Raw genomic sequence first — 57,671 nt, 5'->3', positions numbered from 1 at the left:
CATCAATCTACTGTTAGGCAAACAAACCATTTCTACCTATACGGAAAGTAAAAAGGGTGATGTAAGGCATTCTATTGCCAACATTCAAAAGGCTGAAAGTTTATTATCATATAGGCCACTCGTCTCGTTTGATGAGGGCTTAAAATCTACAATTCGTTGGTATAAAGACAATTTTAATAAAAAATAAAGACACCCTAAAGTTCCTTCCTCCGACTTGATAATCACTTTAATATTAATATAAATATATCCTTAATTCTTCACACGATACTTTATCATATTTTTCAGTAAACCTCATTTAAATGATTTTATTACTTTTGAAGGAACTTTATCATTTTAGCCATTAAGACTCCTTCCTCAAGGAATGCGAAGTGAGTAGGTGGGCGATTGGCTAAAATAATAAATAACAGGTCAGGAGCAAAATCCAAAATAAGGGGTTTGTTTTACATAATTCGTGAAAGAATTCTCCTTCCTTAAATGTGCGCAGGACGATAGCTCGACGGTAGCAGTAGTAAGAAGGATTTTCCTTTCTGCGCATAAATAGAAAAACGAGTACCCTATCACTATAAATAGGACTACTCGTTTTTCTATTTATGGATAATTATTGAAGCGATTTATTCTAACCTAGTAATTAAATTTGCTTCTTAGAAATATAATACCTTTATTATTTATGGTTCTGTTGCAAAAAGATGATAAATAAAAAAAGAATCAAGGATTCCTAACGGAATCACCTGTTAAGCAGTTAATCCAAACAGCTGGTTGATAAAAACATTCTGATTTTGGACAGACTGGTCCTGCAAATCAATTTGTTCTTTTTTGACCATATGCATGGGCTCAACACCACTCAATATAGATGCTGATGTTTTGTATGATTTAAATCCCAACATAGAGCGTATACGTTTTTTAATAAAACGATGACCTTGTTCTACTATGTTATTTAAATATTTTATCCTTCGGATTTTAGTGCCTATTGGTATCCTTTTTTCTTTCTTCAACTGTTCGATTGCAATTGGATAAGCAGGGTTCTTATCAACCGTGATGATACGAGGTTTTGAGACATGAAAAGACCTCAAGGCTTTCTTGAATAATCGCTTTGCAGCCTTATGATTTCTAGATTTACTTAAATAAAAGTCAATCATGTTTCCTTCCGAATCAACGGCACGATATAAATACATCCATTGTCCTTTTACTTTTATATATGTTTCGTCCACTCTCCATGAGTTATTCGCTTGTTTGAGGTGACGTCGAATTCGTTTATCAAACTCCGGCCCATATTGATGTACCCATCGCATAATAGTTGTATGAGCCAGGAATAACCCTCGCTCCTCCATCATTTCCACCAAATCACGAAAGCTTAAGTTGTACGTACATTTAACAAGATGATGTCTGGTTGATAATGTTTCCACTTAAATAAATTTTCCTTTTCCATACTGATCACACACCTTTTATAGAGTAGTACTATCAGTATTTCCAAGTTTGATAGACCATTTTCATATACTTCAAAGTTTTTGCACCAGAACCGCAATATCCAACATCCTTTCACATCATTTGAGTACCGTCCATCGCACCAGAGAGCGGTACACGAGTACCACCTATCAAACCAGCAAATTCGCTTTCGCGTCTCATTCCTTTATCTCTTTGACTTTTCCCATTTATAAACCTCCATTTCTTTAAAAGGATTATTTTGTTGATTTTTCAACTTTAAATATTATTCTCCTCTAGTTTCATTTACTAATAGTGATTTAATTTTTGGAGGTGAATTATGCCAAAGGAAAATCATTTTAATTCGCATGAAATCTTACATGGTGCTGCATTGGATCCAAGTTCGATTGGACCTACACTACCACCTATTCCAACATTTACAATACCTACTGGACCTACCGGTGACACTGGGCCTACTGGCGACACTGGACCTACCGGCATCACTGGACCTACTGGCGACACCGGACCCACTGGCATCACTGGATCCACCGGTCCCAGTGGATTTGGCTCTTTATATAGCGATCTCACTCTTATTACAGCACCTGTTGGTCCATTAGACTTTACAATTACCGGCCCAGCTCTAAACACAGTGCCAGATACAGTAACAGATACCATTACTGTCTTAAATTCCGGAGTTTATGAGGTTACGGCAGGTGTTATAGTTGAAACTCAAGCCAGCGGTGTAAATATTAACTTTGTTATTCAAGCTGGTGGCACCGATCGTGATGGATCATATTTTTTACGTCCTTACCTTCGAATAGTCGTCAAACTCTTGGAAAGACTGTCCAAGTAAATTTGAGTGCGGGTACACAGGTAACCGTTATAATACAAGGTGGAGCTGCACAAAATTTTTATAGATCTGCTTCCCTAACTGTTACACTCCTTTCATAAGAACAGTGAAATATTGAAGAGAGACTTATTTACTTTGTAAGTAGGTCTTTTTTCTTTTTATTTTTTGAACATTTTTCTATTTTAAATAAAATTTAAATTTGATTATATTATTAGATACCTTGTTAACCGAAGTGAATAAGACTTACATTATTTAAGGCAATGGTTAGATGATCAATTATATGGTGGTAAATTCCAGGATCCTGCCCAATACTTTTTAGATCTTTTGGATGAATTGGAAATGTTTAACCGTTTACTTAATGCTAGAATTATTCGATATTCAGGCGGCGGCTTCAAACTAGTTCCCTGATAATTTTCAACTACAGCTAATTTCATATTCGAATCTCTAGTTCCCATATATATGGTACGCTCTAAAAGGTAATCACTCTTATATGATAATAACGTTCTTTTAGAAGAGGTTTTCAAGAACATATTGGTTAAAACAAAAAAAGCCGACTCAATTAAGAGCCGGCAATTTCTTTAAATAATATAAATAAAGGGAGACTGGCATACAATGAATATAGGAATACATTTTCATGCTCCAGAAGATAAAAACTTTAATTTGTCCATATTAAAATTACTAGAACTTTTTAATTCTAACAATTTCATTTGGCAAATAGATACTGCCGAAATATACCTAAAAGACTCTCATGGTAACTTTACATTTGAACAATTACTAGGCGACGAACGTTTCATAACTGAAAATAAGTTAAAACAAACTTTAATAAACAAAAAATACTTTTTAGTCTTCTTAACAATGTGTGCTTTTCCTGATATGAAAAAGAACAGCCCAACATGGATAAGAACAGCATCAGATTTTAATACTAGTGATTGTAAATTTTTATTGAGTATAGTTGATGGTTTTGATATTAGTATTTTATGCAAAGATAAGCACTTACTTCAGAAGTTACATCAACATGTTCAAGACCTAGGTTATTTAGATACTAAGTATTTAACAGAACGGACTGCAGGAACTTTTTAACTAGATCTTAAAAAGAAGGATTCAATACTCCTATTAAATCCTTTTTTTCCATTACTCACTACTTCACATATACATAATAAGAACTAGCTGTAATATAGAACACATTCCCTCTACTATTCTTCACTTTATATTGTGGTGAACCATTTACAGATACTTTATCAACAATAGTGAACCCTAAACCTTCACCGACAGTTCCTAGAACATCTCTATCATCCCAGGAAGCTTTTGAATAGAATCGTAAGTCATTCACTTTAGAAACTACACGTTTACCTTCCACAGATGAAGATTCTTCTTTATAGCGAATGTATGTTGAATCGTTATAAATCCACTGATTCCCTCCAAGATTCAACCAGTTTCCTACTTTACCCCAGACTTTATATGATTCACCCTTTTGCAGCTTACGAATGACATCATTGCTTGTGGATGGTCCAGATCGAAGGTTTACATTTAAACCATCGATATAAGCTACTCCTGTTACATCCGTTACACTTTCAGATGGTTGTTGTGGTTTTACTTCCACAGTGACAGAATGACCATTATACGCTTTTAAAACATCAGAACGGAATTGAGCTTCTGATACACCATGTGAAGCAAGATACCCCTGTGGATCCTCATGATCTGTACCGCCTAATTTGTATGTGATATCTTTATGAGTCCATAATCCAATACTCGGATGGATATTTCTATCTTTTAAAATTTTCGCAAGTAACTTTACATATCTTTCATACGATTTTTTGAATTTAATTGGGTCACTAGTCTCAGAAAGTTCTACATGTACAAATCTAGCATTTGCCGCTGGACCTGCACCCCATGCACGATATTTAGTAGAAGCGATTTGAATTGTTTCATCCCAATCCGTTGCATAATGAACGAATGCATTTCTCCATGTTCTAGCTTCATAATTTCTAATATTGATAGCAGGTGCTTCTGGTGTCGCTGTGGAATGTGCTACTACTCCCTCATATGCACCCACACCATATCTATATCCTTGCTTAGGTAAATCTGGAATAATCATTTCTCTATCTGCAAAAGCACTTGCAGAAGAAGAAAATAAAATAATACACATGATAAATAACGCGCTACATTGGTTCATAAATTTTTTCATTTCGTATTTTCCCCTTTAATATTTGCATAAACAAAAAGAGCACCTCAATTGAGAATGCTCCTTTTGCTATCATTTTTTACATTTGTCTTTATTTAATTTTTTTCTTTTCTAGATTTTGATCTTCTAATTTTCGCCTCAATTTCAGAAGATACACTTTCTAACAACCAAGTAGGAATCCATCTATCCCACCCAATCCGTACACAATTGGCTGTAAAGCTATTAAAAATATGATAAATTAAACCACCCGTTACCATAAAATAGAAAAACTCTGGTAGTTTAAATGCAATATCAAATAAATGCGCTAAAGAAGGCAATAAAAAAAGCACCACAGTTCGTGCAATGCCCTCAATTCCATATTGTGATGAATACGTACCATCTAATTTTGAAGCCTTACTACCAGTTATCCAATCTAATACAACTACCCATACCAAAATGATAATCCAAATTAAATTAGATTTACCATATAAAAAATTAAATATAGTTCCCAATCCCCCACTAATTACAGAAGCAACTTTAAATTGGGTGGTATTAATAACATCCAGTACATTTAATGTTTTGACAAGCTCATGAATCCGTTCCAAACTTTCACCCCCCTTTTTTACATTTCAAAGCAAAATAAAAAAGCCTGCTTTGGCACGCTCGATTTTGATAAAGTTATATGTTCATTTTCTTCCACGCATACTCTAGTGGTTCAGTTCGTGGTGGCTTCATTACTTCTTTTTCAGTAGTTCCTTTCTTACCTTGTGATAAATTGTGCATAACACCTTGACGGGTGGAAATCTGCCTAATACCTGTTCGTATCCAATCATCGGGATTTAAAATACCCCCTCGATGTGTTAGGAGTTGCCTAACGCCTGTATGTGAAAAATCGATTGGATTAACAATAACCCCTTGACGATGTGTATTGATTTCACGTATTCCATCATGATATAGCATTGTTGGAGATATGATTATACCCTGATGTGTATTAATTTCGCGTGTTCCCGTACGGTATAGATTTGTTGGAGATATGATCATACCTTGAAGTACTGCCATATACTTACCTCCTACTTATTCAATCCGTAAAGCTACATAGTAATCACTAAATGAATTAAATTGATTAGATATAGGGGCCGACGTGTAAAATAATTTGTACTTATGAATTTCCCCATTTTCAACAACCTCTGTAATATCACCATAAATAAAACCGCTACCTCTATAGATGTAAAAGCCATCGTACTTCCCTCTAAATCCTTCACGACTATCTCCCATGTATAAAGGAGTGAAAACTATCTTTCCTTCATTAGAGGGTGCCTTTAGAAGGACTTTATCCCAATAAAATGTAGAGTTTGTATCAGAATATGGAACGGAACCTGAAAATTTACTTCTATCAGTTATATGTGTAGCTGTTTGACCGCGAGAACCGCAGCTAAACATAACACTGAACGGGCAAGAATACGGTGAAAATAATTCCGGTTGATAGTATTCGTCTGGAAGGCCTATAAAACCAATCACTGTCTTTCCTTTGTGAGATGGGATTTCATCATCATTTGCATATACACAATAAATGACAGTATCTTTATCGACGTATAGATATAGGTCAACCATATATTTTTCATAATTTAAAGCAATTGCCCCACTAGAATAATTTGCTTTCCCTTGATGGAATACTAAAGAGAACCAAGCTTCTTCTCCAGTTCCACTCCCACCCTCTTTATCGTAACCTCTGATTAGTCTGTAACTACCATCTGTATATTTCACATTCGGTTCTCTTATGTCATACGAACTTGATAATGAAGAATTTTTTGCAAGCGTATCATAAGGACGCAGCTCAATATAATTGTTTTTGGTTCCAGCATTACCTGTAGAATACATAACAAAAATATTATTCTTATCCGGTTTGTCAGCATTTAATTGCTGCCATCCAGCCTTTTTCATTTCATCGATAATCTTCATAAAGACTTCTCTGCGCTCTAGTCTGTGTAACTTACAAATTTTATTTGTCATTTTATATGTTCCTCCTTAATTTAAACGTATTGCTTTCATAGAAACATTAAAAGTAGAGGTTGCTACGCCCTATTTTCTATATAAAGATGTACCTTGTTTGTATGATCTTTATCCTCACAAGGAATAGCCAAAATATCATATGTTCTTTTTTCTGATAAGCTTTTATAGACTTGATTCCCATTCTCTTTTTGATCGTACATAAATAACATTGGTTCAACGTTTGAATCATTTGTAACTTGAATCGTACGAATATCGTATTTGTAACACCCTACATCCAGTGGCGTATATAGAACTTTCCCTGGTTCAATTGTAATTTGTACATTCCTCTCAATAAGGATTGATGGTGTAATCTCTCTTTCGGATGTATATCTATAAAATTCATTACAGTTCCCATACTGTATTCACCACAATTATGTTTTAGATGAACATTAAAATAAATTGGTTCAAATGCTAGGACATTTGTATCCTTCACAACCTTTACCCAAAAATCTCGCATACTTTGTGCAGCTACTGAATCAATCTGTATTTATTTAATTTTTTTCTTTTCTAGATTTTGATCTTCTAATTTTTGCCTCAATTTCAGAAGATACACTTTCTAACAACCAAGTAGGAACCCATTTATCCCACCCAATCCGTACACAATTTGCTGTAAAGCTATTAAAAATATGATAAATTAAACCACCCGTTACCATAAAAAAGAAAAACTCTAGTAGTTTAAATGCAATATCAAATAAATGCGCTAAAGAAGGTAATAAAAAAGCACCACAGTTCGTGCAATGCCCTCAATTCCATATTGTGATGAATACGTACCATCTAATTTTGAAGCCTTGCTACCAGTTATCCAATCTAATACAACTACCCATACCAAAATGATAATTCAAATTAAATTAGATTTACCATATAAAAAATTAAATATAGTCCCCAATCCCCCACTAATTACAGAAGCAACTTTAAATTGGGTGGTATTAATAACGTCCAGTACATTTAATGTTTTTACAAGCTCATGAATCCGTTCAAAACTTTCACCCCCCTTTTTACATTTCAAAGCAAAATAAAAAAGCCTGCTTTGGCACGCTATTGTTTTAATTCAAATTATTTTTGCTATACGTTCGCTTTTTCCATGGTGATTCTAATGGTTCTTTTCTTGGTAGTGCTTGATTACGAATTTGTTCCTCAGATATATACTGATTTTGCTGAAAAAAACCTTCAAATGTCCCATTCGGAACTCGAACCCCCCCTGTTAAAAATGGGATAGGAAGAAAAGTACTCATTACTTTTGTTTTTACACGACTTCCTTTAATTACGTATATCGGATTCGAAACTTCTTGTCCAGCAGTCTTTCTAACTTCACGTTCCCCATAATTTTTCACTATAATCTGAGGTAACACTTTACCACTTGTTTTTGTAATTATCCGTTTGCCCTGTTCCTTCATATTAACTTCAGGTACTATCTTTCCCATTGTTTTATCATTAATTCGAATTCCTGTTTTATTACCTTGGTGACTGACAGTTAATTTTATTCCTCTATAAGTAGCCATCATTCATATCCCTCATCTTATTCTTATAGCCAGATATGTTATATCCCTACCAAATGAAGAAGTAGTTTTGTAATTGGATTCACTACTGTATGAAAAATAATTTGCCCAAAATGGTAAATAAACTTCAATACCATTCTCAGTTTCAATTTCAATTGTATCTCCACTTCTTCCATCAGTTATAATCTTGCCATTAGGTTTAAAGCATTGTAAAAATCCCAATTTAGCCCTTAAACCAACATTCTCCTCTGCTATATATAAGTCCCATAACATAATTGTCCCATTATTTGACCCACCTTCTGCCGGTGCAGGATAACACGTTAAATACGTAAAACTATTTTGATATGCAAAATTATCTAAAAGCCTTTTAGGTGTATTACATGTAAGGAAAGCATAATCCATACCAATATACGACGTGCTACTACTTGCATGTATCGCGCAGGAATAGGATGGTTCATTTTTTTCTTCGACATATGTTTCTTCAGGTATACCAAAAAAGTGTACTATTGGTTGCACAGCTTGACCTGGTTTTTGCTGCTTTAAAATCGTCTCATTTGGTATAGCTATAAAAACAACTCTATCTAAATCAGCATAACAATAGTATTCCATTTCCAGATCTTGGCTCAATGTTAGTTCACCACCATAAGTTAGCTTGGGGCTTCGATAAAAGAAATTCAACCTATTCCAATTCCCATAAATACTTATTTCTTTTTTATTTTCATAATCCCATTCCCTAATCCACTTAAAAAGTCCATCCGTTGAATTATTTTTTCTAATATCATAACTCGGTTTTCCAAGTGCATCTTGTCCTGAATAAGGGTAAAAAGCTAAGTACATTGGTGATCTTCCATTGCTTCCTTTAGAATGTATTACAATTCGATAGTCTTTCTCTGTACCATTATCCTCAAGAACTTCCCATCCAGCTTCTACAAACATTCTTATAAATGAATCAAATAAATCCTTCCTTAAACATGTTTCTCTTTTATAAATGATACTCACTTTATATCACCTCATTCTATTCTTAATGCTACTGCTTGAGTAGGAAAAGACGTGTAATTATTACTAGAACCTCCCAATGTTGTATATCTGTACTTTTGAATCTCATTATTTACTTCAATGTGAATTATATCACCATCCAGCATACCACCTGGCTGTAAAAAATACACTCTACCTAATCTCCCCCTAGTTCCAGTATTGCTGTCACCATAAAACACTTCACTTAGTACAAATTTATTATCAACATTAGGTGATAATGGTGAAATTATACTCATCGTTGGTTGTGCAATAGTTATCGCATTTTCCACCTCTAGTAAATTCTTGGGATTATCTGACACCTTACACTTATTCTGCCCTGTAAATCTTCCAGAATGGCCACTATTAGCATAAATAGCACCTGAATATGGTTTACGTTCATTTCTCTTGCTTTCTTCAATAAACGATTGTTCTGGAAAACCTAAATATATAAGGGTATTACCTAGACCCGTGTATCTAAAAGGTTTAACTAAAAAAATAATAACCTCTTTATCAGCATAGTAAAAATATTCCATTTCCCATAATCTATTATATTTTCTAGCCCCAGTATAATTATTGCTATCATATTGTCTTCCAGGAAAAAAACAAAAAGTATCAAATCCATCTACGGAATAAAAGGTTGTTGGAGAATTCAATACTCCCATTCTCATAGTTGCGTCTGCGTAATCTGTTTTTCTACAATCAGAAACTTCACCCCAATCACCATCAAAAGCATTTAGCTGTACGGCCAAGTGTTTATCACCATTATAGCCATCAGTATATATTTCAACTAACCTATTTGTTAAATCCGCTCCTTCACGTAGTCTCCAACCTGCATTTAAAGCTACTTGTATAAACGTATCAAATAATTCAAACCGTTTACACATACCTTTAGTAAAAATAGCCTTAGTCATTTAATTTCACCTCTAAATTAATGTCGTTACTTTTAATACCACAGTATACAAAGAAGGAACATTACTAAAATTTTCAATAAATAGGTGACAAGACTTTGTTTGATCTTTATCGTCACAAGGAATATTGATTATATCGTATGTTCTTTTTTCTTTAATACTGCTGTACTGAATTTGCCCGTCTTTTTGTTTATCAAAAATGGTACACTCATAATCATTATTTGCTGTATTTTCAATAAAGATTGTCCTAAGTTCATACTTGTTTATACCTAGTTCAATAGGTATATACTTCTTTTCATTACTATTAATCTCAACTTTTACTTTTTTTTCGATAAGCTTTGGAAGAATATTTTCTGTTTGTTCTTCTTGCTTATAATATCGATTTACGACCATTGATGTTCCCATCTTTTCACCCCCAACTACTCATGTTCAAGATGTATTTGAAATTGTAATGGAGCAAGCCCAACATAATCTGTTCCCTTTGTTACTTTTAACCAAAACTTTATTGTTTTTTCTGGATTTACATAAGGAATATTGATACTATCTTGATATTGACCTGGTTTACCATTACTGTCTAACGCAAGATCCGCCCATGACCATCCAAATTTATCTTCATATTGAGCAATACTTAAATTCACATTATTCGCTCGTGCAACTGAAGGATTCACAAGTTCTAGCATAATTTCTGATTTCCCTGATATCATATCTGGCAATCGAGTTTGTGCTAATGTTGAAAGCTCCTCACCTGAAAATTTAATTTCTAAATTAGATCCGAATCCATATACATCTCCACCATAAAATGTAGTCTTAATAACACCCAATTCTTTACCTTCTACATTTGTCAAAATAACTTTACCCATAAATTCTAGTGACGGGAGAGTAATTTGAATACCAGTGTTATACCCTGTATTTCCATTGAATATAATTCTCCCAAATTTATCTTCCATCTCCACACTTATATTCGGCGCTATATTAGCAATTGTTAACTTTCTTCCTCTTGTAGCAATAATGGAATCAATATCAAGATTTATAAACTTTGAATTCGATCCTTTTTTTAATACAACACCAAACTTACTACAGTTCATTCTATCTGAGTCACAAAAATTAAAACCTTCGCCATAATCAGAAAAAAACGTCCAATCTTCATTATCTTTGCACGCCATCCACTTCAATTCAGTTGTTTCTCGAGTACCATCTTCTGTTTCTAAGAACTCGATATTCTCCTCACCGTTTTTCCAAACGATAATACCGCCTTTGTCGTCTTCATGGGTTGGCGTATAATCAGCAGATACTTCAAATGCGAATTCTTTCTCATTTGGAAGATCTGCAAGTAATAATGTGTCACGCGAAACATTGTGTAGCATTCTAAAATATCCTTTTCGATCAATTAAAGAATAGCTACCGACAGGAGATGCAATCCATCTGGAATCGAACGTATCAAAATCATCCTTAAAGATTAAACCATTTTTTATTTGATATGGCTTTAATTTCTCATCAGGTAGCTTTAATAGTGTTGCACCTTCTTCTAAGTCAATAGCATCGATACTAATGTATTTCCCTGACAACTCAATAACGTGAATCATATCTTCAAGGTTTTTCTTTTCATATGCAAACGTTTGATATTGCATACCTTCTCCTGAAAGTTTAAGGATTTCCTTTTGGCCATCGATTTTCAATTCAATGTCTTCCGGATAAGATGGACTTGTCATACTAATTAATCGGAACTTAGTACCCTTGAATAGAAATCTAGCTGATATGATGCTATCGTTATTGTCTTCCTTACTCTTCCAATGATGAGTATTATTGTAGCAACTAACATCAGCTTCAGTTGTTTTCCAGAAACCGTTGTATTCAATATTCTTGTGAGTATCATCAAAACGTACCCAACCAGGTTCTGGCTCAATTAACTTATCACCTAATCTAGCAAGTAAGTATCCGTCAGCGTCAATGTCAATGGAATCTAACGACATAGCTTTACCAATCACTTTTACAGTATGCTTGCCACGGTCTAAACCTATTTTCTCGTAACGTATGACTTGGTTACCTGAAGGACTATTGTAAACCATAGTTTCTTCTTTACCATCAATAAGTACTTTAGAAGTTGCATCGTAACCACTGTCGCCATAAGCTAGGAGTCTAAGTTTAGTACCTACGAACTCAAATTCGAAACTCGTGTCAAGTTTCTTGTCGAGATTGTAATGAGTTGTCTTGTTGTAATGCTTATCATTACCCGTGGTTAGTTTCCAGTTTCCGATATATCGAATTAAAGGGTCATTATCATCAATTCGTTTCCAACCTTTTTCAGGCTCTGTAAGAACAGTACCTACACCAGGTCGTGAAATAAGACTACCAGTGTCATCAATATCAATAGCATCCATTCGGAAGTCATATTCTAAAGCACCAGGTTGAGTTGTAATAACTGTTACCGTTACATCGTGCTCAATATCTTCTAAACCGAGTTTCTCATATTTCAAGACTTGGTTTGTATCTTGTGGTGCAATAGCGTCAAAATACTCTTCAGGTAAGTCATCTATTTTTACTCTGATTCTATCTGAATAATATTGATTAGTAGCACAACCAACAATGAGTCGTAACTTAGTACCTTTAAACCTGAATACCATACTTGCATTTTCACCCTTTTTAGCACAAGTACTTTTTCCGCCATAAGCACCATTATAGGCTACGTTTTTACTCCAGTTAGCATCATATTGAATGTATGTGGCGCTGTCATCATAACGTTTCCATCCGTAGTTTGGATAAGTTGAAATATCACCGATACTTACAGGTAGTCTATCAATGTGTCCAGTAGCGTCGATATCAATACCGATAAATTGAGGGTCCCAACCCTCATGAGTTCCACCGTTGACTGTTACCACGTGATATCCTTCATCTAGGTTAAGTACTTCACAAGCAATTTTAGCTGGTCCAGATACAGGGAACATATTAACAGGATACTTCACTCCGTCAATTAATACGTAACCAAGTTGTTCTTCATTTGATCCTAAGTTAGACGAATAAATCAATCTAAATTTTGTACCGAAGAATCTAAACTGAATTTTATCGAACGAGTACTTGATAGGTGGTGTTTGATTTTGGTAATCCATGCCACCAGTATAATCGAAATACATATTCTCCTTCGTGAAACGTTGCCAACCTGATTCTGGTGTAGCTAAGAAATCTCCAACTGTTATAGGCGGTTTTTCAATATAACCATCATTATCGATATCAATTGCATCTAAGCAAAGTCGATAAAGAATATTCTTTGTTCCACACTGAATTCTAACTTTATGCAACTCTTTAGTTAAACCTAACTTTTCATAAGCAAGTCCTTGATATACCCTAACAGGTGATACTTGACTATACTGCTCAGTTACACCGTCAATTGTAATTGTTACATCATCTGGATGGTCTGCTGCTGCATCTAAGAGAGAAATAATTCTAAGTTGAGTTCCGTAGAAATTGAATTCAACTGTACCAGTAGAGTCTTTAGATGGTACATAATGCCAAGAACCGTTATACCAAGAATTATTTGTCCCCTTTTCCCAAGTACCCTGGTATTTAAGTAACGAGTCAGTATCATCAATTCGTTGCCAACCATCTTCAGGTTGTAACAGTTGGTCCCCGACCTTAACTGGTGATTTACCTCCAATTGAACCAGATTCATCAATGTCGATAGCATCAAGGTTTATAAATTTACCTTTTATTTCAACAGTATGCAATTTATTTGATAAACCTAACTTCTCGTATATTAAAGACTGGTAGATAGCAGTTAAACCTGAGGGTCTAAAGAAATTGATAGTTTCTTCTACTCCGTCAATTAGAATTTTAGCGCCAGATTCATACTCAGATAACCCAATTCCAATAATTCTAAGCTTTGTCCCTGTAAAGTTAAATTTTATAGAAACTGGGTTAGAATCAGGTGGGATGTTTGAACTTGCATGTTTATAATGAATGGTTTTGTTGTAGCATCTACCATCAGCATCGCTTGTTGCCCATACACCATTGTATTCAATATTACTATCTGTATCGTCAATTCGTTGCCAACCAGGTTGAGGCTCGAATAATACATCACGTAGGTTAGTAGGAGTTTCTACTAAATCACCGCTTTTTATATCAAAAGCGTCTACTGCTATTAACGTACCTGTGAGCTTCACTGTATGCACACCGTCAGGTAAGTCTCTCTCGTACAGTATAACCTGATATTGAGTCTTGGCCGGGTCAGTTGTAGTGTTAACCTTATACTTCTGAGTTACACCGTCTATTTCAATAGATACATCTTCCCAAGAACTTGAAGAGCGAGTTGCTGAAATCACACGGAGACCAGTACCTTTGAAAGAGAACTCTACTGTCCCTAATGTCCTGTTCGAGTAGTCAGGAATTCTATAAGTTTCAGTTTTATTGTATCCTGGGTCAGCCCCTCCGTCCTTAGCTAAAGACCAGTAATCACCTCTGTAATGAATTAGCGGATTTGTATCATCTACACGAGTCCATCCTGGTTCAGGTTGTAATAGAATGTCTCCTACTTTAGCAGGTAATTTTCCAACTGATCCTGCTTGATCAATATCGATAGCATCAAAAGTTAACGGAAAAGGCGAATTAGTTCCAGATTTAATAACCACATTGTGAACACCTTCTGCTAAACCAAGTTTCTCATAAACCAATGTTTGATAGCCAACTTTACTAGCTTGCTCACTGTAAGTTTCCTCTTTACCATCGATTATAATCTTAATATCGTTACTTCGATGCTGAGCCTCGTGTACACAACCGATAACTCTAAGTTTGGTTCCCGAAAATTGGTATCGTACTTCCCCTGAACCTCCATCAACATAGTGGAATGTATTGTTAAACCATTCAGGAGTAGAAATACCTGACTTCCACCAGTCACCAACATATTTAAAAGAATTGTCCGTATCGTCAATACGTTTCCAACCACTTTCAGGTTGAGATAACTGGTCCCCTACTTTAGTAGGTGGTTTTACTAATTCTCCACCTAGCACGTCAATAGCATCCATTATGATACCGTTAGGTGCTACTAGCTTAACTGAGTGCACTGCGTCTGGTAATCCTTGTTTCTCATATAGAAGTGTTTGCCATTGGTCTGAAGAACCTGTAATACTGTATTTCTCAGTAACCCCATCAATTAATACATCTACAGGACCATAACCGGAAGTAGTAGTAATCATTTTAGAAACAATTCGCAAACCAGTTCCTTTAAAGCTAAATTCTATGTCACAACTAACTCTAGAAAATGTATTTGTTGAATCGTAGTACCTAGAATCCGTTGCTAGCTCCCATGTACCTGAACCATATTTAATCAATGAATGTCTATCATCGAATCGAGTCCATCTACTTTCCGGTTGGAGTAAAACATCCCCTACTTTAGCAGGTGGTACCATTGATCCATTTTCATCAATATCAATTGCATCTAGGTGCATGAATACACCCTTTAACTCAACAGTATGAATTTCATCAGTTAAATCTTGCTTATCAAATAATAGTACTCTAGTCGGTGAAACATCTCTATCAGCATAAAAGCTAATTGTTTCAGGTTTACCATCAATAATTATTTGAGCTTCTCTATCGTAAGTGTTATTAGAAACACCGATAACTCGAAGTTTAGTTCCTTTAAACTTGAATGTTACAGACATAGCACTATTGTCAACCGAACTTTGCTTTGCATGCTTAAATCGAGCGGTAGAATTGTGGTAGTCAGGAAGATTGTCTATTAACGTCCAATTACCTAAATACTTAATATTAACATCAGTATCATCAATTCGTTTCCAACCAGTTTCAGGTTGAAGCAGAACGTCACCTACTTTAGCAGTTTTCACTAATTCTCCATCAAGAACGTCAATAGCATCCATTATAATTCCTTCAGGACCCTCAAGTTTAACTGAATGAAATTCATTTTTTAGACCTTCTTTATTGTAAAGTAGAACTTTCCAGTTATCTGAACCTAGTACTGGATTGTACGATTCTTTGGCACCGTCGATTGTTATATCTACAGGTCCATAACCTAAATTAACACTTTTAGAAACAAGTCTGACACCTGTACCCTTAAACGAAAATTCTACAACTGATTTGGTAAGGGAATGTACTGCTGTACTATTATAGTACCTATCATCAGTTACTCTATTCCAAGCACCATCACCATACTTAATTAATGAATCAGCATCGTCGAAACGATTCCAACCAGGATCAGGTTTATCTAATATCTCCCCTACTTTTTTTGGTGTAAATACATAACCATCAGAATCGATATCAATTGCATCAAGATTTAAGTATATACCTCGAATCGTTACTGTATGCGGCCCTTTATTAAGATTTGTTTTCTCATATATAACAGCTTGCCTTTTTCCCTCCCATGCATAGTAATCTAATCTCTCAGGATTACCATCAATAGTGATTGTTGCATAGCTATCATAACCACCATTATTGGCAAGTCCAATAATGCGAAGTTTAGTACCTACGAAAGAAAATTTAATCTGTACTGGGTTTGATGGGTGACTAGACTCTTTATAGTGGAATGTTTTCAAATAATTATCAGAATATTTAGAGTATCCACTAAGCCAATTTTCTCCTTCAAAGATAATATTCCTATCGCTATCATCGATACGCTGCCACCCTAGTTCGGGCTGAGTTAATACTCTCACCATCATATCACCTCTCCATTTTTATCTTAAAATAATTTCAATTGTTCCATCAGTAGCAATCACTATGCTCTAACTATTTGTACTAACAGCTTGATGGATCAATAAATTTAAATATTTCATGCATAACAGAAAGGAACTAATTTACTTACTAAAAGACATTTAAAATACAATTGAACTGCTTAAGCTTTTACTTTTACAACAGCTCTAGCAGTTCAATTTTAAAAATTACATAATGTCACGAAATACGAATATTCGATATAATATAATTAAATAAAAGTTAATCTAGCACTCTACTTTATTACCTCGTTTTCTTCCAATTCCAATTATTCCACCAAGATTCCCGGCTATGTTTTAACCATATTTTTGGTTCTTCTTCGATTAATATATCGCTTTCCTCAAATCCAACTGGTTCTTCTGCCTGAAAAATATTTTCTAATTTAAACGTATCGTCTTCAACAAGTATACTTTCGTTGTCTAAAATGCGATTAAATTGTTCTATTTCATCTATATTAGTATGAACGAGATTTCTTTTACTCACTGGAGTTGTTTGGATCTCTATACTAGATAATTCTCGTACATTTTCAAACACACCGTATGTATTTATGGATGCTTTATGATTTGATTTCCTTTCCCATTCATATAGCTCATGAATATTTGAAGCCTCTTCAATTGACTTCCGATGCATATCCTTCAATTCCAAAATATTCATCATTACATTTCGTACTGTACGTTCTACTTCTTCATTCTTCACTACATCTGTATTAAATTCTCTTACACCTTTATGAAATTGATCCGTGACTACTATATTTGCCTCTGACTCTTTCATAAGCTTTTCCATTGGGGCAGATGTAATATTCTTTACATACCAGTTTCGATCATTCATTGCGGTTTCATATTTTTCAATACTAATCTGTAACTCTCTGTCAATAATCTTAAAATTCTCTTTATCGATCATTTTTGCAGCTAATTCTTTTACGACTTTTACATTGTCTATCGTTGCAACAGTCGCATCAACTTCTTGCAAGACATTACCAAACTGATAGAATGAACTAATTTCTGCTCTTGTTTCATTTTCTTTATTCATTATTTCATACGTATCTATATTTGTTTGTAATTCTCTTTGGATTCTTGCAAATAAATCATAATCTGGTAAGTAAACTGTAATCCCTAATCCTTCAAATAGATCAAACTCTTCATACGATGCTTCTAGTTCCTTTTCTAATACAAAAGTATCACTTTCAACAAGTATACTTTCGCTGTCTACTGTTCGGCTGGATTGTTCTATGTCACCAATAGTAGTATTAAAAGTATTGTACTTATTCGTTAAAGTTGTACGGATTTCTTCACTAGCTAGTTCTCTTTCAGACTCACTTACATCATATTCATGTATTGATGCTTTATTATCTGCTTTTCTTTGCCATTCGTCTGCTTCAAAAACATTTGACTCGTACTCATTATTAATTTGTCGCATATCATCAAAATGATTAATTTTCATTATGAGTTGTTTCGTAAGTCGTTCTAACTCTTCATCCTTGATTACATTTGTATTACGTTCTTTTATTACTCTCTCGAGTTGATCAGTAGCGATTATATGCGTATCTATTTCTGGCACTCGTTTTTTCATCGGATCAGATATAGTACTTTCTGCATACCAATTCCTATCATTCGTTGCATTTTCATATTGTTCAATACTAGTTTGTAACTCTTTCTCAATATGTCCTATATCATTACTATCAATTATATTAGTTGCTACTTCTTTCACTAGATTACCAATTGAATCAACCGTATTAATTTCTGATTCTATATTATTTTCTCTATTTGCTATTTCAGCAGTCTCTATATTCGTTAGTAATTCCCTTTGAATCCTTGCGAACAAATCATACTCCGGTAAGTAAACTGGAGTTCCTATTAAATCAAAAAGATCAAATTCTTCGTAACGAGAATCCTGTTCTTTTACGTGTCTATTAACAAGGTCATATCCTTCTTCATTATGTGCTATCAATTGTTCTTGCTTTGTAAACTCTACAGGGCTTGTCCATTCAGTTTCAATATCGACTTTAACTCTTTCACTTGTTATTGGTTTATTACTTTCTTCACTTATAAACAATCGATCATACAATACAGAATCCGCTACTCTATCATCCTCCACTAACAACTCGTGAAGGTTGCGCTTTGCTAATTCATAGACATTTGTAAATGGAGTTTCTATTTCACCTACAATCCGATTCATGGAAGATATATCAGCTTGAGCAGTATGATACTGTCCATTTACTCGATTAAAACGTTCATATCCATATATCCCCATCGCTTCTTGCTCATCTATAACTCGATTAGAAAGTTCATAAGAAGGTACATTCATTTCCATTTTTAATACTTTTCTATCTATAGCAGCTACATCAAAAAAGACTCCCTCTTTCTCTTGCATTCTTCTATCTGCTAGATCCGTATCACGAACATTACCATATACTGAACGTATGTCTCTTTTAGCTGAATTAACTGTTATTTGTTTCGCTTGTAGTTCTCTCTGTACACGAGCAAATAAATCATAGTCTGGCATATAAACTGGGATTCCTAAACTATTAAATAGATCAAATTCCTCATAAAATCCGGTCAATTTTTTGATTTGTCTACTAGCAAATTCATAGTTATCTTGAATAGTCCCAAATAGTTGTTTATGTATTAGGTCCATTTCCTCATGGTATATATATTCAGTCCATACATGTTTCGTTTTCTTATTAACTTGTTCGTCTTTAGCTAATTTTACTTCTACTTCTTTTGTGAGCACATCACTCTGTATCATTTCTGGAAGATTATAATCCGTGTACAAATGATTCTGACTTGATACCATCAATGTTTCTACTAAATTTACCTCATTAGAATGGTACTGTCTTTCCAATAACTCATATTCACTTATGAATTTACTTTCATATTCATGCGTTATATGATTCACTTCATTCATTTCTATGTGAGATGAATCATATTCTATTACTAGTTTTTGAGCGTTATTATATACATGGCCACCATATGTATATATGTCTTGTATTATGCGGTCCGCATATGACACATCATATTCATTAGTTTGAAGTTCTAACTTTTTACGCTCTAAATCTTCTATATTAATAAATCTGCCATCTATCTTCAGTGCTTTTCTATTTACAAATTCAAAATAATTCATTTCACCATTCCGCTGAATGGCATTTCTATTCGCTGTATTGTAATTTATATTACGAGTCTGTATTTCTCTTTGTTTACGAGCAAACAAATCATAATCTGGCATATAAACCGGAATTCCTGTATCAGTAAATAAATCAAATTCCTCATAAGAAGTAGTTACTTCTCTTGGCAAGTTATTATAAAGCTCAAAATCACTTATATCTTGTACAGGTAATTCTTTTTGGCTAATCTCTACATGATCCACATTTCTAACTACAGTACTACATATTTCTTTTTCTCTTCTTTCAGTCAATATTGTTTCATAAAATCCTTCGCCATATAAAATACGTGCAACCTGTACCCATCGCGGTATTTCATCTACATTGGTTGCAAATTCTCGTAATTTCTGTTTTACTCTCTCTTGCTCAATTGGGAGCATATTACCTGCTTTATATATCTTACGATCTGTACTAGACATTTCTGTTACATCTGCATACTTTGTATCTAATCTGCTTCCATTGTTCCCTTCCATATGTTCCATATCAAAAGTTCGGTCATGTTGCATTGCTTTCTGATAGTAATGAACATCTGCAAGAATTTCTTTAAGCGGTTTAGAATCCTGTATGCTTAACAGTTCCATGTTGATACTCCGCATTAGGTTTGCAATATCCACTTTAGCAATATTAGCAGTCACCTCAACTTGCCTTATTGCCTCTACAATAAGGTCTGTTAATATACCTTTTCCCTTTACTATTTTGGTTGCAAATACCCCAGCATCTTCTTCCTTAACAGCTTTGAATCTTGAATATGGCGGCAAACTGACTGGAAAATTATTCGCATTTTTTACAAAAGGATTTAAAACAGAAAGCGAGAGACTATACGTTTTCTTCATTGTTGATCCCAAAAGAATCGAAACAACATGACTCTTCTTTTTCGTACATAAAGAAGGGGAAGCAATAGAATAAATTTTCTCACTCACTCTCTGCATTCCCCCTTATATGATTAATAATTAAATATCTTCTTTATAAATAGCTAGACCAATTGGATTAAATGGCGTTGCTTTCGCTTGTGTCATCGGAGAGACCGCGGTAGTCGGCAACGTATAACGATATAATTGTGCAAATTCATAACTTGCTGTAATCTCTACCCCGTTAATTGGGATTTCTTTAAACGTCACTGTTTTATCATCTTCATTTAAAATAAAGTCAGTATTAGGAACTAGAGCACATGCATTGAACAACTTAAGTGTTCCTGCTTTCGGTTTATGCTCTAAATGGAAAACTTTTCTCATTCCATTTCCTTTTCCTAAAGATTCACTTGTAACTTCCTTTTCAATTTCCAATTCATCGGCCTGTTGAATATTTTTTGGGTGAACAGCATAGACATCATCTAATTTCCCAACATATCCATCATTAGGATGAACGATATAAATCTGTGACAAATGATATTTCCCACTATAGACAGATGGATTAAATCGACCTTGTCCACTATCAATATCCATATCGTGAGTAATAAATGATAAATAATGTTTTTGATACATTGCACCTGTGTATGATTGAGCTAATAATACAGAATCATTTCCATTACCTGTATTTTCTCCATAGTCTAAATTTGCATTTCCTATTTTTTTATTAGGCGCATAATTATATTGATCTCCGTTACGACAACCACCAATAATTACAGTGTTTTTACGCGGTGCATTATCAAATGTGTACATTCTTCCAATATATAATGGTACAAATAATGCCCGAACAGGACTTGGTGTTGGATCTACACGCATAAACATAACAATACGGTCTTTATTTCCATTTCCATACATATAAACGACAGAATCACGTTTCCAATCTTTTGTAAAACGGGCTTCTGGTGTAAAACTAATCGGTGTATAAGGCGAAGGATTTACAAAATTAACTGTAGAATATACTTCAGCCATAATACTTTCCATTTTTTGCACGTCAAATGATGTCTTCGCTACTAAAGTATCTAACGTTCCGTCTGCCTTTGGTGCTAGAAAATACACTCCAGAAAATTTAATGTTCTCGGAACTTTTTGGGGCAGTTTGAAATTCAATTGCTGTATCTGAAATTGTATATTCCCCCGGATCAACCATCTGATTATTTCTATAAACCATAAAACGATTTTCATCAAAATTTGAAAATGGCAAATTAAATGTTTTTTTTGAACCGGTACCATTTCCTAAATCACTTTCAGCATCTGATAACTTTACTTCCTTCTCAATAAAATATTGGTTAAACGTAAAGAAAATCATATCATTATTCGGTTCGTATGCATCATTTGTTAATCGATACTCACAGGTGATTTTATCTCCTTTTGCAATCGCTTGATTAAAAATAACTTTCCCCGCTTTAGCATCAACTTTATATTTATCCTTTTCTAGTAAAATGCTATTTACATACACTAATAAAGAACTTTCAACTACAGGAAATGTCGGAATTTGAAATTCCTTTTTCACTCCATCTCCCATTCCTAGCTTGCCTAATGGAGAATCCACAGGAATAAATCTACCATCTGTAAAATCAGAATCGCTCGTATCATAAGCATTTGCCACTCCAAATCTGCGCCATTCTCCATCGCTACCTAACGATTCAAATAATCGAACATCAATAAATTTATTGATACCACTTCTAATTTTAAAGTATAACTTTCGACTCCATCCTCGCTCTGTAATCATTTTCTCTAATTCAACTGGTAATGTTTGTAAATAAGCTACTTTATCAAACCACATGTTTTTCTCTCCCCTTTACATTGACTTCTCATAAATTCCTAATCCAGCTGGACGATATGGTGTCGCTGGTCTTTTTGTAATTGGCGAAATCGCATCAACATTATAAAAACGATAAATATCAAATGTATCTGGACAAGTATTCTTTCGTACTTTTAACTTATCCCCATTCAATAATCCTAAAGGTGATAGTAAAACCATATGAGGTAAGAAACCTCGCACACCTTCATCTGGATGAACAATATAAGCACGAGATGTATGAACGCGACCACTATATACCGAAGGATTAAATTGATACTTATATTCATCATTATCATGAGACTGCCAAGCTAGTGGATATTGACCACCATTTACTCCTTTTCTATCAGGCGGCATCTCATTCGGAGCAACATTCCAAGCAATATAATGAGCTTGATATCTAGCCCCTAATCGCGAGCGCTTAATAATAACGTTATCAATACCATTACCTGGTGATTTAGGATATGTTTTTAAAATTGGCAAGCTATCATTCACATTTCTATATGGTTTCTTATCATTAAAATCAAATGCATGTGAGCTATTTTCTGCACCTGTATCAAATGCTGTCCCTGCCCAAAGTGCGTCACCAATTTGATCATCTTTCGCATAGCTTTCAATTTTGCCCATATATAAAGGTGTAACCGGAACTACATTATTTTCAAATGCAGGTGTATTATCTGCTTGAATTAATAAAACCACACGATCCTTATCAACTTGGCCAGTTACTCTAACTAATGAATCAGGCCACCAATTTGTTTTCACATCAACACCTTGTAAGTTTGGGTTTCGTAATGTTATTTTTACAAATGGTGACATCATAACGTCTGTATTAGCATCAGTATAGGCGATAACCGGGGAACCATCCTTCATATTAATGTCTGTTTTACTCACTTCTACATCTATTAGGCCTTTTGGAAAAGTATCAAAAGTCACTACTGATGCTGTTCCTTCTTTAAATACCGGTTCTTTTTCAATCATATAAATATAAAAACAAGAACGATCAAGATTTCTACTATATCTTAATTTTGCATCCTTAATAAAATCCGCCTTATCCTCTTCTGTATCATATTTATAAGTAACATCTTTTTTAGGTATATCCCAAGAAGCAATTTGAACTAATCCATACATAGTTCCTTCTACATTTTTAATAATTGTGTGTTCTGCTAAACCAAATTTAATTAAACTGTCTCTATCATAATAATTATTTTTTAGTTGTAAGGAATACCCAGCCTTTTGAAACTTTTTAACCTTTGTCCATCCGTTACTAGTTGCTACATTTACAAGATCGTCTAAGAAACTTCCCTCTTGAAATACCTTTTCAATAAACGCCACTTTACTTCACTCCTAATCTTTTAAAAATTGATAATTAAGCCAAATAGCTTTTTTCTCTAAAGATTTATTTATATATTCAAAACGGATAATCGCTTTCGCAGGAATTTGTTTAACAACAGAAAAATTAAATCCTTCGGGAACATCTTTCATATAAATTTCATCTGCTATTTTTTCATTATTAATATATAAATTCCAATAGTCGTTATCGTTATATTTTGATGCACCAATAGAAAATGCAATCATCTCCATATCAATTGGTGCTATAAATTCATTATGATGAATATTTTCATAAACACCTATTCTTCTTCCTTTTATAAAAGGAATCGTTTTGGTTGGAAAGTATGGAGCATCTAATCGGCCACCAGCCATATAATTTACAGCAAAACTCATAATCTCCCTCCCATTACTTCAAAAACTGTAAAGCAATCCATACTTGCTTATTATTAATTCCTTGGTTATGAAATTTAAAAATAATTTTATCTCCAGCCTTTAATTGCATATAGGACATAAGACTTATACCTTCTGGTATTTTTTTTGTATAAATATCCTCACAGACAATACCGTCATTTACAATAAGCGACCATTTATCATCGATTTCATACATAGAACTACTCACGCTAATGGCATAAAACTCCATGTCAATTGGTAATACGTATTCCATCTTATCTTCTGTCCATGCTTTAGAATCCATTATAAAACCTTTCATATACGGAAAAGTTTTCGTTGGATAAAATGGCGCATCTAATCGACCACCAGCTAAATAAGTTGTTTCAAACAAAGGTAATCACCCTTTTTATTGTATTAAAAAATCCCCATGCATCATTACGACACATCGGGAATTGGTAAATCAGATAACATACCGCTACCTTTATTAATAAGCCTTGGTTGTACTCGATCTAATTGTTTGTTTGCGTTATAAATTAGTTGCATCTCCATCTTTTTACCTGTTATTTTATGGGATATAAGGACCTTTTCAAGTAGTGCTTGTCCATTAAAAACCAAATCGTAGTGCAGATATTTATCTCCATCAACTGCTGATAAACGAGCGCCATCACGAACCAGTGTATATCCCTCGGTCATACCCTCTTTAAAAACATCATTTGGATCGTTACCAGGCATCGGTTTTCCACCGCTGTAAAATTCTCTATCAATTAATCCTTTCATTAAATACATAATAGGATCATATAAATTCTTTTGCATTATCATAGAATCACCCCTAATTTACCCTTGTTACAGGCCACGTTTTAGCTGGGCGTTTAATATAATATCTATCTGCATTTAAATCTGTTTCATCAAACGTTAAATCTGGTAAAGAACCATAATCAAATAAGATATTATTTTGTGTATCTAATACTTGTAATCGCCCGGTAAGTATTCCTAAAGGAGTGCGCACCGCTTCAAAAATAATAATATTCACGCCATATTCTAGTGGTATATCAACATACGTAGGATTGTTTCGGATAAAGTAGTTTTCCACTATTAATTTATTATTACAATAAATATTTAATAAATCTCCATCCTCTACATTCCAATCCCACAGCTTTAATCGTAATGTATCTACATTTACTGTGATTCCTGTTATATCGGTATACGGAGTAGGTTCATATCCATAGTTAACGGATAAATCTAAAGTTTGATAGAATCCATCATCAGCAGAAATCATTGTGTTAATTCCTTTAACAAAGTAGTTCCATTGTTGCCCAGAATCCCTATTATAAATGGAAACCACATCGAACAATTGAATTCGCGGATTCCCTATCACAGCAACTGTTAGTGTTCTGAATTTTTGAATCGCTTTTAAATGATAAGCTGCAGCAACTGCCCTTCTTGCAAAGAATGTTGTTGCCCAAGGTACCTCTATCATTTCCTCTCGCAAATCCCCTAAAGAAACGTTTTTAAGTAAGAATGAATTAACAAAACCATTAGCATAATCTCCACATTTAATAACAATACTATTACTAATATCCTGATCTGTTAATTGCATATCTAAAGAGATCAGGTTTTCCCCTTCTCTAAAACTAAATTTGGCAAGTTCGTTAATTTCGTAGTCTGGCATTTTCATAAATGTACAACTTCCATCTGGTTCATGTTTAATGTAGTGGAATGTTGTATCTATAATATCCCGTACAATTTCATCCCACTTTTGAAACCTCTTTCCAGTTGCCCCTTCAACAATCCAGCTTTGATTTGTACCGGGAATATTTACCCTACTTCCGTGTAATGTAACTCCTGCTTTTTCAAGGAAGAATTTCACTACATCATATACATTTCCAGTCGGTGCAACAATTTCATCTGATCCCGGCGTTGGAATTACTGACTTTTGTAGAACCTTTTTATAAGATGTTGTGCAGGTAACTGATATTGTGCCGCTTTCGGCATTCACCTTTACGTCAGATACAAAACCATGTATATATGGTAAAGCTTCTTCGCCATAACCGATAGAAACCTTAAATTCAGTCTGCGGATATAGTTGGTTTGTGTTTGTTACTTCACTGTTGTAAAACCATTCTTGAATGGAAGAAAACTTACCATACCAGTTATCAGGTGCCATTTGCCCATATTCATTAGCAAAGGTAATAGAAAATGTACTTGCGAACTGATCTGCGTTCTCCTGCACTTCCAGGCTCACTACACGATGTTGTATTTGTACATAAGAAGAAGATTCTCTTTTTTTCATATAAACAATTAAATTAGGAGCATTATTCCCCACTTGGAAATAGCTCCCCAACATTCTGATTAAAGAAATAGATCCTTCTCTCACATTCCATCAACTCCAATACCTGCTTGTGACATAGATATTAATTTACACTTCGCTATTACTAGTGTTCCTTTACGTATTGCATCAACTTCATTAGGTGGAATAATACCACCATAGGTACCGTAATCACCTGTAATAATATGAGGGCGATATATTTCCCCCATGAACTCACGCCAATGGCTGATATCATTGAATAAAGCAGTAAATTCTACTTCACATCCTTTATTACCAGTACTTTGGTAACGAGGATATCCATGCATAACATTGTAATTTTTTAATCCGTTTAAAGATTTAGGCATTTTCGTTTGTTCAATCATTGCAATTGTAGGTATAGGTCCATATGCATGATAATAAACATCACGCAAATAGGCTACGTCAGAAGAACCGTAACCGCTTGTTGTAAATTCAATTGTTTGTGGCCCCGCGCCAACAAAAATTTCTCTTGCTTCCCAGGCATAAGCACCTCTTGCTCTAAATTTTTCAATACCATTTACGCGAACAATAAAGTATTTATCTGGTAACATACCATCAGAACCAATAGGAACTTGGGACATAAAAGAAAAATTATATGTCCCAGGCCATGAAAAATTAATAGTATATTTAATTGTACTTTTTAATTCTGTAGCATCCCATAAGAGATGATATGAACCAGCTCTTCTATGCAATGTTTTTAATATACTCATACATTACGCACCGCCATTCCCATTAGATCGTCAGCAACTACGTTTTGTAGTAATTTTCTCATTTTCACAAAGTCCTCTGCGGTTTGCAATTTTTCAACAGCAACTTTGAATGTAGCATTTTGAATTGTAACACCTTTATCTGTTTTCTTTTCAACAGAAGAGTGCCCAGCAAATGGATGTGCAGCTTTTCCAATCATATCAGCAGAATGTGCCCCCATTTGTCCAATTCGGGTAGATACATCCGTTACTAGTTGCATCGGTTTCGGTGGAACAACCGCTTTATTTAACAATCCAGAAGCCTTGTCTACAGCCGGAATCATTTTTTCCATCCCTACTCCAAGACCTTCTGTAATATATCCGCCGTATTCCATCATTAGACGAGAAGGAGATTTTATACCAAAGAAACTTTTAACTGCTTTTGGTATTCCGTCTACAACGCCTTTAGCTTTATCAACAACCCAGCCAGCCATAGATGTCATACCTTTACCAATACCAGCAATAATATCTTTCCCCCAGCTTACAGCGTCGTTTGCTATCCCTTTCACTATAGAACCAACTTTACCGAATACATCCTTTACTGTATCAACAATGCCGTCAAACGCTCCGACGATAGCTTTTTTAATTGCTGCAAAGTTACTTACTATGAAATCTCTAATAGCACCAACAACACTAAATATTGTGTTTTTTATCTTATTAAAGTTATCCACCACAAAGTTAACAAATGTCCGAACAGCAACTATTATTGTTTCTTTAATAAAATTCCATGCGGTTACAATAATAGACTTTACGATATCCATTACAGTCGTAATTGTGTTTTTTATAAAATGAAATGCTGTAACCACAAAATTCTTTATAGTCTCTAATACAGTTATAAAAACTGTTTTAATTACATTCCAAATCGTAGAAATAACCGTCTTTATTCCATTCATTACAGTTGTAATTATGCTATGAATTGCTTGAAACACACTACTTACAACTGATTTTAAGAAGTTTAATACAGTCGTAAAAATTGCCTTTATTCCATTCCACACTGTAGAAATGACGGTTTTTATCCCATTCATCACAGTCGTAATTATGCTGCGAATTGCTTGAAATGCACCACTTATAAATGTTTTCAAAAAGTTTAGCACCGTCGTAAAAACTGTTTTTATAATATCCCAGCCAGTTTTAAAAATATTTTGCCATGTTTTAATAGCAGTAGAAATATAGCTTTTAATAAATTCTAAAGCAAACTTAACAACACTTTTTATTACGTTTAGCACTGTATTGAATATCGTTTTTATTAAATTCCAACCAATTTCAAATGTCTTTTTCCATATGTTGATATACATTGTAATGACAGTAGTAATTATTTTCCATGCCCCGCTAAGTATTTTATCTATAAACGATACCGCAGATTGGAATACTTTTTTTGTTCCTTCCCAAAAACTTGAGAAAAACTTTGACAAGCTATCCCATACTGACTTCGCAACTTTAACGATAGCATCCCAGGCTTTAGAACAAATATCACTGATCCACTGCACTGCTTGCTTTGTATATTTCACAATTGAATCCCAATTTTTATACAGCACATATACTAAAGCAACCATTGCAATTATCGCAAAACCCCATGGGCTTAATACTAATGAAAACATTGATTTTCCAAGACCAGTCAATATCTGTGCGAACTCACTAAAAACTTTAATTAGTTTTAAGGCATCTTTAATAATTGCCGTAATTGCACCCGGTATTTGCATTAATGTTTTAACTATATTTACAAGGCCACCAATGATTTCACTCGCCTTAGATATAAGACTAGAAACAGATTTGATTAACTCAACCGTTTGTTTCAACGATGGTATTACTATATTAGAAATCTTCACGACTTGTTGAGCGATAGGTTGAATAGTTCCAGCCAAACTCTTTGCATCTTTTTCAGTTAACCCGAGCATATCCTGTAGTTTTTTTTGAGAACCTTCCACATCGTTAGCAAATTGTAAAGCTTTGCTATTGACTTGTTCTATCGGTTTTGTGACTTTATTTGAAATAGTGTCACCAAACGTTTGCATTTGCTTGCTAATATTCCCCAGAGAATCTGCTGATTTTTGGATTTTTTCTTGCATTGTATTAGAGGCTTTTTGCACTCTCTCTTCAAACTTTTCTACACCTTTATATGCCTGATCCGCTTTGTTACCAATCTTCCCAAAAACATTGGTCGCCCCGCTACCAAATTTTTGAATTTGGCCATTTATTTGATTAAGTACTTCTGCTGGTTTTTGAAATTTTTCTTGTATGCTCTTAGAAGCCTTTTGTAAACTTTCCTCAAACTTTGCTAAATCCTTATAAGCTTCATCTGCTTTAATTCCAATTGTACCGAACAACTGGAATACTTCTGTAAACATTCACTCCCCCCTTTCTAACTAGGAAATTTTTTATTCCTTATCGTCTTCAAACTGAAACTCTGCAATCAGCTTATTTGCATGGTCGATACATTCCTCTTTGGACCAAACTTCCATAGTCTCATTTTCTTCCCCATCCGACCTAGATTCCGTAAGTCCAAAAGCTTGCAAATAGTCCTGAAAAGTTGTTCCTTCTTCTAATTGCCTTGTTTGAAATCCGATAAAGGCCATCTTTTTCCATTCATTTAATTCTTCTTGCTGCTCTTCCTGACTAATAAAAGAAAATAAGTCCATTAAACGAGAATACGGTATGGATAAGACATAATCATCTGTCCATCCATACCGTTTTTGGACTTTATCAAAAGCCCTTAGCATATTTTGCTCTGTTTCTTCTATGTATTTATTAGAATCATTTTCTACATTTCTTGTTTGTTCCACTTGAGACTTTGAGATTTGATTAGACCCTTGACCTGATTGAAAAAAGACATTAAATCTTCACTTTCTAATAATCCTTCAATAACTGCTACCATAGCTTCTGGTGGTAACTGATCGAATTCTTCACGCTTAATCTGTAATAGACTAGAGAAAAATTCTGAAAACTCATCTTCACATTCCGGAATCATAGACAATAATTGAAAGACAAACTCTAAACCCTTTTCTTTTTGTTGTTTTTCAATTTCATTTAACTGTTCTTGTTGCCCTTCATTCATTTGGGCCAATTTGATTTTTTCATCGATTTCATTCTTTTCTTTCCCAAACTCCATAAAATCAGTCATTGCATGACGACCAACTTTAGAAATAATCTTAGTAAAACGCCAAACATCTTTTACATTTAAACGTCTCATCTTCATCTTCTGGCCTGAAATTGTAATTTCTGTACTATTTTGCATCATTTTTTCTAGCATTGTTGTCATATTCAATATCTCCTTTTATAACCTAAAAATAAAACCTACAACTTATTTACTTGTTGTAGGTAATTTAGGTGCTTTTTTCTTTGGTAAATAAATTTCATAAGGGGGTGTATTAGGCGAACTTTCGCTATAATGACCAATAAATTTGCATTTAAGTCCTACAGTTCCTTTACCATCTTTTAAATCAATTTCTACAGAAGAAACAACCATTGCATTTCGGATAACAAAAATAACCGGAATATCACTTCCTGAAACTACACCTACTATTGCAATATCACTATAACTTGTGTCTTTAATTTCATTGGTTGGTTTTACAATGTTATAATCGTTATCAGTCGTACTATCTACATCTACGCCTGGTAGAGCTAACTCTAAATTTTCTTTCGTAAATTCTACAAGTGTAACCTCCATATGTGGTTCATCTTTTAATAGCCATTTTCCGCGAACTAGTTTTCCTAAAACACCATCAATATCAGCATCATAGTATTCTCTAGTAAACCCCACTTTACAGCCACCTGTAGTAGCTCCTAACATCTCACCTAGGTCTTTTACACTTTTAAAACCTTTATACATTACACCCGGTCCAATAACAAAATTATCAGTTGTACCCTCACGTACACCATTAATAAGCTTCCAACTCATTTTTTTCCCTCCTTAATATAATTCCATTCTTCCTACCCGTACAAGAAATTTAATACTAATATGAATAATTGATGGATCTTCATCCGGAACTGCAACACTGCCTGCTCGATGAATTGTAATAATACCAGAATCTCTTAACAATCCCGCTTCTCTGTCTAACAAAAGTTCTATTCGCCTTGAAATTACATCCGCTTTTTCATAATCACCTTGGCCACAATATATATCAAAAGTGAGGATCATCCGATCAATTACCTCTATATCATCCGGATTATTAGATTCAATTCTCATTACCGCATAAGGCATTTTCATATCTTTTTGTGCAGTTTGAAATGTAAGAGCGGGCTCTCCTTCATATTTCGATAGATTACTTTGCACAATTGTATCTTTCTCAATAATATTTCTGATTGTTGCAATCGCTTTTGTCGTCATTGTTCTCCTCCCAATGTCCTTTTTAATTCCCCACGCTCTTTTTCAAACGTTTTTAAGAAAAAAGGTCGGGCTTCTACAGTACTTGTACCATTTTCGACATACACCGCTCTTTTTAATTGACTTCCAATCGTTCCTACTACTTCGTTATCTGTAATATGTAAGCCATATTTAATAGAATCTTGTAATTCTCCCGTTCTAGAAGCAAATGTCTCTCCTGGTTTTGAAGCAATATATGTGCGACTTGATCGTGGAATTTTATACTTCACACCATTGTGACTACCTGATACTGTTTGTTTCATTTCTCGTTGCAGTTGATTGCAAGCACTTATAATTCTTTCTACCATTATTTTATTAAGTTGTTCTTTAACCTGTTCTACATTACGTGTAACCATGAATTCCGATGTATTCGTCATTTTATTCCAACAACTCACAATACAATTCAATATGGTGATTTAAAAATGATGGATTTCTTGGTTCTCCTCTTACCTCAAATACATAATCATGAAAATAGATTACATCATTTGTATGGATGTTATGTTCTGCAGAAGTATAAATTTTAAAATTCGGCTCAAAATTTTGTTTATTTCTTTTTAACCTTTCATTATCTACCGCTGTGTGTGTTGTTACACGACACTTCATTCTTTCATAAATAATGACAGGCTCTTCCTTAAAATTTCCTGCCGACTGTTTTACCTTTTGATTCCTTTTCACAGTTACTTCATGTATATATAATTCTTCCATATCTAATGTTCACAGCCTATTCTTTCATTCATAATGCTATTAAAGGGTTTCTACTTCGGTATTTTTTTAATACTTTTAAAACCTTTTTATTAACAGTTTCCTCATCTAGCGATTCAATATTTATTTCATATGAATAATCTCCGATATTTGCTGATTTTTTCATATTTTCATACTGTAGATTTGTTCGAATTACCGCATAACACGTCATATCGATGATGCATTTTTTCATTAAAGTCAAAAGCCCATCATAATCTTGTATTGTATACTCAAATTCATATAATTGATTCTCACTTAAACCATATACAGTACAACCATCAGAAAAAACTGAATTGGTAACTTCTTCTCCAGAACCAATATGGATTACCTTGATCAAATTTTCTGCTCGAAAAGAAAGCCAAGCCAATTTACTTGTTCTAACTTTCTCTTTCATTGGGTTACTTGGCTTACTCCTCAAATAGTTTTTAGTAATCAATTCATATTGACTAATGAGCTCCTGGATTACCGTATCGGGCATTCGTTGAACATTCACCCTGTTCTTTATGTCCTGTACAGTAATTTCCATCCTTCCACCTCTTTTACTTCTCTTTCTTTTTAACCTCTATACTATCTATTAACTTAAAATGTCCTGTACTTAGTAAATAGTTTGCTTTCTCATTTGCAACCTTTTCCTTTACTCCGTAAAAAAAAGTATAGCCATATGCAGTATATGTACCGCCTAACTTTAATTCTATAATCTTCATATACAAATTACCTTACTTAATTCCCAAATTTATCAGGTATATTAGTAAGAATTGCTACTGCGTCCATTTCTTGAATAACTGCATCATCATCCAAATGAATAACATAGAATCGCTTATCTTCCATAACAGCAGATTTACCTTCTACAGTCTTACGAACTCGCGTGTCATACGTATTTACCGCAATAAAGTTTTTAGGATCTGCAAAAATAATTACATCATCTTGAATAGAAGGGACTGTGACAATCTCATACCCCAACGGCTTATTCACTTGATCCCCTGTACCTAATAACGCAGCATCGCCTAAGCCAGTTGAACGAGTTGTTAAATATTCAATCCACTTCTCTCTACGAGCAGGTGACATAATCCACTTTAAACCTTCATTTTTATATTTATTAGGCATCGCCTTAGATAAATTAAAGATTGAGTCTTTACTAAACCCAGCGCTAGCTTCAGCCTCTCCCGTTCCCGTCACTAATTTAAAATGATCGACAATATGAGATTTACTTGATTGTTTAATTTGTTTTAACCAGCCATCATTAATTTGAAGAAATGGGTCCTCTGAAGTTACATCCCCATTCCAATGAAGGTCTTCAAGGTCAATACCTAACTGAGTTGACATTAATGTCATAACAGTATCTTCATATCCTTCACCTTCGATATTTTCTCGAAGTAGCTCCTCCGTTATCTCCCATGGTAAACGAATAGAAACTGTATCATATTCAACTTTCGACGTTTCTACACCTGCTCGGTAGCCATCATCACTATTTTCCATTTTCCTACGTAAAATTCGACCACCGATTGCAATTTTATCTAATTCACCTTTTTTCGCTTTGCGAATCTCTTTACGATGCAATTGAGAAAATGGAGTTGCATCAAATACCATTCGGAAAAATTCTTTACTTTGTTCCGGATATAATAGCCCCGCTTTCATTCCTCCTGTTGTCATTGTACTCTTTTCAATTCGTTCAATACGTGCTAATAATTCTTTATTATTCATAGATTCATTTCTCCTTATCTTTATAGATCTAATCCTACCCATTTATTTACTGGTTTTCTCATCTCGTTTGTTGGTTTGGCATCAGCACCAAGACTTTTACGAACTTGTGCTGATCGCTCAATTACTTCAAGTCTCTTTGAAATGGGGTCTATTACCTTCTGAATAAATTCACTTGTCTTTTTAGATTCTCTGTCATTTTCTAATTCATTAGTATCATGAGTTGATTCAAGTTCTTTATTTAACTGTTCTTCCAACTCCTGTAACCTCTCGAGAAAAGGACCCATTTCTCTCTTTACAATGTCTGCAATTTCATCTGAATTTTGATCTGCGTTTTTTTGTAACTTATTTTCTTTAATTTGGTTCATCAAAGAAATCATTTCATCAAATTTTTCATCATTTTTCTTATATAAGATTTTGCCTACTTCATTTACGGAATTAATGGTAATATCTTCCGGTGAGAAATCTGTATCACCACCCTTCATTGTATTTAAAATGTCCTTCATTTCATCTAAGGTGGAAACCATCCGCTTAATATCTACATTTCCCTCCCAAATCCCAACATAAAATACATCTTCAAATAAATTAAATACCTTTTGCATCTTAGAGTTTTGTTTATTATTTAATGACTGATTATCCATCTCCTGAGTTTGTTCCTCGTCATACTGTGACTTAAAAAAACTAAACATCTTACGAATTACACCTTTCTCATCTTGTGTAAACTCATCCATTTGTGGCATCTCCATTCTTTCTCCAACCCCTCCCATCGAAAAGCCTGTGATTTTCCCTTTTTTGATTTCTTTCCATGTTTCACTATCGTCTACTCGAACAGTCATAAGCCATGTTCCTTTTTTAATATTTTGTTTTCCAACAACCGTATTATTTTTAGAAATCCAGCTTTCTACTACTGTTCCTTTTCCTGCCAACTCGTCATGGTTTTTATCTATGTATCTATATTTCTCTAAAAAATTATAAGCCGCTCTTTCAATTTCCTCAGCCGTCATGATATCACCATGTGCATCTTCTATATTGGGTTCATAAACAACCCCTGTTACAAGTTGTTTTTCATCTTCCCTCTTTAAAATAGGAACATTTTTCAAAACATTAGAGCCATTCATGTTCATACCCTTCATAATTGCAAAAGGCCTACCATTAGCCCCCTTTGTTACTAATGAAACATAACTAATTTCTACATTTTTCAATTCATTTGGCATAATATATTCCTACTTTCTAGCAAGACTACTAAATCGAATTTGAATCTTCATTTAAAAACTTATCTCCTTCTAGAACTGGTTCGTATCCAATGACCTTTCGGCATTCATTTCTTGTTAATATACTCTTTTCGTATCCATCTATTGCATATTGCATATCACTCGCTCGATCATCTGTATCAATTTCATTTAATTGAAACTGCCAGTCCAATTCTCCTAATGTTCCTGTAAACTCTTTAAATAATTGTGTATTTAATCGATGTTCTAAAATTTGTTGACCCGGTTCAATAATTGATCTTTTATACATTTCATTCATTTCTTTTGCTGTCGTCTGCCCAAGTGATCCTGTCATAGCCCAACCAATTCTATATGGTGGCACCCGATGAGCTACACAAATTTCCATAGCATTATCTTGACGATATAAACGAAAGCTCGCTTCTTTAACATCAGGCCCTAATTTCTCTAAACGAGCTTTTGCTCCTTCAGGGACAGGAACAACTGCTAACTTATGATGTTCTCCTTTTGTTTCAACAGAGAAAAATGTTTTTAATTCTCTTTCAACTGAATCATCTATTTCATCAACACCCTCAACAAACAAAACAGCATCTGGAATTGTTTTACCAGTGAAATAATTAATATTGTAATCTCTTACAGCTTGTGATCCTACAATGGAACCAATAGAACTCACATAATCGGGAATACCATAATATGATGATCTAGAACCAAATTTACGAATTACAATAACTTCACCAGCTTTTTCTTCAGTGTCTAATAACGAGTTTTCATCTAAGCTATCACTAATTGTTTCTCCATCTACTAACCTAAAATCATATGGATAACTAAATCGTTTAAACCATCTCTCCTCATTATTTACAATTTGCGCAAATCGAATCTTATCTTTATGCGCACGTACCGTATGTGCTGGAATATGGTGAAGCTGCGCTGGTTCTCCTTTCAAGTTACGAACAACCTCTATAATTCCCCAACCTACAGTTTCATAATCCTCCCAAACTGCCCTAAGTATTTCACTACTTGTCATTTCATTGTTGCAATATCTCATAAAACGTTTTAATTCTTTATATTGTTCTTGATTTGCCTCTGTCACTTCATCTAGCGGTGCAAAATCAAATCCCATACCAGCAATATCATTTACTTTTGCACTAATACATGCCGAGTGAATAGGGTTACTTTCTCTCAAATTTAATAATACTTGCATATCATATGGAGGCTTTACTAGTTCTTTATCACCGTACACTTGTGCAAATGGATCAATTGCCATTTGTTTACTTTGAAGTTCCTCCTTACGTAAAGTCATCTCACGACTCTGTAATTTAAGTACTTTCACATTCTTAATTGCTTTTTTCTCAACCATAAAACCTATGCCTCCTTTCATATACAAATCATTTATTCAATGTTTTTCATAAAAACTTTACCAATATAAAAAAGCTGAACATGTAATGTTCAGCTAAACTCTTTTTATTTTTCCACCCATTACTTTTTTTTGCTTAGTAAAAAAGTATTCTAAGGCTTGTGACGTTGTATCTACTTGATCATTATGTTTACCAGATGGGAAAGAAGCTAATTCATCTACATAATCATATACCCAAGATTGTATTTTAGGATTAGGTATATATACATTTCCAGATTGAAATTCAGGGGATATTGCCTCAGCACGTGTTTCTTTTGAACCCTGTGGATTTATAGGAATGATTCCACTTATTTCATTCTTTAATGAACTAATAATGGCAGGGCCATTTGCTTTTTTTTCAACTAATTTCGGAATGGACTTTTTAAACCCAGAATTCCGAAGAATCGACTCATATTTATGATGAAAAACAACAAATGCTTTCTTTGTTTCTAGGAAATTCATTTGCGCCCTCACTTGATCAATTAAATATTTGTCTCCACCTACTTTTCCCCAAATCTGTCCAACCACAAATGAACTTTTATTTGTAGTGTTATCAAAAGCCATATCCCAGGAAGTAATAATTTGATCAAATTGTTCCCAATTTGGTAATACATCATAATATTGAAACCAGTTCCTTTTAAAAATATTCCCTATATCACTTGATGGTTTTTGTTGCCATAAAGATAACCATGAGCGTGCAGAGGAAAACTTCTTTTTATCTTCATAATAATTTTGGCCATAGTGTTCAACCCATAAGCCTCTTCCTATTACTCTGTTTAATGGATCATCCTTTGACTCTGCTATAGCGGGAATTGATAACACAGTCCATTTCTCCTGTTCTTTCTCTAACAATCTACCAGCTAAATCGTCCTCATGCCATCGCGTCAAAATTAGAATTACCTTTGCACCTTTTTGTAAACGTGTAGATAAAGTATCCTCCCATTCATCCCATAGTCTATTTCGGTATGTAATTGATTCGGCCTCTTGGCGATTTTTAATAGGGTCATCAATAATTAATAAATCTGCTCCTTCCCCTGTAATCGAACCACCAACTCCTACAGACAACATTCCACCAGAGTGGTTATGTAATGCCCAATCTGTTACGGAACCTTGTCGCTCATCAATTCTAATGTTAAATATCTCTTTACCAAACTCTTCAATCTTAGCACGATTTCTTCTACCAAACTTTTCAGCTAAACTTGATGCATAAGATACCTCTATAACTCTCTTATTTGGATAATTTCCCAAATACCAACTTGGCAATGTTTCTGTTATAGACTGTGATTTTGAATGCCTAGGTGGCATAAACACCATTAATCTATTAGTCGATAATTTCTCTTCAATTAAATCCTGGCAAATCTTTGTTATTAATTTTGTGTGTTTTGCATGTTTATAGAATCCCTTATGTGTATACTGAACATAGAAAGGGGTAGTTCACTTTTGCCAATTCTTTAAATGTATTTTCATCTATTAACTTATGCACATTCATCCGTGTCATGATTGTAATTCTCCTCCTTGAACTTTTTCGAATAATTTCATAGCTAAATCAAGCATTTCCTCATCACACCCAATTTTCATGGCCATTTTATTATGCTCTACTTTCATTTCTCCTGAATGATTTACGTTTGCTTGCAATTGATCTTTCCTTCCCCATTTAGTTGGGAATTTTCTTTCTAATCTCCATGCTGCCGCTTTCCAATTAGATTTTGCATGCTCCCCGATTGTCTCAACGTCTCTCGCCTCACTAAATGCTAATGCCTGATCAATTTCCATGACTAACTTCACATAAATCTTATCTTTTCTCGGTACTACTTCACCTGTCTTTTCACTCGTTTCAATTGCTCTACGCCCTTGTTTTAACCAAACATAAACTATACTTCTACTAATTCCAACTAACGCACATGCGGTTTCAATATAATTCCCTACTTTAATATATTGGGTCAACCTATTTATCAGCTCATCATTCAATTTCATTGGTCGTGCCACTAGCAGTCCCTCCCGTTTTAGCTCATCATTTGTACTTCTTTTTCTAAACACTCAATACATATTGTTGTTATATTGTCGTCAACTACCTCACGAATAAACATTTGTTCACAATACTGAATTGTGATTGGAAATTTCAAAACCCACAAACATTTTTCAAGGCAAATTGAACATATTGGCATTGTATCTATATCTTGTTCTAACATCTAATCGCATCCTTCTGTAGTTTTTCATGTACTACTACCTATTTTGTAGTAAATAAAAAGATGCCGTCATTTTTAAAATCTCTCATTTAATTTATAGATATCCTTTGGGTCACTCATTCTTTTTGCTAGTATCCATTCTTCATTTTTTATATTTCATTTAAACTTATTTTATTACTCTCTATTTATAGGTGGCACTATGGTGACAAGAATGTGTTTGTAAATAAGAAAAAGCCTTAACTACTTTCGCAGAAAAGACTTTTTCTTACTTGTTTAGCAATTTTTATTTCAGATCTATATAGAATCGTTTTAATTGTGCTTCTTGAAACATTCAAATATTTAGCAATTTTCTCTTGTGTAATGCCTCTTCCTCTTGACATGATATATATTTCTCTTTCATATTTTGTCAAAGTAGAGAGCGCATCTTCTAGTTTTATTCTTTCCCATTCTGAAATGACACTTTCTTTGTTTTCATCATCCCATTCATATGTTGTATCAGTACTACGAAAATATCTTTGCATTAACAAGGAATCATATGATTTTTCTCGTTGGTAAGCAGCTCTACGTTCTATTCCCCGGCGATTACCCGGCATCTTTGCATTCTTCATCCACTCCAAAGCATATGTGACATCACTAATCATACTCGTTAATATTTTAATTTCTTCTTCTTTTGCACTTATTTTGGCACGCTCTAACTTACATAACGTTTCCTTATATTGGATAATTAAATCTCGCATATACTATTCCCACCCTTATAACAAAGCAAAATTGTTAAAAATAGAGACCATCTAAATCTACATTTAATTTCCATTTATTTTTTCTCACCAAAAACTAAAATTATTTTTAAAAAATCTTCCTTAATACTATTTATCATTGCTACTTTGTACTTATATGATATATGTATATAACGATTCGTTTTTATCTCTTTTTCATCATTTTTTTACATAAAAATAACCACCTGTTTGTTTACACAGGTGGTTATAATCCATATTAAAAACTTATTCATTATTAGTAATCTTTACACTCCTCAACCTCAATCCCTAATGCATATGCATAGTTGTAAAAAGCAGTATTTCTTTTTCTATAATAATCTCCCTCGGATAAATTCAACTCTTTCATAACCTCATATCTATTAACTCGATTCTTTAACAAATATTTTTGAATAATTATTCTATCACTTTCAATATCTAGCTTTTCTAACCCTTTGTTCATCGCAATAATATAATTAATCCGCTCTTCTTTCGCATTTTCTTTTAATATATTTTCTTTTGAGAGTATCGTTTCGTTAAGATAATTACACTTCATAAATAATCTGTATTTCTTTATAGCTTTCAGTACATTTTCTTTTGTAGCTTCTTTATTTAATACTGGTAATTCTATATTTAACATGTTAAGCCCCTTTCTTATCATTTATCCTTAACCATAATTTAAATTTCATATATTAATTTGCTACTAAGGCTTACATTCTTTATGTATTATTTCATATATTGTATTGCTAACATTTATTTTCTTATCCTTATGATTTTTGATTAATTTTATTAACTCATCACTATTTAATTCGTACAATTGTTTATCCTTATATTTGTAAATTCCATTTTCAATAAGTTGATTAATTAAAAATAACTTCATCTTGCTACACCACCATATCTTCAACGAAAAATTGAATCTCAATATCTTTTGAATTATAATAACAAATTGCGCCCCCATTAATTGGAACACATCCTACTACAATTTGAGATTCACTTCCACTTTTTACAATAGCCACTTTATACAATTTATTATCTCTTTCAACTACATCACCGAGTCTAAACTCATCTATTTTACGCCCTTTGATAGCGAATAATTTTGCCCGTTCAAATAATAATTTTTCACTTTTTTCAGCTTTCCTAATTTTTAATTTCGTACGCTTTTCAAAATGACCATAATTATTAGAGAACTCCTCTCCATTAATCCAGAACCAACTACCATGCTTTATTTCTTTTTCATTTTCTTTACAATATTCAGCGATAAATTTTTCACTATTTTCATTTTCAATATACAATAGTTCTCCTTTTCGAATAGTTTCTCTACAATCTATAAATTCGTTCTCAAAAAAGAAATTAATTTGTTGATAGCTTTCTTTTTTACCTAAATAATCAGCAATTACTCTTTCACCTTCTATTTTCCAACACATCGGTGTCTCTTGTACTGTTGTAATCCAATTTGTTTTCATTCGTTTAATTGCTTCAAATCCTTTATATGTTCTCATTTTCAAGATGCCTCCATTTAATTATTTAAAACATATTAAATAAACTTAAAAATTACTTTCAATGTACATACGTGTAATTTCTGATCAAATGCTCTTTCCATTCCTCATATTCTTTCTTAACTTCCGAATCACTTCACTTACTCGCTAATTAAAAGAACCAATTCATACAGTACAAATTTCTTGAACAATATGTTTTTATCTGAATATACATTTCCTACACCATATATATTCTTTTCTTAAAAAGGTAATTTTCTCTTACGCTTATCTCTTGTTTTTTTAAATTCCATGTGTCGATATGTATTAAACATACGAGATGTAACTCTTTCATCGTACGCTTTTATAATTGCCTCACCTGTTAAATTCGTTGTGATAATTGTTTTTTTCCCTTGGCGTCCATCAAATAGTTTAAATAACACACGATTTACAAATGCTGTTGCTTTTAAATCATTAATATCCATATCCCCTAGCTCTGCTCCTAGATCATCAATGACTAATAAATCCATAGAAATTAGCATATTTGTTATGCTATGCTCTGTTTCACATGATTGCGTATTAAATGTCGCACGTATGTAATCAAAGAGTTCTGAACTTGTAACATACATAACTTTATTCGAACTTTGTTCATTCATTTCATGCGCTATAGAGTATGCAATATGACTTTTTCCAGCTCCAACTTTACCCACGAGAATCAAATTAAATCGAATATCATTTAAATAGTCTGTAAGAGCCTTTTTAGCTAAAATTAAATTGTTTTCATCCTCTTCACACTCTGATATAAATGTCGAAAATCTAGCTAATTTAATAGTTTCATCTTTAATAAGACTATGATCGTAAAATATATTTTTACGTTTTCTTTCCTCTTTTTCATAACGAAAAACATTCATTTCTTTTTCTAACCTTCTATTTTCTTCTTCTAAACGACATACTGGACAAATCGTTTCACCCTGAATCTCCATCAATCTTACCATTCGCTTTCTCTCCTGCTTACATATCAGACATGTATCAGAAAGGAAGTTCATTCTCTTCGAAAGACTTTGTACTATATCTGTTACCTTTGTTAAAGCCATTTGATTTCACCATCTTTCTCTGTTGCAAATATCCCTCAAATTTAGTTCCAAATAAGGTTTCTGGTCTTAAATATTTTGCTTGTTCTGTATAAAGCCATTCTTTCGCCTTCGTCTCAATAACTTCTTTAAATTCATTTATATTAAATCCCTCTTGTAGTCTAGATTTAATTAACATTTGCGTCTTTTTAGTTGAAATACGATAACTTGTATTACATACACTGTTGAGATAATTAATTATCTCTACTATATCTTTTTGAGTGGTATTCTCTGTGTTAATCTTTTGTGTAGTCTCTGGTATTGGTTGAGACATATTATCATTTTCCATCATGACAATATGTTCTTTTCGTTGAGACAATTTGTCACAATCATTATCTATTTCTAATTCAACTAGTCTGTTATAATTTATTGAATACCATTTTGTTTTATCAAACTTTAATTTGTTATAGTTACCACTTATCAATAAGTTAAACTCTTCAAGATTTTTAACAATACGTTTCAACGTTCTTTCATTCCAAAACGGGAATTGTTTATGCCAATTTGTAATGCTATTATAGACCCAATAACGATCATCATAATAATGTTTCGAGCGCTTGAGCCAATAATGTATTTGTTGAAGAAAAATTGCCTCGTTCAACCCAATCTTACTTGCTAATCGAGGTAATACTAATAGTGGCTCATCCTGTATTAGCAAACTACTCATTTTATCTTCCTCCATAACTTTTTCTTAAAATCAATATATTAAACTTCTTATATATTAAAGGTTTGATTCTCCAAAACTTTTAAATTTCCCAACCTATTAATATTTGTATAGCCTGATTAGCTTGCTTCCTTGTAAGATCACTCAGTGATTGAATTTTAAGTTTTTCTTTTAATTTATTTTTGATTTTTTCTTTTGATATTACTCCATCATCTTTCAATGCTATTATATGCATTTTGGCATAAATCATTTTTAACTGTTTATTCGAAAGTTTTTCCGATTCAAAACAACTAGTATTACTAAATTCTTCATTTTCATTAGTACTCTTGCTGACATATCCTGGTTTTTTTGTCACTTTAAAAACCATGTTTAATCCTCCTCCCTACAATAGACTTTCCTATAAGATTTGTTTTTTAAGACGATAGTCTTTCTTTTCTTACACCTCATTCTCTGTTAGCCAATTTAATAAAAATGCCTTCGTTTCTTTAGCCGTAAAATACCATTTTCCGCCCACTTTAAATTTTTGAAAACGCTGATCAAAAAAAGAATTCTTTTTGAATAGTCTTTCACGACATGCACGTTCTTTTTTTTAATTCACTTGTATCCCAAAATACAAATTCTGCATCTACTTCTTTAAGCTATTCTTCTAATTTTTCTAAATATAATCTTCTGATCGCTCTTTCATCTACTTGAATATTTAGCATTCTATATTTCACATCAATTTTTATATACCAAATACACTTTAGCGTTTCATTTTTTGAATCTCTTTCCTTCTTTTCTAATTTAAAACCTATATATAAAGTAACTTTAATAGTAGGATTGTTAGATATTTTGTTTAAAATAACCCCAAAAACATCCTATAATCCAGATATAAATACGTGCATTTTTGTCACAAATTATTTAAAAAAAGATCTGGGAACAACTCTTCTATAGATTTCTCTAAATAGCACGATAACATATGTGCCTCTTTCAGAGTGAATTCACTTTTATTATGTTCTTTTGCCCAATATGTACGTGGAGAAACATTAAGAAAATCAGCAACTTCTTCAATAGTTTTTCTCTTTAATTTTCTTTCTAAAAATATCATCTTGTGCATTTTTGTCACCTCTTTTCAAATTCAAATATAGTACTACGTGACAAAACAGTCAAGTATTTTTTTACCAAATAACGAAGAAAGTTGCATTTTTGTCACACCAATTATATAATCAATCAAGACGGAGGTGACAAAAAGTCATGAAATCATTCGGTTTAAAATTATCTCAATTAATGAAGAAAAATAATATGACAGACGAACAATTAGCTGAATTATTATCTGTTAGTAGAACTACTGTTTTACGGTGGAGAAATGGTGAAAGAAGCCCTAAAATGTCAAAAATATCACAAATCGCTAAGATGTTAAATGTCCCTGCAACCTACTTTATTGATGAAAATGAATCCTATTGTCCTGAAGATCACGCAATTACCAAACGGAATATTCCCATCTATGGTACAATCGCAGCTGGTAAACCAATTGAAGCTATAGAAAATGTAATTGGTGATATACAGGTACCTGATATCATTTTAGATAAATATGGATTTGAAAAACTATTAGCACTTCGTATAAACGGAGACAGTATGAATAGAATTGTACATGATGGACATATAGCTGTACTTGAGAGGACAACAAATATAAATAATGGCGACATAGCCGCTGTACTCATCAACGGATATGACGCCACTTTAAAAAGAATTTACAAAACCAATAATAGAATTATACTTGAACCAGATTCTTTTAATCCTAGTATACATCCATTAATGTTTGATTGTACAGATATAGAAAATTGTCCAGAAATAAAAGTAGTTGGAAAATACATTTGGAGTTGTGCACCAATTCAATAATATTTCATCAATGAATTAAGTTATTTTTTTAATAAATTTTTAAAGTAAGGGGGCTTTCTCCCCTTCTTTTTATAGCAGGAATTTATCTTGGCTAGTTTCAGGAATTTTTGATTTTTTTGGGGTGTTTTGTGGGTGAATTATTCTTCTTTCAAATAAAAGTGTTTTACCCTCAACACGTTTTGCGTCAAGGGTTTGAACCTCTTATTATAGAGACATATACTGTCCGCTTTCGCCTCTTAAACGTTCAATCATACTTGGTACTTCTTCAAAATCTATACTTGAATACTTTTTCTTGCTCAATATAAAATACCTTTTTTACAAATTGCACCATGTTAATCTAATATTAACATGGTGCAATTTCAGGGGTAAGTTATCAGAAGACATATGAAGTAAGCACTCTACAAATTATAATAAATTAAATCTTATTAAAACAAAAAGAGATGTCTTAGTAGTATACCTAGGACATCCCCTTCATTTTATAATATCTAGATTCTATACATCTCTAACAATTAAATATTTATTCTACCTAAAACATCGTATTATCATTAGCTGCCTCATTTGGAATCTCTTGAATTACATCCCAGTGTTCGACAATCTTACCATCTTTTATACGAAATATATCCACTAATGCAACTCCCTTATCTTCGGAATTCGTACGAGAATGTACCTGAAGAGCAACTGTATCTCCTTCTACTACTACACGTTTGATCTCTGCAGAGGAATTAGGATTTTTAACAAAATCCTCCTTAAAGAAATCCATGAAGGCTTTTCGTCCATCAGCAACAAAAGGATTATGTTGCTTATAATCTTCACTTACATATTTAGGGATAATATCAATATTATGTTTGTTAAAAACTTCATTATAGAAATCAACTACCATCTTTTTATTCTTTTCATTTTCTTTCGCTTCTTTTGATACTGAAGCAACATTCTCGCTCTTTATTGAGTTACCTTTGTTATTACCAGTGGAAGCTTGAAATATCAAAGTCGACACAATTCCTAAAATAAACACAGAAATAATTATTATTATTAAATTTTTCTCTAATTTCATATATACCTACCTCTTCTAAATTATATAAATTATCTTCCATAACACGCTTGAGAAAGAAGAAACCTTCCCCGAAATGTGATATGAGGGGTAATGTTAGTAAAATCTGTTTATCCTAACACTACTCCTTATACAAGGTATGTTAAAAATAATTAACTCTACCTTTTTTGAACACGAAGAACTATATGAATATATAAATGAATATACTGAAAAATTAGCAACCCAATTTTACAAAGAAAATAATCATGTAAAAGCAAGCTATTACTTTTATGAAGCTAGCAAAGCCAGTGAAAAAAATTATAAAAAAGGAGCATTAAAATGAGAAAATTAGCGGTTAGCTTACTTGGTATCTTAATTGTTGTCACAGTAACTTTTGGATCGAGTTCTTCAACAGGTACTCAAAGTACGGTAAATATTATCAAATATTCACATGGACATACTGGATAATAAAAGGAAGGATTAAACCTTCCTTTTTCTGATTCTGGTGCAAATATTTAGGAAAGATATAAAGAGGTGAAAAGTTTCCTAGTGGAATCTAGTCTTAAGCAACAATTCCAAATAGTTTATGGATAAACTCCACTTGATTTTGGACAGACTTGTCCAGTAAGATAAGTTGCCCCTTTTTTACCATATGCATATCTTCTATTCCAGAAATAATGGCTGTAGCTGTACGAAAGGATTTCAATCCTAACATGGAACAAACTCGCTTTTTCCATACTGATCACGCACCTTTTTTAGAGTAATCGTATCAGTATGTCCAAGATTTAGAGATTACTTGCAATTATCTTGAAGTTTTCGCACCAGAACCAGAAAAAGGCACCTAAAAGGCGCCTTCTTCTTATGAGATAAAAATTATTTAGCTAGTTATGAAATAATTACTCTCTCAAATAGACGATATCATCAACTTATTGAAATTGGTTTCCATAAGGATAACGAGAATATCCAATTCGAATCTCCATTTCCTTGGTAACTTTGAACAGCTTCATAGATTTTCCCTTGATACTCTACTCTATCCCCTTTTGTATATGCTTTCCTTGGATCCCATTTTTCATAAGAGGTATTTTGCTCTTTTGTTTTTACACTAAGAACACTGCTTTGAATAGACTCATTTCCAGCTGCATCTATAGCCTTCACAGTATATTTGTATTCTATGTTAGCAGTCAGTTTACTATCAGTAAATGTAGTTCCCTGTACCGTTTGAATGAATTTCCCATCACGTAATACTTGATATTCTTTCACACCTACGTTATCTGTTGATGAATTCCATTTTAACTCTACGCTATTTGCAGTAATGTTGGTTGCTTGTAATCCTTCAGGCCGTGTAGGAGCTTCCGTATCTGGGTTAGGGTTAATAATTTGATCAACTTTCTTAAGACCATTAACTGTAACTTGATACACTATCTTCTTACCAAAACTCTCCTGTATATTTTTATCCACATTTATAAGAGTCGCCCGGTTTCCACCCTCTAAATGTGTAAACTCAATATAGTCTCCGACTTTCACCGAAATTTTTTGTGTTTCAGCATTTTGTTGCCTGTTTCCATAAATATCTTTATTATATACCACTTTTCCAGATGAATTTTGGACTTTCACACTCGCATATGTACTATCAAAGTAATGATGTGGTACACCTGCTTTTAATTGAATTTGCATTTCTTCTTTTGTCTTATTAAAATCTAATTTTGCAAACTCAAAATCTCCTATTCCTTTCATTGACCATACAAATTGGTTTCCCTCTAAAACATTATTTGATATATCTGGGCTATATCCCAAATTTGACAAGATTGACTTTAAATCTGGCAAAACACCAATTTTATCTGTTAACGGATTTTGAGATTTGGTACCTGTATTTGGATTACTTAGTATATTTCTTAATTCAGCTGGTTTATATGGACGACCTAAATGTTCTTTAGCCACACCTTGTATTGAAATCGCTGCTCCAGCAATAATTGGAGAAGCACTAGATGTACCACTAAAGCCAGTTGTATAGAGATTTTTAGTAATCCTATTAGGTTCAGCACGAGTTGTATCTACGTTTTCTCCCCAACCATAAACATCAATTCTACTACCATAATTTGAAAACCATAAACGTTTATGAGGAACAGTTGAAGATGCGGCTCCAATCATTATAGCTCCTGAATCTTTAAAGTCCGGACTATTGCGATTTAATACCTGTTTTCCATTCCGATCTCTAAATTGATCAAGGTCATTAGAACCATTTGCCCCAGCTTCTATTACAATAATTCCTTTATCCGTTCCAGCTCGTATTGCATCAAAGATATCTGGCTGTACTTCAACAGGTAAATATTTATCTCCATATCCATCATAAGAAGCTTGTGCCTCTAATAATAAAATATCCCCAGCTTGTAAATTATGTACAGCATTTATTATCGCATCAGCTGTATTATACGACCCATCACCTCTTATTTGGGATACTACCTTTACCTTAGCCTTTGGTGCAATTCCTATATTACCAACCTTATTATCTTCAGCAGAAACAATTCCAAGAACAGAGGTTCCATGGCCAACATGTTGATCTATATTTCTACCAGATATAAGCTCAACTTTTTGATTTACTAAATCTTCATGGTCTAATAACCACCCATACTCCATATCTACAAAAGTAGTTCCTTTTCCATCTCCACCTTTAATACTCCATGCATAAGATGCATTAATCCCATATGGTGCTTCCTTAAGATATCCCTGGTTTAAAAATCTTGGATCGTCGTAAGGGTTCAGCGATACAGTAGGTAATTGTACTTCTGGTAAAAGGGTTGGTTTTTCTTGCATATATACTTCTTCAACAAGATGAGATTTCTTAAACTTGTCCATCAATGTTTCAGCTGTTACTTTATTAGGCACTTCTACAATATAATAATCTAGTAAATTAGAAGATGAATTATTTTCAGTTTTCCTCGTATGTTTATCGATGTTTTCAATCTCTTTCGGATTTACAGATGTAAATAAACGCTTTAATGTTAGTTGCGGAAATTCAGAGAAGATTTTTACTAATTCCGAATCGCTACCTTCATCTTTTATTTGATTTTCGAGTCCATCCTTATACGGGAAATTCACTTCACTTTTAAACTTTAAAATAATTTTATCTCCTTCTTTAATATCTCCCTGGAATTGACTTATATTTTGTAAAGAATTTTTCGAATCTGCATACACTACATTGGGATCTTCATTCATTTTAATTAACTCTAATCCTGTAAAAGATGTAAGTGCAATCGTAGAAACGAATATTCCTTTTATTAATTTCATAATGAATACCTCTATCCTTATTTTTTTATATAATAATTTATAGATTTTTTTATGATTATACTTTGATTAAATAACTCAACAACACTTGTTTGTATACATGAAATATTTTAAAAGGTCATTTATTATACACTCAACTGTTTATCTTTTATATACAAATGAACTGTTAACACCTATGCCCTTCTCTTCAAACAACACAACAAATGTCCTCTTTATATAAAAATAAATGAAAATCATTTGAAAAACGTCAAAAATATTGAAAATCAACTTATAAACAACCGAATAATTTTATTACTTTTTTATAAATAATTCTTCATATTTCTTATATTTTCATAGTAGATAGCGACACATTTTTCTCACCCTATTAATCTTATTGGACCAAAAGTGATGAATGTGATGTTAAAACTTAGGCAAGTTACCTATAATAGTATTTGTGCAGTTTGTAAGATAGAAAAATGTAATTTGTATGCTGCAATTTGACATAATTCTAATAGTATGGGATGTATATTTCTCCATAAAGCAACTTATTTTTATCTCTTTTAAATAATTTATTATATTATTTTCATCTAATTAGGCACAGAAACGTTTTGCAAAATCTTACTACTTTTTAGGAAAAACGTTTTTAGGGTACATTTTAAAATAGCTCTTTTTCTTTGAAATGTTTCTGTGCTTAATATTTAAATTATCTTATGACAAAATTTTCCGCAACTAATATGTTAAATGATTCATAATTATATATAATATGGAATATTTAAGTTAAATATTTCGTATTATACTCTATTAAATATAGCTTATTTAATTTATTAGTAATTAATTTATTAGTCTAAGTATGAATTATAAAGTATGTTCGTTTAAAATTGTCACAATATAATTTTATATTCGACGTTTTTAATTACTCGTGAAACATTTGCAAATGTTTTAACCGTTATGTATAAGGTAAATATCCCCTCTAAATATAAGATTTACTTAATTTAGATTCTTTCTCTCATAGTCGTAATGTCGAAAAAAGTCGAATTTTTATATTTTTTCTTTATTTTCTAGTTGTAAACGTTTTATTTTCATGTTACCATCTTAATCAAACATTAGATGGTAATAAAACTTAAAGTATTTCTTTCCCTTAGAGACATATAAACGTTCGGTAATACCATGAAAATAAGGCCAAAGAAATATGAGTTACCTGATAAAAGATTTAATAGGATTTTTACCACATTAATTTTCTGTTAATTCAGAATGTAACATTTTGTCCCTAAACAAAATTTAAATTTTAGTGTGGTAAACTCAAAAAGCTAAATCACCCACCCAAATTAACAAATGATATATCCTGTTATATCTAGCGATCAGTCATGAGAAATAGATTTCTTCCTAAGAAAACTTAGCCCATTAATAAAAAGTGTCTAAATTTCTATCTTTATTACCATCTATTGTTGATAACGTATTTACCAACTATAAAAAAGAACCTATTGAAGGTTCTTTTTTATTATAATCATTAGCACTTCAATTATTGATAATCATTGGTGTTGAACCTTTATTCTCTCACCTTATATAGTTTTCTTTTATTAACACTTGAAGACTTATTGAGGTACGGTTCTGATTTTAATTTTTTTTTTATTTTTAAGCGACTAATTTCCGAATGATGGGCCATCCACAGTTTTATATCTAATAAAGAAAGAATTATGTCTGTTTCAAGTGACATTTTGCTTACCTCCTTCTCTCTTATGGGTTATGTAGATAATATATCACTTGAATCTGAAGCCTTTAGAACACATAATGGATACCCTAAAAAATAGACTTTATTTTATCTTTATCTTATCTTTACCTTATCTTTAAATTTTTCTATTAAACTTAGCATTTAGAAAAAAATTTTCGAGTCTAAAAAAGCTGGGAAATAGAGAATTATTGAATTTTTTTAATAACCAGCCACCATTGAAAATAGGGTTTCTTGTAAAAGGAGGAGTAATATTTGAAGAATAAGAGAAAAGTACAAACTATTATATTATTCTTTATTAGTATTTTAGGGTTAGGAACAATAATCGGGATACTATATTTTAATGACAAAACCAATACTCAAAAAAATAAAGCGTTTGCTACCGAGGAACGTTTATTGCAATATGAGCCCATCATGAAAAAAGAATTAGAAAAATATAATTTGGGAGAAAAAACAGCAATTTTACTAGGAATTATGTACCACGAGAGTAGGGGTGAGGGCAACGACCCTATGCAATCTTCCGAATCACTTGGATTAAAGCCAAATGAAATCCAAGAGATAAACTTGAGCATTAAACAAGGGGTAAAGCACTTTGTTCAAATGTATAGATATGGAGAAGAAAAAGGTGTTAGTATGGAGACAATTATTCAAAGCTATAATATGGGGCCAGGCTATATTGATTTTATTGCCAATCAAGAAGCTAAACAACACTCGGAAGATACAGCTAAACAGTTTTCTAAGTTGAAAGTTGATCAGAATCCAGCTACATACACTTGTGGTGGAAATAAACAAAATTTTAGATATCCATATTGTTACGGTGATTTCACATATACAACAAAAGTGAATGAAAAAGCAAAACTTATTGAAAAACGCCTCCAAAAAAATTAAAATTGTATATATTTGTTTGAAGGAGTTTTCCATTTACTTTTATATGGTTTTTCATCAACTTTTATCCCCTTTTACCATCTAAATGTATATATACAACTATCGTATCATATTTCAATTTAAATACGGCTCTAGTTACATATTTCGCAAAAAATCTATCCAAAATATAAATAAAATCACCATTTTACATGAAATAGTATCCACTTAGCGAATTCATTAGGCATAAAAATAAATGTAGATTCAATAAAAAGAGAGCACCCTCGCTATTGGTGCTCTCAATGTGAATTGGGATTGATCCTGAGCATTGAATAGGACACGAAGAACTCGTCCTGTTACATAATATTATGCTTGTCCATATTATAAATGTGCAATAAAAAAAGCACCCTCGCCCAGGCGCCAAGAGATACATATACGTTGAGGTAACTAACACGTTAGAAAAGGCCCTTCCATATCATTGTATGATTATCAATTATCTTTATACCTAGCAGACTCATTAAATACGTTTAATGTATCATTTCTATTAGTTTAACCATGCCTAATGCCATCCAATTCATGGTTAGTATTTTAAATAGACCAACGATGTATTATAATCCTTTATATACCCAAGGAGGTTTACTATGCTTAATTTTCATAAAACATTCCCCATCTTAGGATTCTTTTGGTTTTTATATAGTTTTATCGGCATCATCTTTTTATTACTATTCCTTAGCGTGTAGTAACAAAGCGTATAAATATATGTTTAATGTGTGATTTCTATTATCGGCTTTGTTAACTAACACTTAAATTATTTTAACAGCCTTTTGTTTAATTCCCACAAAGCTGTTTTGTTACTATCCTATTTTAAAAGCGTTACAGCTTCCTCAAAGCACAACCATTTATACTTGAAGTGTTCTTTAGATAATTTAATATTTTTTGTAGGAACTTTAACTCCAAAAGAAAATTCTTTTATTACATAAACATCTTCTCCCCAAAGAAATTCACCGACTACATACTCTACTGGTAGTGAAGACACAGAATCTAGTTTTATATAGGGACATTCTCTTATAATACCAGCCTCTTCAAACGTTTCCCGTTTTGCTGATTCAATAGGAGTCTCACCATCTTCTCCACCACCAGCTATTCCTTGCCAATAACCATAATCACTTCGATTAAAAATGCCATATTGAATGGAATCATCAGTTTTTATATAAGGAAATATCAATACTTGATACGGCGCTCTCATTGTTTAACCTCCTCTCGAAAAAATATGAACAATTTATTCACTAACTTGCTATTTTAGTAAATAAAGAGCCAACATCGAAATTCTACATTAATAATGCAGGTTTATGGTATCGGCTCTCCATTTTTTAAGAATTTTATTTTTCATAAATCGGTTTACTCTTAACGTGATAAAAACCTGCTTATTTCTTATTTAATTTGCTTAGCATGTTTTTTTCGAAATGCTGGCGGTATCACATGTTGACTAACCAGTCCAAATAGTCCCTAAAACGGTCATTTAAGGAACTTTATTTATATCTATCAAAACTGACTGAAATATGTTTAAAATTCAGTTCAAAAACTCATGAACAAAAACAAAGTTTTATATCAAACATCAAATATCGTTTATGGAACAATCTTAATGTACGGAAAACCAAGTTTTTCAAATAAAAAGTTCCTTAGCATACGAAATTCGCGTTATGTTGGCGGGACCCCATCGCTATCAAGCTAAGCTTATGCAAAGTCAATTTTAGGCGAGATTGTTTCTTTTTCTAAAGGGCAAGTGTAGGTGATTGAAAGATTTGCATACGAAATAAACCCTAACGGGTTTCACTTTTTTGAATTAAGCGGCTTGATTATCAGACATGGTACAATTGTAAACGACACCTAATATATCAAAGACCGTTTTTTTCTCATATCGATGAGATTTCCGCCCGTTTTGCTGTAGGAGATTGAACAGGCGGAGTAACACCTTTGATAGCTCTTGGGTGTTTTTTTGTATAGTTTGGAATAGAAGAAGAAAATAGTCTTTAATCATATATATGGCTTTATACTCACTAAGCTCTCGTTTTTTCTTCATGAGGAGCAATTGGCGCATTTGAAACATGATAGAAGAACAGAGTAGAATGGCAATCAATTGGCCATATAAATGGCACTCCAATCGTTCTGATTTTATCTTTTTACAATGATGGATTTGAAAGAATGACTTCCACGTTTTAAATAAAATTTCGATTTGCCAACGCAAAGAATACCAGTCATGTACCTGTCCCATCGGGACAATATCTGTAGAAGTGTTTGTCATATATACATTGATACCACTGAGTCGTTTACTACGAGGAGAATACTTCATTCCTTTCTTTTTTTCTCTTACAGCTTGATCTTGTAATCGTTTTTGTTGCTGTTGTTTTGTTAATCGATGGACAATTACACGAGCTGACACTTTATCAATCATTCCTACATAAGCATTAGCTATTTCCCATGTTTGTCCTGGCTGAAGGGAGTTCATTACCGTCTCCATATCTAACTGTATATACTCTGTACCTTTCTTAATTCTTCCATCTTGAAAATAATCAGGGTTAGGATTTTTTTGATAAATACGTGTATTCGACTTGATACGAGAAATATAGTAGGCCTCTTGATCTTGTATATATTGAAGGTCTTTTAAATGAAAATAACCTAAATCTCGGATACATAAATCATTCGCTGCCACAGTTGGGGCACACAGAGAGCCGTAAGCGCGATCATGTTGTTTACCTGGACCTGTATGAATATGTAGGAACTGTCCGCTTAACAAATCATACTCAAGCTGAATTTTTATCCCAGCTGTATGGCTGCATCCTCCTGCACCTGGATAAACCGATGAAAATACATCCGGGAGTTGAAATGCAGTTGAATCTAAGATACGAATACGCTTGAAAATAGAAGTATATGGAGAAGAAATTAGCTTAGCTGAAGATAACTTTTGGTTTAGAAGTTTGGCTAAAACTTGTTGTAGAAACTGGACGGCTGCGGCGTTAAATCTTTGATTTAGTCCTTCAGGACTGATGAGTACTTCTGTTGATACTTCTAAACAACTACATAACTGGGTTAAGGAAGTTTTTGCTACACTTTGGCTTAGCCATACGCATAAAGCTACTAACTCTTGTGCTTGATACTTACTTGTTCGCTGTACAAATCCAACATCTCTAGCTAGATTCTGTAAGGTATTTGGGGATAAAAGACTCTTTATCTCCTGTGCAAATAATTGTAAGTCGTCAGATACAGAATTAGACATACAAAAAACGCCATCCTTTCCTATAATTCTACAGTAAGAATAACGTCTTTTTTGCTTAATGAATAGTGTGAAACCTTAGCTTTATGGTAATGTGACCGTACCTCATGTAGTCACAGTTTTTATTTGTATTAAGACATTCGAAATGATTTGCCACGTAAAGCTGCTATGTAGCAAATAATAACTACTAAGCATAGGCTAACCATCACCAAATACAATTGTGGTGCAAAATGGATAATCAACCAGCCACCAAGCACTGGGCCTAAGAAGCCACCTAAGTTTTGAAATTGCATAAAACCAAGATATGTTGCTTTTTGATGCGCGGGTGCAATCATTTCGACTATAGCACTCGTCATTGGGAAAACAAAAATTTCACCAAGTGAGAACACAACCATACCGACAATAAAAAGTGTCCAATTATCAGCGAAGTGGAAGATTAACATACCAAGTGCTAATAGTCCGCCCCCGAAAATAAGACTTGTTTTGATTGCTACTTTTTCGCTTAAAATGCCGAGTGGCAATTGAAGAATTACGATTGTTGCAGCATTAATCACAATTAGAACTGAATATAATGCTACTCCGTCTGCCATAGTTAAATTAAGCAATTGTGGCATTGTTGCCTCTGTTTGCATATATACGAAATTGCAAATAACACTCGCAATAATGAGCAACATAAGTGTGCTATCTTGTAAAAGAACACGCATCAAGTCGCCAATATCTTGCGTAACATTGACCGTATTCTGCTCCTCTATACGTCGTAAAGTGATGACTAAGAAAATCGCATACAATAAGTACATCGTTGCAGTAATAAGGAATGGAAAACTTATTGATGATGCTTTTGAAATGACAATACCGAGCAAAAGGCCGATCACAGCTGATAAATTGATGGCAGTATATCGAATTGAAAATAGGCGACGACGCCTATCTTCGTCAGTATAGTCAATCATCAAAGCTTGTGAAGCTGGTTCAAAAAATGCACGACAGATACCGTTGAGAGCATTGCATAGAACGAATATCCAAACAGAGTTTGCGAATGCAAAGCCATAAAAGACTATACTCCAACAGAACATCGATATGATGATAATTTTTTTTCGGCCAAACCGGTCAGTAAAGAAACCACCGAAGAAGCCACCAAATGTCGCAGTCAATTGTGAAATACCGACTGCTAAACCAATCATAATTGGTGAGGCATGTAAATCATTTTGTAAATAAAGTGCTAAAAATGGTATCGTCATAAAGCTAGCTGTGCGGGCGAAGGTCGTACCACCGAGCAGCTGCCAGACGAGGGGGTGAAAATAATCCATAATAAAAACCTCCTGTATTAACATGCGTTTGCTTATGCTAGTATGAAGTGTGGAGTTAGTCTATAGTCAAGAGGAGTTTTTAACTTGGAGAGAAAAAACCTTAAAACCTTAAGTACAGGAGAATTTGCTAGTTATTTTGGGGTGAAAAAAGACACCTTGTTTTATTATGATAGAATCAATCTTTTTAAACCTGCCGGTAAACTTCCCAATGGTTATCGATATTATACCTACGATCAAATTAATACATTCTCAACACTCCAATCTCTTCGGAAAGTGGGAGTTTCGATTGAGGAACTAAAAGAATATCTTAATTCTCCCAACACTTACAAACTTGTTGAAATGGCAAAACAGCAGACAGTTCTGGTGGAAGAAGAAATTGAGAAATTAATTCAAATTCGTCGTTTCTTTAAGGGTATTATTTCAATGGAAGAAGAAAGAAAAAACGTTGAAGTTGGGAAGGTTTATATCCAAAAGACACAGAAAAAATCTATTTTCTTAAGCGATGTAAATTCGAAAAATAGCATGACCGATTTCGATTGGGTAAAACATTTTAGCAAGCAAATAGGCTTGTTTGTTCCTGCTCCTATTGGATCTGTGATAACAAGAGAGAGCCTGATTCAAGAAAGATATGAGGAGGTAGATCACTTATTTTGTTATAGTGATTTAGAAACAGGTCAATCAAAACCAGGAGGAATTTATGTCATATATTATCACCAAGGATCTTATAAAGATATTGAATCCGCATACCACAATATCACGGAATTTATCAAATCAGAGGGCTATGTTATTGAAGGAAATGCCTATGAAGATTACTTCTACAATCCATTAAGAACTAATAATAAGGAGGAATATCTTACTAAAATTAGTATACAGGTAACAAAGTGTTTAAAGAGTTAAAGCTATAATGTTATCTTTGTTTAGTAAAAATTAAAAATAGGAAAAACAATTGCAGCGAGTACTTTTAAAAAAAGTGATAAAAAGAGAATCGAACTTTATGTTTAGTAGGGCATACCCCATCATCAAGTTGAAATTTTAAAATACCCCCAAAACGAGAAAATTGTACGTTTTAATCTGGAGACGTCAATTTTCTCATTTTCGGGTATTTGCTTTTCTTAGCTTGATGGTGATGTGGCGGGACCCCATTGCCATCAAGTTAAGGTTTTGAAGTACCCCCTAAACGAAAAAATTCTTTCTCTATAGGGGAACCATATCAAAAAAGAAAATTGTAAGTTTAGACACATTTCAGATACAAAATAACCGATTCCTTATACGTTAAGGGACCGGTTATTTTTTTTCCTACTTTTTAGGAAGGTTTTTCTTGTAATGGTCTTAAATGATTGATTTAAGGTTATAAACTTAAATCATAAATAAAAGATACAGTAAAAACTATATAAGAAATAAATGTAACGAAAACAAGAAAACATATAAACTGAGCATTAGATACATATTGTTCT

52 protein-coding genes and 5 pseudogenes (1 of these 57 only partly in view) are annotated in these 57,671 nt (G+C 33.2%); 7 read left to right on the top strand and 50 right to left on the bottom strand.

Annotation, left to right across the window (positions count from 1 at the left end; translation table 11 throughout):
• On the top strand, nt 1-187 hold the final stretch of the coding sequence (locus ILT06_RS14630; RefSeq protein WP_154131909.1) for an NAD-dependent epimerase/dehydratase family protein. The gene continues 758 nt to the left of window position 1, outside the view; 187 of the gene's 945 nt are visible here — the last part of the coding sequence; the start codon falls outside the window, past its left edge; it ends in the stop codon at nt 185-187.
• A 544-nt stretch (nt 188-731) separates the two neighbouring features.
• Here the strand turns inward: ILT06_RS14630 and ILT06_RS14625 are convergent.
• Nucleotides 732-1,426: pseudogene (locus ILT06_RS14625) on the bottom strand (IS6 family transposase).
• Between the two features lie 333 nt (nt 1,427-1,759).
• Here ILT06_RS14625 and ILT06_RS33065 point away from each other — a divergent pair.
• Both ILT06_RS33065 and ILT06_RS14615 read left to right on the top strand, forming a co-directional pair.
• The gene (locus tag ILT06_RS33065) at nt 1,760-2,272 is read left to right on the top strand and encodes an exosporium leader peptide-containing protein (RefSeq protein WP_240368934.1); all 513 of its coding nucleotides are present in this window, start codon (nt 1,760-1,762) and stop codon (nt 2,270-2,272) included.
• 609 nt (nt 2,273-2,881) lie between these two features.
• The gene (locus ILT06_RS14615) at nt 2,882-3,349 is read left to right on the top strand and encodes a DUF2691 family protein (protein ID WP_222655233.1); all 468 of its coding nucleotides are present in this window, start codon (nt 2,882-2,884) and stop codon (nt 3,347-3,349) included.
• A gap of 58 nt (nt 3,350-3,407) precedes the next feature.
• Here the strand turns inward: ILT06_RS14615 and ILT06_RS14610 are convergent, their stop codons facing one another.
• From ILT06_RS14610 to ILT06_RS14405, 42 genes and pseudogenes are all read right to left on the bottom strand, one after another.
• A complete protein-coding gene (locus tag ILT06_RS14610; protein ID WP_154131912.1) occupies nt 3,408-4,454 on the bottom strand; it encodes an N-acetylmuramoyl-L-alanine amidase in 1,047 nt (348 codons plus the stop codon).
• A gap of 92 nt (nt 4,455-4,546) precedes the next feature.
• A complete protein-coding gene (locus ILT06_RS14605; RefSeq protein ID WP_098912111.1) occupies nt 4,547-5,035 on the bottom strand; it encodes a phage holin family protein in 489 nt (162 codons plus the stop codon).
• Between the two features lie 73 nt (nt 5,036-5,108).
• Nucleotides 5,109-5,489: a hypothetical protein gene (locus tag ILT06_RS14600; RefSeq protein ID WP_229135846.1), complete on the bottom strand. Its 381-nt coding sequence runs from the start codon at nt 5,487-5,489 to the stop codon at nt 5,109-5,111.
• Between the two features lie 15 nt (nt 5,490-5,504).
• Nucleotides 5,505-6,440: a hypothetical protein gene (locus tag ILT06_RS14595; protein WP_154131913.1), complete on the bottom strand. Its 936-nt coding sequence runs from the start codon at nt 6,438-6,440 to the stop codon at nt 5,505-5,507.
• A 15-nt stretch (nt 6,441-6,455) separates the two neighbouring features.
• Nucleotides 6,456-6,841, bottom strand: a pseudogene (locus tag ILT06_RS32895) (hypothetical protein).
• A gap of 129 nt (nt 6,842-6,970) precedes the next feature.
• A pseudogene (locus ILT06_RS14585) lies at nt 6,971-7,485 on the bottom strand (phage holin family protein).
• Between the two features lie 37 nt (nt 7,486-7,522).
• Nucleotides 7,523-7,978, bottom strand: coding sequence for a hypothetical protein (locus ILT06_RS14580; protein WP_222655231.1), 456 nt, complete (start codon nt 7,976-7,978; stop codon nt 7,523-7,525).
• Between the two features lie 12 nt (nt 7,979-7,990).
• Nucleotides 7,991-8,974, bottom strand: a complete 984-nt coding sequence (locus ILT06_RS14575) for a hypothetical protein (protein WP_195723885.1) — start codon at nt 8,972-8,974, stop codon at nt 7,991-7,993.
• 11 nt (nt 8,975-8,985) lie between these two features.
• A complete protein-coding gene (locus tag ILT06_RS14570) occupies nt 8,986-9,900 on the bottom strand; it encodes a hypothetical protein (RefSeq protein ID WP_154131915.1) in 915 nt (304 codons plus the stop codon).
• Between the two features lie 12 nt (nt 9,901-9,912).
• Nucleotides 9,913-10,302 (bottom strand): hypothetical protein, encoded by a 390-nt coding sequence (locus tag ILT06_RS14565; RefSeq protein WP_000537306.1) that lies wholly within the window; start codon nt 10,300-10,302, stop codon nt 9,913-9,915.
• A 14-nt stretch (nt 10,303-10,316) separates the two neighbouring features.
• Complete coding sequence (locus ILT06_RS14560) at nt 10,317-16,556, bottom strand: hypothetical protein (RefSeq protein ID WP_222655230.1); 6,240 nt, start codon at nt 16,554-16,556, stop codon at nt 10,317-10,319.
• A 292-nt stretch (nt 16,557-16,848) separates the two neighbouring features.
• Complete coding sequence (locus ILT06_RS14555) at nt 16,849-20,682, bottom strand: hypothetical protein (RefSeq protein ID WP_222655229.1); 3,834 nt, start codon at nt 20,680-20,682, stop codon at nt 16,849-16,851.
• 30 nt (nt 20,683-20,712) lie between these two features.
• Complete coding sequence (locus ILT06_RS14550; protein WP_154131918.1) at nt 20,713-22,449, bottom strand: hypothetical protein; 1,737 nt, start codon at nt 22,447-22,449, stop codon at nt 20,713-20,715.
• Between the two features lie 15 nt (nt 22,450-22,464).
• On the bottom strand, nt 22,465-23,796 hold the full coding sequence (locus ILT06_RS14545; RefSeq protein ID WP_222655228.1) for a hypothetical protein: 1,332 nt from the start codon (nt 23,794-23,796) through the stop codon (nt 22,465-22,467).
• A gap of 12 nt (nt 23,797-23,808) precedes the next feature.
• Nucleotides 23,809-24,186, bottom strand: a complete 378-nt coding sequence (locus ILT06_RS14540; protein ID WP_154131919.1) for a Low copy number virion structural protein — start codon at nt 24,184-24,186, stop codon at nt 23,809-23,811.
• A 13-nt stretch (nt 24,187-24,199) separates the two neighbouring features.
• Complete coding sequence (locus ILT06_RS14535; RefSeq protein WP_098875332.1) at nt 24,200-24,574, bottom strand: Low copy number virion structural protein; 375 nt, start codon at nt 24,572-24,574, stop codon at nt 24,200-24,202.
• A 44-nt stretch (nt 24,575-24,618) separates the two neighbouring features.
• Entirely contained in the window at nt 24,619-25,002 is a 384-nt protein-coding gene (locus tag ILT06_RS14530) for a hypothetical protein (protein WP_085311997.1), read from the bottom strand.
• A 10-nt stretch (nt 25,003-25,012) separates the two neighbouring features.
• Nucleotides 25,013-26,557, bottom strand: a complete 1,545-nt coding sequence (locus tag ILT06_RS14525) for a hypothetical protein (protein WP_001206669.1) — start codon at nt 26,555-26,557, stop codon at nt 25,013-25,015.
• Nucleotides 26,554-27,237, bottom strand: coding sequence for a hypothetical protein (locus ILT06_RS14520; RefSeq protein WP_050845290.1), 684 nt, complete (start codon nt 27,235-27,237; stop codon nt 26,554-26,556). Before ILT06_RS14520 ends, ILT06_RS14525 begins: the two co-directional genes overlap by 4 nt.
• The gene (locus ILT06_RS14515) at nt 27,234-29,618 is read right to left on the bottom strand and encodes a phage tail protein (protein WP_154131920.1); all 2,385 of its coding nucleotides are present in this window, start codon (nt 29,616-29,618) and stop codon (nt 27,234-27,236) included. The genes ILT06_RS14520 and ILT06_RS14515 overlap by 4 nt, the downstream gene beginning before the upstream one ends.
• Nucleotides 29,619-29,648: 30 nt before the next feature.
• A complete protein-coding gene (locus ILT06_RS14510; protein WP_133964319.1) occupies nt 29,649-30,053 on the bottom strand; it encodes a hypothetical protein in 405 nt (134 codons plus the stop codon).
• On the bottom strand, nt 30,032-30,529 hold the full coding sequence (locus tag ILT06_RS14505) for a hypothetical protein (RefSeq protein ID WP_133964320.1): 498 nt from the start codon (nt 30,527-30,529) through the stop codon (nt 30,032-30,034). The genes ILT06_RS14510 and ILT06_RS14505 overlap by 22 nt, the downstream gene beginning before the upstream one ends.
• Before the next feature lie 42 nt (nt 30,530-30,571).
• Nucleotides 30,572-31,168, bottom strand: coding sequence for a hypothetical protein (locus ILT06_RS14500; protein WP_000118567.1), 597 nt, complete (start codon nt 31,166-31,168; stop codon nt 30,572-30,574).
• Between the two features lie 12 nt (nt 31,169-31,180).
• Nucleotides 31,181-31,597: a hypothetical protein gene (locus ILT06_RS14495; protein ID WP_098711375.1), complete on the bottom strand. Its 417-nt coding sequence runs from the start codon at nt 31,595-31,597 to the stop codon at nt 31,181-31,183.
• Nucleotides 31,594-32,010 carry an HK97-gp10 family putative phage morphogenesis protein gene (locus ILT06_RS14490; RefSeq protein ID WP_002175907.1) on the bottom strand — a complete coding sequence of 139 codons (417 nt, stop codon included), beginning with the start codon at nt 32,008-32,010 and terminating at the stop codon, nt 31,594-31,596. Before ILT06_RS14490 ends, ILT06_RS14495 begins: the two co-directional genes overlap by 4 nt.
• Nucleotide 32,011: 1 nt before the next feature.
• Nucleotides 32,012-32,338 (bottom strand): hypothetical protein, encoded by a 327-nt coding sequence (locus ILT06_RS14485; protein WP_154131921.1) that lies wholly within the window; start codon nt 32,336-32,338, stop codon nt 32,012-32,014.
• A gap of 28 nt (nt 32,339-32,366) precedes the next feature.
• Entirely contained in the window at nt 32,367-32,900 is a 534-nt protein-coding gene (locus tag ILT06_RS14480; protein WP_097879313.1) for a hypothetical protein, read from the bottom strand.
• A 13-nt stretch (nt 32,901-32,913) separates the two neighbouring features.
• Nucleotides 32,914-33,078 carry a YqbF domain-containing protein gene (locus ILT06_RS14475; protein WP_154131922.1) on the bottom strand — a complete coding sequence of 55 codons (165 nt, stop codon included), beginning with the start codon at nt 33,076-33,078 and terminating at the stop codon, nt 32,914-32,916.
• Nucleotides 33,079-33,094: 16 nt separating this feature from the next.
• Nucleotides 33,095-34,075: a phage major capsid family protein gene (locus ILT06_RS14470; RefSeq protein ID WP_154131923.1), complete on the bottom strand. Its 981-nt coding sequence runs from the start codon at nt 34,073-34,075 to the stop codon at nt 33,095-33,097.
• 20 nt (nt 34,076-34,095) lie between these two features.
• Nucleotides 34,096-35,286: an XkdF-like putative serine protease domain-containing protein gene (locus ILT06_RS14465; RefSeq protein ID WP_154131924.1), complete on the bottom strand. Its 1,191-nt coding sequence runs from the start codon at nt 35,284-35,286 to the stop codon at nt 34,096-34,098.
• Between the two features lie 28 nt (nt 35,287-35,314).
• Nucleotides 35,315-36,655 (bottom strand): phage portal protein, encoded by a 1,341-nt coding sequence (locus ILT06_RS14460; RefSeq protein ID WP_000229506.1) that lies wholly within the window; start codon nt 36,653-36,655, stop codon nt 35,315-35,317.
• 93 nt (nt 36,656-36,748) lie between these two features.
• Nucleotides 36,749-37,996, bottom strand: a complete 1,248-nt coding sequence (gene terL / locus ILT06_RS14455) for a phage terminase large subunit (protein ID WP_240368943.1) — start codon at nt 37,994-37,996, stop codon at nt 36,749-36,751.
• 189 nt (nt 37,997-38,185) lie between these two features.
• Entirely contained in the window at nt 38,186-38,677 is a 492-nt protein-coding gene (locus ILT06_RS14450) for a hypothetical protein (protein ID WP_000113634.1), read from the bottom strand.
• A gap of 17 nt (nt 38,678-38,694) precedes the next feature.
• Nucleotides 38,695-38,880 (bottom strand): hypothetical protein, encoded by a 186-nt coding sequence (locus tag ILT06_RS14445; protein WP_000892958.1) that lies wholly within the window; start codon nt 38,878-38,880, stop codon nt 38,695-38,697.
• Between the two features lie 233 nt (nt 38,881-39,113).
• Nucleotides 39,114-39,614, bottom strand: coding sequence for a sigma-70 family RNA polymerase sigma factor (locus ILT06_RS14440; RefSeq protein ID WP_098139208.1), 501 nt, complete (start codon nt 39,612-39,614; stop codon nt 39,114-39,116).
• Between the two features lie 271 nt (nt 39,615-39,885).
• Nucleotides 39,886-40,266, bottom strand: coding sequence for an ArpU family phage packaging/lysis transcriptional regulator (locus tag ILT06_RS14435; protein ID WP_000931948.1), 381 nt, complete (start codon nt 40,264-40,266; stop codon nt 39,886-39,888).
• 63 nt (nt 40,267-40,329) lie between these two features.
• Complete coding sequence (locus ILT06_RS14430) at nt 40,330-40,506, bottom strand: Fur-regulated basic protein FbpA (protein ID WP_000765290.1); 177 nt, start codon at nt 40,504-40,506, stop codon at nt 40,330-40,332.
• A gap of 4 nt (nt 40,507-40,510) precedes the next feature.
• Nucleotides 40,511-41,125, bottom strand: coding sequence for a hypothetical protein (locus ILT06_RS14425; protein ID WP_001261481.1), 615 nt, complete (start codon nt 41,123-41,125; stop codon nt 40,511-40,513).
• A gap of 236 nt (nt 41,126-41,361) precedes the next feature.
• Nucleotides 41,362-42,192, bottom strand: coding sequence for an ATP-binding protein (locus ILT06_RS14420; protein WP_483861601.1), 831 nt, complete (start codon nt 42,190-42,192; stop codon nt 41,362-41,364).
• Complete coding sequence (locus ILT06_RS14415) at nt 42,128-42,892, bottom strand: conserved phage C-terminal domain-containing protein (protein ID WP_000096621.1); 765 nt, start codon at nt 42,890-42,892, stop codon at nt 42,128-42,130. The genes ILT06_RS14420 and ILT06_RS14415 overlap by 65 nt, the downstream gene beginning before the upstream one ends.
• A gap of 79 nt (nt 42,893-42,971) precedes the next feature.
• Entirely contained in the window at nt 42,972-43,256 is a 285-nt protein-coding gene (locus ILT06_RS14410; RefSeq protein WP_097879319.1) for a hypothetical protein, read from the bottom strand.
• A 522-nt stretch (nt 43,257-43,778) separates the two neighbouring features.
• Complete coding sequence (locus ILT06_RS14405) at nt 43,779-43,985, bottom strand: helix-turn-helix transcriptional regulator (RefSeq protein ID WP_000549412.1); 207 nt, start codon at nt 43,983-43,985, stop codon at nt 43,779-43,781.
• Between the two features lie 137 nt (nt 43,986-44,122).
• Here ILT06_RS14405 and ILT06_RS14400 point away from each other — a divergent pair, with 137 nt between their 5' ends.
• A complete protein-coding gene (locus tag ILT06_RS14400; protein ID WP_000834514.1) occupies nt 44,123-44,767 on the top strand; it encodes a LexA family protein in 645 nt (214 codons plus the stop codon).
• 526 nt (nt 44,768-45,293) lie between these two features.
• On the opposite strand, the gene ILT06_RS14395 is transcribed toward ILT06_RS14400, so the two are convergent.
• Nucleotides 45,294-45,818, bottom strand: a complete 525-nt coding sequence (locus tag ILT06_RS14395; RefSeq protein WP_222655227.1) for a nuclear transport factor 2 family protein — start codon at nt 45,816-45,818, stop codon at nt 45,294-45,296.
• A gap of 157 nt (nt 45,819-45,975) precedes the next feature.
• Between ILT06_RS14395 and ILT06_RS14390 the strand changes: the two are divergent.
• Nucleotides 45,976-46,137, top strand: a pseudogene (locus ILT06_RS14390) (tetratricopeptide repeat protein); the annotation flags it as partial.
• A 219-nt stretch (nt 46,138-46,356) separates the two neighbouring features.
• On the opposite strand, the pseudogene ILT06_RS14385 reads toward ILT06_RS14390, so the two are convergent.
• The 3 genes and pseudogenes from ILT06_RS14385 to ILT06_RS14375 form a co-directional block, all read right to left on the bottom strand.
• A pseudogene (locus ILT06_RS14385) lies at nt 46,357-46,527 on the bottom strand (IS6 family transposase); the annotation flags it as partial.
• Nucleotides 46,528-46,715: 188 nt separating this feature from the next.
• Nucleotides 46,716-49,079, bottom strand: coding sequence for a putative mucin/carbohydrate-binding domain-containing protein (locus tag ILT06_RS14380; RefSeq protein WP_222655226.1), 2,364 nt, complete (start codon nt 49,077-49,079; stop codon nt 46,716-46,718).
• A 1,522-nt stretch (nt 49,080-50,601) separates the two neighbouring features.
• Nucleotides 50,602-50,769 (bottom strand): hypothetical protein, encoded by a 168-nt coding sequence (locus tag ILT06_RS14375; RefSeq protein ID WP_002137499.1) that lies wholly within the window; start codon nt 50,767-50,769, stop codon nt 50,602-50,604.
• A gap of 267 nt (nt 50,770-51,036) precedes the next feature.
• Between ILT06_RS14375 and ILT06_RS14370 the strand changes: the two genes are divergently transcribed.
• On the top strand, nt 51,037-51,669 hold the full coding sequence (locus ILT06_RS14370; protein ID WP_048565956.1) for a lysozyme family protein: 633 nt from the start codon (nt 51,037-51,039) through the stop codon (nt 51,667-51,669).
• An 832-nt stretch (nt 51,670-52,501) separates the two neighbouring features.
• Here the strand turns inward: ILT06_RS14370 and ILT06_RS14365 are convergent.
• The 3 genes from ILT06_RS14365 to ILT06_RS14355 form a co-directional block, all read right to left on the bottom strand.
• Nucleotides 52,502-52,888, bottom strand: coding sequence for an NUDIX hydrolase (locus ILT06_RS14365; RefSeq protein ID WP_222655225.1), 387 nt, complete (start codon nt 52,886-52,888; stop codon nt 52,502-52,504).
• A 597-nt stretch (nt 52,889-53,485) separates the two neighbouring features.
• On the bottom strand, nt 53,486-54,916 hold the full coding sequence (locus tag ILT06_RS14360) for an IS4 family transposase (RefSeq protein WP_222655224.1): 1,431 nt from the start codon (nt 54,914-54,916) through the stop codon (nt 53,486-53,488).
• A gap of 128 nt (nt 54,917-55,044) precedes the next feature.
• Nucleotides 55,045-56,217, bottom strand: a complete 1,173-nt coding sequence (locus ILT06_RS14355; RefSeq protein WP_000384374.1) for an MDR family MFS transporter — start codon at nt 56,215-56,217, stop codon at nt 55,045-55,047.
• A gap of 84 nt (nt 56,218-56,301) precedes the next feature.
• On the opposite strand from ILT06_RS14355, the gene ILT06_RS14350 reads away from it, so the two are divergent.
• Nucleotides 56,302-57,114 (top strand): MerR family transcriptional regulator, encoded by an 813-nt coding sequence (locus ILT06_RS14350; RefSeq protein WP_000440177.1) that lies wholly within the window; start codon nt 56,302-56,304, stop codon nt 57,112-57,114.
• Nucleotides 57,115-57,671 lie beyond the last annotated feature (557 nt).

The organism is Bacillus sp. 17RED48 (genome assembly GCF_019837545.1).
Classification (GTDB): Bacteria; Bacillota; Bacilli; order Bacillales; family Bacillaceae_G; genus Bacillus_A; species Bacillus_A wiedmannii.
This window is presented reverse-complemented; position numbering and strand designations above follow the sequence as displayed.

What these genes read in the sequence shown, in the direction of transcription:
- ILT06_RS14485 (WP_154131921.1), bottom strand. Translation starts at nt 32,338, where the DNA reads ATGGAAGAATTATATATACATGAAGTAACTGTGAAAAGGAATCAAAAG.
- ILT06_RS14405 (WP_000549412.1), bottom strand. Translation starts at nt 43,985, where the DNA reads ATGCACAAGATGATATTTTTAGAAAGAAAATTAAAGAGAAAAACTATT.
- ILT06_RS14430 (WP_000765290.1), bottom strand. Translation starts at nt 40,506, where the DNA reads ATGAAGTTATTTTTAATTAATCAACTTATTGAAAATGGAATTTACAAA.
- ILT06_RS14580 (WP_222655231.1), bottom strand. Translation starts at nt 7,978, where the DNA reads ATGGCTACTTATAGAGGAATAAAATTAACTGTCAGTCACCAAGGTAAT.
- ILT06_RS14565 (WP_000537306.1), bottom strand. Translation starts at nt 10,302, where the DNA reads ATGGGAACATCAATGGTCGTAAATCGATATTATAAGCAAGAAGAACAA.
- ILT06_RS14415 (WP_000096621.1), bottom strand. Translation starts at nt 42,892, where the DNA reads ATGAGTAGTTTGCTAATACAGGATGAGCCACTATTAGTATTACCTCGA.
- ILT06_RS14500 (WP_000118567.1), bottom strand. Translation starts at nt 31,168, where the DNA reads ATGAGTTGGAAGCTTATTAATGGTGTACGTGAGGGTACAACTGATAAT.
- ILT06_RS14490 (WP_002175907.1), bottom strand. Translation starts at nt 32,010, where the DNA reads ATGACGAATACATCGGAATTCATGGTTACACGTAATGTAGAACAGGTT.
- ILT06_RS14615 (WP_222655233.1), top strand. Translation starts at nt 2,882, where the DNA reads ATGAATATAGGAATACATTTTCATGCTCCAGAAGATAAAAACTTTAAT.
- ILT06_RS14440 (WP_098139208.1), bottom strand. Translation starts at nt 39,614, where the DNA reads ATGCGAGATTTAATTATCCAATATAAGGAAACGTTATGTAAGTTAGAG.
- ILT06_RS14395 (WP_222655227.1), bottom strand. Translation starts at nt 45,818, where the DNA reads ATGAAATTAGAGAAAAATTTAATAATAATAATTATTTCTGTGTTTATT.
- ILT06_RS14470 (WP_154131923.1), bottom strand. Translation starts at nt 34,075, where the DNA reads ATGAATAATAAAGAATTATTAGCACGTATTGAACGAATTGAAAAGAGT.
- ILT06_RS14360 (WP_222655224.1), bottom strand. Translation starts at nt 54,916, where the DNA reads ATGTCTAATTCTGTATCTGACGACTTACAATTATTTGCACAGGAGATA.
- ILT06_RS14420 (WP_483861601.1), bottom strand. Translation starts at nt 42,192, where the DNA reads ATGGCTTTAACAAAGGTAACAGATATAGTACAAAGTCTTTCGAAGAGA.
- ILT06_RS14610 (WP_154131912.1), bottom strand. Translation starts at nt 4,454, where the DNA reads ATGAAAAAATTTATGAACCAATGTAGCGCGTTATTTATCATGTGTATT.
- ILT06_RS14550 (WP_154131918.1), bottom strand. Translation starts at nt 22,449, where the DNA reads ATGTGGTTTGATAAAGTAGCTTATTTACAAACATTACCAGTTGAATTA.
- ILT06_RS14460 (WP_000229506.1), bottom strand. Translation starts at nt 36,655, where the DNA reads ATGGTTGAGAAAAAAGCAATTAAGAATGTGAAAGTACTTAAATTACAG.
- ILT06_RS14495 (WP_098711375.1), bottom strand. Translation starts at nt 31,597, where the DNA reads ATGACGACAAAAGCGATTGCAACAATCAGAAATATTATTGAGAAAGAT.
- ILT06_RS14595 (WP_154131913.1), bottom strand. Translation starts at nt 6,440, where the DNA reads ATGACAAATAAAATTTGTAAGTTACACAGACTAGAGCGCAGAGAAGTC.
- ILT06_RS14365 (WP_222655225.1), bottom strand. Translation starts at nt 52,888, where the DNA reads ATGAGAGCGCCGTATCAAGTATTGATATTTCCTTATATAAAAACTGAT.
- ILT06_RS14515 (WP_154131920.1), bottom strand. Translation starts at nt 29,618, where the DNA reads ATGTTTACAGAAGTATTCCAGTTGTTCGGTACAATTGGAATTAAAGCA.
- ILT06_RS14480 (WP_097879313.1), bottom strand. Translation starts at nt 32,900, where the DNA reads ATGGAAATTACTGTACAGGACATAAAGAACAGGGTGAATGTTCAACGA.
- ILT06_RS14540 (WP_154131919.1), bottom strand. Translation starts at nt 24,186, where the DNA reads ATGAGTTTTGCTGTAAATTATATGGCTGGTGGCCGATTAGATGCTCCA.
- ILT06_RS14560 (WP_222655230.1), bottom strand. Translation starts at nt 16,556, where the DNA reads ATGATGGTGAGAGTATTAACTCAGCCCGAACTAGGGTGGCAGCGTATC.
- ILT06_RS14400 (WP_000834514.1), top strand. Translation starts at nt 44,123, where the DNA reads ATGAAATCATTCGGTTTAAAATTATCTCAATTAATGAAGAAAAATAAT.
- ILT06_RS14355 (WP_000384374.1), bottom strand. Translation starts at nt 56,217, where the DNA reads ATGGATTATTTTCACCCCCTCGTCTGGCAGCTGCTCGGTGGTACGACC.
- ILT06_RS14465 (WP_154131924.1), bottom strand. Translation starts at nt 35,286, where the DNA reads ATGCCAAATGAATTGAAAAATGTAGAAATTAGTTATGTTTCATTAGTA.
- ILT06_RS14600 (WP_229135846.1), bottom strand. Translation starts at nt 5,489, where the DNA reads ATGGCAGTACTTCAAGGTATGATCATATCTCCAACAAATCTATACCGT.
- ILT06_RS14410 (WP_097879319.1), bottom strand. Translation starts at nt 43,256, where the DNA reads ATGGTTTTTAAAGTGACAAAAAAACCAGGATATGTCAGCAAGAGTACT.
- ILT06_RS14445 (WP_000892958.1), bottom strand. Translation starts at nt 38,880, where the DNA reads ATGTTAGAACAAGATATAGATACAATGCCAATATGTTCAATTTGCCTT.
- ILT06_RS14570 (WP_154131915.1), bottom strand. Translation starts at nt 9,900, where the DNA reads ATGACTAAGGCTATTTTTACTAAAGGTATGTGTAAACGGTTTGAATTA.
- ILT06_RS14380 (WP_222655226.1), bottom strand. Translation starts at nt 49,079, where the DNA reads ATGAAATTAATAAAAGGAATATTCGTTTCTACGATTGCACTTACATCT.
- ILT06_RS14425 (WP_001261481.1), bottom strand. Translation starts at nt 41,125, where the DNA reads ATGAGAACATATAAAGGATTTGAAGCAATTAAACGAATGAAAACAAAT.
- ILT06_RS14475 (WP_154131922.1), bottom strand. Translation starts at nt 33,078, where the DNA reads ATGAAGATTATAGAATTAAAGTTAGGCGGTACATATACTGCATATGGC.
- ILT06_RS14435 (WP_000931948.1), bottom strand. Translation starts at nt 40,266, where the DNA reads ATGTTAAATATAGAATTACCAGTATTAAATAAAGAAGCTACAAAAGAA.
- ILT06_RS14375 (WP_002137499.1), bottom strand. Translation starts at nt 50,769, where the DNA reads ATGTCACTTGAAACAGACATAATTCTTTCTTTATTAGATATAAAACTG.
- ILT06_RS33065 (WP_240368934.1), top strand. Translation starts at nt 1,760, where the DNA reads ATGCCAAAGGAAAATCATTTTAATTCGCATGAAATCTTACATGGTGCT.
- ILT06_RS14505 (WP_133964320.1), bottom strand. Translation starts at nt 30,529, where the DNA reads ATGACAACAATGCTAGAAAAAATGATGCAAAATAGTACAGAAATTACA.
- ILT06_RS14520 (WP_050845290.1), bottom strand. Translation starts at nt 27,237, where the DNA reads ATGAGTATATTAAAAACATTGCATAGAAGAGCTGGTTCATATCATCTC.
- ILT06_RS14530 (WP_085311997.1), bottom strand. Translation starts at nt 25,002, where the DNA reads ATGATAATGCAAAAGAATTTATATGATCCTATTATGTATTTAATGAAA.
- terL (WP_240368943.1), bottom strand. Translation starts at nt 37,996, where the DNA reads ATGCCACCTAGGCATTCAAAATCACAGTCTATAACAGAAACATTGCCA.